At 73.1% G+C, this 57,017-nt stretch carries 52 protein-coding genes (2 of these 52 running past the window's edge); 39 read left to right on the forward strand and 13 right to left on the reverse strand.

Going from position 1 to position 57,017, the window contains the following annotated elements; translation table 11 throughout:
- The 14 genes from AB0M93_RS05745 to AB0M93_RS05810 all read left to right on the forward strand — a co-directional run.
- Positions 1-151: the 3' end of a phage tail protein gene (locus AB0M93_RS05745; protein ID WP_364268758.1), read on the forward strand. Its footprint begins 293 nt before the window's first position; only the last 151 of its 444 coding nucleotides appear in the window; its start codon lies off the left edge, out of view; its stop codon occupies positions 149-151.
- A gap of 4 nt (positions 152-155) precedes the next feature.
- Entirely contained in the window at positions 156-602 is a 447-nt protein-coding gene (locus AB0M93_RS05750) for a hypothetical protein (protein ID WP_364268760.1), read from the forward strand.
- A complete protein-coding gene (locus AB0M93_RS05755) occupies positions 599-757 on the forward strand; it encodes a DUF6760 family protein (RefSeq protein WP_003098516.1) in 159 nt (52 codons plus the stop codon). Before AB0M93_RS05750 ends, AB0M93_RS05755 begins: the two co-directional genes overlap by 4 nt.
- A 7-nt stretch (positions 758-764) precedes the next feature.
- Positions 765-3,275, forward strand: coding sequence for a hypothetical protein (locus AB0M93_RS05760; protein WP_364268761.1), 2,511 nt, complete (start codon positions 765-767; stop codon positions 3,273-3,275).
- 11 nt (positions 3,276-3,286) lie between these two features.
- Entirely contained in the window at positions 3,287-3,733 is a 447-nt protein-coding gene (locus AB0M93_RS05765) for a phage tail protein (RefSeq protein ID WP_290057467.1), read from the forward strand.
- Positions 3,734-3,735: 2 nt separating this feature from the next.
- The gene (locus AB0M93_RS05770; RefSeq protein WP_364268762.1) at positions 3,736-4,506 is read left to right on the forward strand and encodes a LysM peptidoglycan-binding domain-containing protein; all 771 of its coding nucleotides are present in this window, start codon (positions 3,736-3,738) and stop codon (positions 4,504-4,506) included.
- On the forward strand, positions 4,499-6,319 hold the full coding sequence (locus AB0M93_RS05775) for a VgrG-related protein (protein ID WP_364268763.1): 1,821 nt from the start codon (positions 4,499-4,501) through the stop codon (positions 6,317-6,319). Before AB0M93_RS05770 ends, AB0M93_RS05775 begins: the two co-directional genes overlap by 8 nt.
- A 13-nt stretch (positions 6,320-6,332) precedes the next feature.
- Positions 6,333-6,614 carry a PAAR domain-containing protein gene (locus AB0M93_RS05780; RefSeq protein WP_364268765.1) on the forward strand — a complete coding sequence of 94 codons (282 nt, stop codon included), beginning with the start codon at positions 6,333-6,335 and terminating at the stop codon, positions 6,612-6,614.
- Between the two features lie 13 nt (positions 6,615-6,627).
- Positions 6,628-7,041 carry a GPW/gp25 family protein gene (locus AB0M93_RS05785; RefSeq protein ID WP_364268931.1) on the forward strand — a complete coding sequence of 138 codons (414 nt, stop codon included), beginning with the start codon at positions 6,628-6,630 and terminating at the stop codon, positions 7,039-7,041.
- On the forward strand, positions 7,041-9,002 hold the full coding sequence (locus AB0M93_RS05790) for a putative baseplate assembly protein (protein ID WP_364268767.1): 1,962 nt from the start codon (positions 7,041-7,043) through the stop codon (positions 9,000-9,002). Before AB0M93_RS05785 ends, AB0M93_RS05790 begins: the two co-directional genes overlap by 1 nt.
- Positions 9,003-9,231: 229 nt before the next feature.
- Positions 9,232-9,771 (forward strand): phage tail protein, encoded by a 540-nt coding sequence (locus tag AB0M93_RS05795; RefSeq protein ID WP_364268769.1) that lies wholly within the window; start codon positions 9,232-9,234, stop codon positions 9,769-9,771.
- A 3-nt stretch (positions 9,772-9,774) separates the two neighbouring features.
- Positions 9,775-10,752 carry a zinc ribbon domain-containing protein gene (locus AB0M93_RS05800; RefSeq protein WP_364268771.1) on the forward strand — a complete coding sequence of 326 codons (978 nt, stop codon included), beginning with the start codon at positions 9,775-9,777 and terminating at the stop codon, positions 10,750-10,752.
- Positions 10,753-10,781: 29 nt separating this feature from the next.
- Entirely contained in the window at positions 10,782-14,867 is a 4,086-nt protein-coding gene (locus tag AB0M93_RS05805; protein ID WP_364268773.1) for a translocation protein TolB, read from the forward strand.
- Positions 14,868-15,049: 182 nt separating this feature from the next.
- Positions 15,050-16,369 (forward strand): hypothetical protein, encoded by a 1,320-nt coding sequence (locus tag AB0M93_RS05810; protein WP_364268775.1) that lies wholly within the window; start codon positions 15,050-15,052, stop codon positions 16,367-16,369.
- 6 nt (positions 16,370-16,375) lie between these two features.
- Here the strand turns inward: AB0M93_RS05810 and AB0M93_RS05815 are convergent, their stop codons facing one another.
- From AB0M93_RS05815 to AB0M93_RS05825, 3 genes are all read right to left on the reverse strand, one after another.
- Positions 16,376-17,002, reverse strand: a complete 627-nt coding sequence (locus tag AB0M93_RS05815) for a response regulator transcription factor (protein WP_364268778.1) — start codon at positions 17,000-17,002, stop codon at positions 16,376-16,378.
- A gap of 105 nt (positions 17,003-17,107) precedes the next feature.
- A complete protein-coding gene (locus AB0M93_RS05820) occupies positions 17,108-17,758 on the reverse strand; it encodes a response regulator transcription factor (protein WP_364268780.1) in 651 nt (216 codons plus the stop codon).
- A gap of 2 nt (positions 17,759-17,760) precedes the next feature.
- On the reverse strand, positions 17,761-18,438 hold the full coding sequence (locus tag AB0M93_RS05825) for a sensor histidine kinase (RefSeq protein ID WP_364268782.1): 678 nt from the start codon (positions 18,436-18,438) through the stop codon (positions 17,761-17,763).
- Positions 18,439-19,272: 834 nt separating this feature from the next.
- Between AB0M93_RS05825 and AB0M93_RS05830 the strand changes: the two genes are divergently transcribed.
- Positions 19,273-20,250 carry a trypsin-like serine protease gene (locus AB0M93_RS05830; protein ID WP_364268784.1) on the forward strand — a complete coding sequence of 326 codons (978 nt, stop codon included), beginning with the start codon at positions 19,273-19,275 and terminating at the stop codon, positions 20,248-20,250.
- 225 nt (positions 20,251-20,475) lie between these two features.
- A complete protein-coding gene (locus tag AB0M93_RS05835; RefSeq protein WP_364268786.1) occupies positions 20,476-23,811 on the forward strand; it encodes a S8 family serine peptidase in 3,336 nt (1,111 codons plus the stop codon).
- Here the strand turns inward: AB0M93_RS05835 and AB0M93_RS05840 are convergent.
- From AB0M93_RS05840 to AB0M93_RS05860, 5 genes are read right to left on the reverse strand one after another with little or no spacing between them, the layout of a single operon-like run.
- On the reverse strand, positions 23,786-24,349 hold the full coding sequence (locus tag AB0M93_RS05840) for a hypothetical protein (protein WP_364268788.1): 564 nt from the start codon (positions 24,347-24,349) through the stop codon (positions 23,786-23,788). The genes AB0M93_RS05835 and AB0M93_RS05840 overlap by 26 nt on opposite strands.
- Positions 24,350-24,367: 18 nt before the next feature.
- Positions 24,368-24,541, reverse strand: a complete 174-nt coding sequence (locus tag AB0M93_RS05845) for a hypothetical protein (protein WP_364268790.1) — start codon at positions 24,539-24,541, stop codon at positions 24,368-24,370.
- Positions 24,538-25,104 carry a hypothetical protein gene (locus AB0M93_RS05850; RefSeq protein WP_364268792.1) on the reverse strand — a complete coding sequence of 189 codons (567 nt, stop codon included), beginning with the start codon at positions 25,102-25,104 and terminating at the stop codon, positions 24,538-24,540. Before AB0M93_RS05850 ends, AB0M93_RS05845 begins: the two co-directional genes overlap by 4 nt.
- Positions 25,070-25,585: a hypothetical protein gene (locus tag AB0M93_RS05855; RefSeq protein WP_364268794.1), complete on the reverse strand. Its 516-nt coding sequence runs from the start codon at positions 25,583-25,585 to the stop codon at positions 25,070-25,072. Before AB0M93_RS05855 ends, AB0M93_RS05850 begins: the two co-directional genes overlap by 35 nt.
- Entirely contained in the window at positions 25,582-26,274 is a 693-nt protein-coding gene (locus tag AB0M93_RS05860) for a hypothetical protein (RefSeq protein ID WP_364268796.1), read from the reverse strand. Before AB0M93_RS05860 ends, AB0M93_RS05855 begins: the two co-directional genes overlap by 4 nt.
- Positions 26,275-26,406: 132 nt before the next feature.
- On the opposite strand from AB0M93_RS05860, the gene AB0M93_RS05865 reads away from it, so the two are divergent.
- Positions 26,407-26,934 (forward strand): MauE/DoxX family redox-associated membrane protein, encoded by a 528-nt coding sequence (locus AB0M93_RS05865; RefSeq protein ID WP_364268798.1) that lies wholly within the window; start codon positions 26,407-26,409, stop codon positions 26,932-26,934.
- Between the two features lie 119 nt (positions 26,935-27,053).
- On the forward strand, positions 27,054-27,995 hold the full coding sequence (locus AB0M93_RS05870; protein WP_364268800.1) for a GH25 family lysozyme: 942 nt from the start codon (positions 27,054-27,056) through the stop codon (positions 27,993-27,995).
- A gap of 61 nt (positions 27,996-28,056) precedes the next feature.
- On the opposite strand, the gene AB0M93_RS05875 is transcribed toward AB0M93_RS05870, so the two are convergent.
- Positions 28,057-28,785 (reverse strand): bacterial transcriptional activator domain-containing protein, encoded by a 729-nt coding sequence (locus AB0M93_RS05875; RefSeq protein ID WP_364268802.1) that lies wholly within the window; start codon positions 28,783-28,785, stop codon positions 28,057-28,059.
- Between the two features lie 116 nt (positions 28,786-28,901).
- Positions 28,902-29,099 carry a hypothetical protein gene (locus AB0M93_RS05880; RefSeq protein ID WP_364268804.1) on the reverse strand — a complete coding sequence of 66 codons (198 nt, stop codon included), beginning with the start codon at positions 29,097-29,099 and terminating at the stop codon, positions 28,902-28,904.
- Between the two features lie 181 nt (positions 29,100-29,280).
- Here AB0M93_RS05880 and AB0M93_RS05885 point away from each other — a divergent pair, with 181 nt between their 5' ends.
- The 21 genes from AB0M93_RS05885 to AB0M93_RS05985 are packed head-to-tail and all read left to right on the forward strand — an operon-like array spanning position 29,281 to position 52,713.
- Positions 29,281-29,859: a DUF4255 domain-containing protein gene (locus tag AB0M93_RS05885; protein WP_364268806.1), complete on the forward strand. Its 579-nt coding sequence runs from the start codon at positions 29,281-29,283 to the stop codon at positions 29,857-29,859.
- On the forward strand, positions 29,856-30,539 hold the full coding sequence (locus AB0M93_RS05890) for a carboxypeptidase regulatory-like domain-containing protein (RefSeq protein ID WP_364268808.1): 684 nt from the start codon (positions 29,856-29,858) through the stop codon (positions 30,537-30,539). Before AB0M93_RS05885 ends, AB0M93_RS05890 begins: the two co-directional genes overlap by 4 nt.
- Before the next feature lie 22 nt (positions 30,540-30,561).
- Entirely contained in the window at positions 30,562-32,805 is a 2,244-nt protein-coding gene (locus AB0M93_RS05895; protein WP_364268810.1) for a phage tail sheath C-terminal domain-containing protein, read from the forward strand.
- A 20-nt stretch (positions 32,806-32,825) separates the two neighbouring features.
- Positions 32,826-33,281: a phage tail protein gene (locus AB0M93_RS05900; protein WP_364268812.1), complete on the forward strand. Its 456-nt coding sequence runs from the start codon at positions 32,826-32,828 to the stop codon at positions 33,279-33,281.
- Between the two features lie 2 nt (positions 33,282-33,283).
- Positions 33,284-34,750 (forward strand): phage tail sheath subtilisin-like domain-containing protein, encoded by a 1,467-nt coding sequence (locus AB0M93_RS05905; protein WP_364268814.1) that lies wholly within the window; start codon positions 33,284-33,286, stop codon positions 34,748-34,750.
- Entirely contained in the window at positions 34,747-35,229 is a 483-nt protein-coding gene (locus tag AB0M93_RS05910) for a phage tail protein (protein WP_364268816.1), read from the forward strand. The genes AB0M93_RS05905 and AB0M93_RS05910 overlap by 4 nt, the downstream gene beginning before the upstream one ends.
- 1 nt (position 35,230) lies before the next feature.
- Positions 35,231-35,413 carry a putative phage tail protein gene (locus tag AB0M93_RS05915; RefSeq protein ID WP_364268818.1) on the forward strand — a complete coding sequence of 61 codons (183 nt, stop codon included), beginning with the start codon at positions 35,231-35,233 and terminating at the stop codon, positions 35,411-35,413.
- Positions 35,410-36,081, forward strand: a complete 672-nt coding sequence (locus AB0M93_RS05920; RefSeq protein WP_364268820.1) for a LysM peptidoglycan-binding domain-containing protein — start codon at positions 35,410-35,412, stop codon at positions 36,079-36,081. Before AB0M93_RS05915 ends, AB0M93_RS05920 begins: the two co-directional genes overlap by 4 nt.
- Before the next feature lie 10 nt (positions 36,082-36,091).
- Complete coding sequence (locus tag AB0M93_RS05925; protein ID WP_364268822.1) at positions 36,092-37,270, forward strand: type IV secretion protein Rhs; 1,179 nt, start codon at positions 36,092-36,094, stop codon at positions 37,268-37,270.
- Entirely contained in the window at positions 37,267-37,962 is a 696-nt protein-coding gene (locus AB0M93_RS05930; RefSeq protein ID WP_364268824.1) for a phage baseplate assembly protein V, read from the forward strand. The genes AB0M93_RS05925 and AB0M93_RS05930 overlap by 4 nt, the downstream gene beginning before the upstream one ends.
- Entirely contained in the window at positions 37,959-38,354 is a 396-nt protein-coding gene (locus AB0M93_RS05935) for a GPW/gp25 family protein (RefSeq protein WP_364268826.1), read from the forward strand. The genes AB0M93_RS05930 and AB0M93_RS05935 overlap by 4 nt, the downstream gene beginning before the upstream one ends.
- Positions 38,351-40,201: a putative baseplate assembly protein gene (locus AB0M93_RS05940; protein ID WP_364268828.1), complete on the forward strand. Its 1,851-nt coding sequence runs from the start codon at positions 38,351-38,353 to the stop codon at positions 40,199-40,201. The genes AB0M93_RS05935 and AB0M93_RS05940 overlap by 4 nt, the downstream gene beginning before the upstream one ends.
- Positions 40,198-42,159, forward strand: a complete 1,962-nt coding sequence (locus tag AB0M93_RS05945; protein WP_364268830.1) for a putative baseplate assembly protein — start codon at positions 40,198-40,200, stop codon at positions 42,157-42,159. Before AB0M93_RS05940 ends, AB0M93_RS05945 begins: the two co-directional genes overlap by 4 nt.
- Positions 42,156-44,030, forward strand: coding sequence for a phage tail protein (locus AB0M93_RS05950; protein ID WP_364268832.1), 1,875 nt, complete (start codon positions 42,156-42,158; stop codon positions 44,028-44,030). The genes AB0M93_RS05945 and AB0M93_RS05950 overlap by 4 nt, the downstream gene beginning before the upstream one ends.
- 13 nt (positions 44,031-44,043) lie before the next feature.
- On the forward strand, positions 44,044-45,213 hold the full coding sequence (locus tag AB0M93_RS05955) for a hypothetical protein (protein ID WP_364268834.1): 1,170 nt from the start codon (positions 44,044-44,046) through the stop codon (positions 45,211-45,213).
- A gap of 2 nt (positions 45,214-45,215) precedes the next feature.
- On the forward strand, positions 45,216-47,150 hold the full coding sequence (locus tag AB0M93_RS05960) for a hypothetical protein (protein ID WP_364268836.1): 1,935 nt from the start codon (positions 45,216-45,218) through the stop codon (positions 47,148-47,150).
- Positions 47,147-48,274 carry a hypothetical protein gene (locus AB0M93_RS05965; protein ID WP_364268838.1) on the forward strand — a complete coding sequence of 376 codons (1,128 nt, stop codon included), beginning with the start codon at positions 47,147-47,149 and terminating at the stop codon, positions 48,272-48,274. Before AB0M93_RS05960 ends, AB0M93_RS05965 begins: the two co-directional genes overlap by 4 nt.
- A complete protein-coding gene (locus AB0M93_RS05970) occupies positions 48,274-48,819 on the forward strand; it encodes a hypothetical protein (protein WP_364268839.1) in 546 nt (181 codons plus the stop codon). Before AB0M93_RS05965 ends, AB0M93_RS05970 begins: the two co-directional genes overlap by 1 nt.
- Positions 48,816-50,366, forward strand: coding sequence for a hypothetical protein (locus AB0M93_RS05975; RefSeq protein ID WP_364268841.1), 1,551 nt, complete (start codon positions 48,816-48,818; stop codon positions 50,364-50,366). Before AB0M93_RS05970 ends, AB0M93_RS05975 begins: the two co-directional genes overlap by 4 nt.
- 2 nt (positions 50,367-50,368) lie before the next feature.
- Positions 50,369-52,435, forward strand: a complete 2,067-nt coding sequence (locus tag AB0M93_RS05980; RefSeq protein WP_364268843.1) for an ATP-binding protein — start codon at positions 50,369-50,371, stop codon at positions 52,433-52,435.
- Complete coding sequence (locus tag AB0M93_RS05985; RefSeq protein ID WP_364268845.1) at positions 52,432-52,713, forward strand: hypothetical protein; 282 nt, start codon at positions 52,432-52,434, stop codon at positions 52,711-52,713. Before AB0M93_RS05980 ends, AB0M93_RS05985 begins: the two co-directional genes overlap by 4 nt.
- A 1-nt stretch (position 52,714) precedes the next feature.
- Here the strand turns inward: AB0M93_RS05985 and AB0M93_RS05990 are convergent, their stop codons facing one another.
- The 3 genes in view from AB0M93_RS05990 to AB0M93_RS06000 are tightly spaced (at most 14 nt apart) and all read right to left on the reverse strand, a layout consistent with a single transcriptional unit that may run on beyond the window.
- The gene (locus tag AB0M93_RS05990; protein WP_364268847.1) at positions 52,715-53,479 is read right to left on the reverse strand and encodes a hypothetical protein; all 765 of its coding nucleotides are present in this window, start codon (positions 53,477-53,479) and stop codon (positions 52,715-52,717) included.
- Between the two features lie 6 nt (positions 53,480-53,485).
- Complete coding sequence (locus AB0M93_RS05995; RefSeq protein ID WP_364268849.1) at positions 53,486-56,362, reverse strand: hypothetical protein; 2,877 nt, start codon at positions 56,360-56,362, stop codon at positions 53,486-53,488.
- A 14-nt stretch (positions 56,363-56,376) separates the two neighbouring features.
- Positions 56,377-57,017, reverse strand: the 3' portion of a protein-coding gene (locus AB0M93_RS06000) for a hypothetical protein (RefSeq protein ID WP_364268851.1). 1 nt of this gene lie beyond the right edge of the window; only the last 641 of its 642 coding nucleotides appear in the window; its start codon straddles the right edge of the window (only 2 of its three bases are visible, at positions 57,016-57,017); the stop codon is at positions 56,377-56,379.

Consider the following 57,017-nt stretch of genomic DNA (forward strand, 5'->3'; position numbering starts at 1 on the left):
CGTCTACGACTACGAAGGCACCGCGCTCAAGCGCTACAAGCTGACCAACGCGTGGCCGAAGAGCCTGGAGATCGGCTCGCTCAAGGCCGGCGACACCAGCGTCCTCACCGAGAAGCTCGTGATCACCTACGAGCAGATGGAAGTCGAGTGAGCCGATGCGCAGGGTGATGGCGCCGGCCCCGGCCGAGGAGGCCCCCTCGCCGGTGGGCGAGCCCCAGCCGGACCGGCCGAAGCTGAGAACGGAGTTCGCCTTCGAGCTCCCGCGCGGGTACGTCGACGACGAGGGCAAGGTGCACCACTCCGGGGTGATGCGCCTGGCCACCGCCCGCGACGAGCTGATCCCGCTGCGGGACGACCGCGTGCGCGAGAACTCGGCGTTCCTGACGGTGGTGCTGCTGGCCCGGGTCGTCACCCGGATCGGTGACATCACCGACGTCCACGCCGGGGTCATCGAGAACCTGTTCGCTTCGGACCTGGCGTTCCTGCAGGACATGTACCGCCGGATCAACAGCGAAGGGCACACCCGGGCGGGCGTGGCGTGCCCCGAGTGCGGCCACAGCTTCGTCGTCGACGTCGCCGGCGGCCGCCTGGGGGAATCGTGACGTACGCGGCCGACCGGCTGCACGAGGAAGTCGCGTACGTCGCCTACCACCTGCACTGGTCCCTCGACGACATCCTCGACCTCGAACACCCCGACCGGTTGACCTACGTCGCCGAGATCGCCCGGATCAACACCCGGATGAGCCAGGGACGGTGACGCTGCCATGTGGTTTCGCAGGAAGGAAGCGGGCCCGGCACCCGCGCCTGCGCCCGCCGCGCTGCCGGTGGCGCGGGCGGAGTGGCGGACCGTGCCGCCGATCCGGCCCGTCCTCGCCGAGCACCCGCTGGTGAACCCGGTGCAGCGGTTCAGTTCGTCGCTGACGTCCTGGCAGAGCCCGGCTTACCTGGAGCCGCTCGGGCACCGGGTCGGTCCGGAGGAGCCGGCCGGTGTCATCGGCGGTGTGGCCCGGCCGCGGGCCGTCGAGACGCCTCCGCCGGCGATGCCGGTGCTGCAGCGCACGACCCGGAAGCGGATCGGGGCGGGGCGGTTGTGGGGCGCTTCGGTGCAGCGTGCGGCTTCGGCGGAAGGTGCGGATTCGTCGGAGACCGCTGGGTTGTCGGAGGACGCTGAACCGGCGGAAGTCGCAGGGCCCTTGGAGGTCGCCGTGCCGCCGTCGTCGACGGCTGGGCGGCCGGAGGGGGCTGCGCTGGTTGGGGCCGCTGCGCCGCCGACGGTTGCGGTTCCGCCGGAGGATGCCGCGTTGGGTGGAGCGGCTGTGACCTCGGCGGCTGCGGTTCCGCCGGAGAGCGCTGCGTTGGTTGGGACCGCCGCGCCGTCTGAGGCTGCGGTTCCGTCGGTGGGTTCTGTGCCGGCGGAGGGCGTTGTGTCGCGGGCGGCCGCGGTCCCGTCGGAGGCGGCTGCGCCGCTGGGGCCCCTTTTCGCGCCTGAACGCGCGGCGCCATCGGAAGCTGCGGTTTCGCCGGAGGCTGCGGCTGCTGCTTCTGTGCAGAGGGCGGTGGTGCCGGGGGGTGCGGTGCCGACGGTCCGGGTGGCGTCCGCCGAGCCTGCGCCTTCGCTGGTGCTGCCGGTTGTCAGGTCCAGCGAGGCCGTGCGGCCGCTGACCTCGGCCAGTGCCACGGTCGTCCCGCCGATGCGGACGGTCCAGGCGATCGCCGAGGAGGCCCCGGCCGAGCTGGCTGCGCCCGAACCCGTGTTGCCGCTCCAGGCCCCGGAGCCGGCGGCTGCCGAAGCCGCGCGTCCGGTGCTGCCGGTCGTCCAGCGGACCGAGCCGGCGGCGCCACGGCGGCTGGGACTCGGCGCGCCGATCCTGCCCGAACCGGCGCCCCGCCCGGTGCCGGCTTCCGTACCGGCACTGCCGGTGGCGCAACGGGTTGAGGATGCCTTGCCGCCGCCGGGACGGTCGTCGCCGGTGAACACGTTCCATCCGCTCGAGACGGTGGGAACCACGGAGCCGCCCGGGACACCGGGCGGCTCGACGAGCGTTTCCCCGCCGCCGGCCTTGCCGGTGGCCCGAGCCGTCGACGAGCCACCGGAGCTTCCGGTGACCCAGGTGGGGGACGAGCCCACTCCGCCGGTGACCAGCACCGAGGCGCCGACTCTTGCCGTGGCCCCGAGGGCGCAGGAGCCGGCCCTTCCGGTGAGCCGGGCCGTCGAAACCCCGGCGCTGCCAGTGGCGCAAACCGCGCACGAGCCCGCTCTTCCGCTGACTCAGGCGGCACAGAAGTCGCCCCTTCCGGTGAACCGGGCGATCGAGAGTCCGGCGCCGACGCTTCCTCTTCCGACGAGCAGCGCGACCGAGGCTCCCACCCTTGCGGTGGTTCGCGGGGTGCAGGAACCCGTCGAGACCCCGGTGGGGCGGAATGCGCCGGAGGCCGCACTTCCGGTCAGCCGAGCTGTCGAGACGCCGGTGCTTCCGATGGCCCCATCAGCGAAGGAATTTGCGCTGGTCGAAGCTTCCGCGCCTTCGGCCGCACGAGCGCCTGAGCTGCCGGTGAGCCGGGCCATCGAGACCTCGGCACTTCCGCTGACGCAAACGGTCCGAGAGCCGCCCCGCCCGGTCACCCGGACGCTGGACGCACCAGCTCTTCCGGTGAGCCGGGCGATCGAAGCACCGTCGGTCGAGCGATCCGCCCTCCCGGTGAGCCGAGCGATCGAAACCGCGGCACTCCCGTCGGCAGCGGCCGTCGCCCCGGTGATTCGATCGGCGCAGCGGCCCACGCTCACTGTCGCCCGAGCGGAACAGGCGCCAACCTCACCCACGATCGGGACATCCGCGCTTTCGCTGGCAAGAACGGTGGAGGAAACGTCCCTTCCCGTTGCCCGCGCGGCGGAAACCCCGGCCCCGCCGCCACCGCTCCCGGTGGCGCGAACCCTCGATGCCGCACCGCTCCCACGAACCGTTCCGGATCCGATGCCCCTCCCCGAAAGAGCCGCACCTCTGCCGGTCGCGCGCATCCCCGACCCCCCAGCCGCCGCCGGCCCACCGCCAGCGCCGCCGCCGGTCCAGCGGACCACCGAGGCCCCCGTCACCCCGGTTGTCGTGGCACCACCGGCGGACGCCCCCACCGTCCAACGAGACCCCGCCCCCGCCGCCGCGCCGCCGGAGCCCGACGAACTCGTCAGGCAGCTCTTCGACCCGCTGCTGCGGCGGCTCAAGACCGAACTCCGTCTCGACCGTGAGCGCCGCGGTGCGCTCACCGATCGCCCGCACTGAAGGAGATGCCGATGCCGGACACCGAAGAGGCCGTCGCCGTCTGTTATGTCGTCAAGCTGGACGACAAGAACCTCGGGAACCTCGGCGCCTTCTCCAGCTGTGACGGGCTCGGCTGCGAATTCGTCATGGAACAGCGGGAAGAGGGCGGCAACAACGGGATGGTCTGGCAGCTGCCGACCCGGATCAAGTACTCGAACATCAAGCTCTCGCGGCCCGTCACCGCGGCCAGCTCGCAGATCACCAAGTGGTTCGCCAGCCTGGCGAGCGGGATCGAACGCAAGACCGCCACCATCGAGGCCCGCACCCTCGAAGGCACCGTCATCGCCAGCTGGGCCCTCGAAGGCGTCGTCCCGGTGCGCTGGAGCGGCCCGCAGCTCTCGCCCGACTCGCCCAAGGTCGCCACCGAGACCCTCGAACTGGCCCACCACGGCTTCCTCAGCCCGGCGAAGAAGGGCTAGCCATGGCCTCCTCACCCGTCACCTTCACCTCGGCCGGCTCCGCGCCCCCGGCCGCCTACGGCTCCGGCGAACCGGCGCCGAACAACCTGCAGCGCGCCCTGCTGGAGGTCCGGAAACCCCCGCAGTCCGGTGGCACCGGGCAGCCGCCCGGCGACAAGCTCTTCGACATCAAGTTCCAGTTCAACCCCAAGGAACTGTCGCTGAGCAAGAACGCCAAGTGGGGCCGCGACGCGCAGCCGAACGCCAAGAAGAGCGCGCCGCCGCAGTTCAAGGGCTCCGATCCGGCCAAGCTCGCGCTGGAGATGTTCCTCGACGCCACCGACAAGATGGACGACGCCGTCGTCAAGAAGGTCGAGCAGCTGTTCACCTGCTGCGTGGCCACCGAGGACAGCCGCAACAGCCGGAAACCGTCGCCGCCGTGGGTGATCTTCAAGTGGGGCGGCATGACCGGCTTCCCCGCCTACGTCTCGTCCGTCACCGCCAAGTACACGCTGTTCACCCCGTCGGGGACGCCGGTGCGCGCGGTCTGCACGGTGAACCTCGAGGAGATCTCGGGCGAGCTCGGTGGCCAGAACCCGACGTCCGGCGCGCTCGCCGCCCGCGACACCCACGTGATCGTCGCCGGGGACTCGCTCGCGTCGGTGGCGTTCCGCGCCTACGGCGACGCCGGGAAGTGGCGCGAGATCGCCGACGCCAACGACATCGACGACCCGATGCGGCTGCGGCCCGGCACCCGGCTCCTGGTGCCCGCGCTGGAGGAGCTCGATGGCTAACGAGACCTTCACGAACACCCTCATGGTCGAGGTCGAGGGCACCCCGCTGCCCGACGACGTCAAGGTGATGCTCAGCTACGCCTACGTCGACGACAGCCGGAACCTGCCGGACACCTTCGTGCTCCGCTTCCGCGACCCCGGGTACGTCGTGCTGGAGAAGGGCAAGTTCAAGGTCGGGGCGAAGATCAAGCTGAAGGTGCAGACCTCCGACCCCGAAGCCCCGCAGGACCTGCTCTCCGGCGAGGTCACCGCGGTCGCGATCGACCTGGACCGGCACGGCACGTTCACCGAGGTCCGCGGGTACGACCACGCGCACCGGCTGTTCCGCGGCCGCCGGGTCGCCGCGTACCCGAACATGACGGTCGCGGACGTCGTGCACAAGGTGGCGCAGCGCGCGAAGATCCCGGCGGGGAAGATCGACGACGTCAAGGGCTTCGGCGGGCGCCCGAACACCCAGCTCAGCCAGGACAACGTCAGCGACTGGGAGTTCCTGACGCGGCTGGCCGACGCGGTGGGCGCGCAGATCGCCGTCCGCGACGGGAAGCTGAACTTCGAACTCCCGGAGAAGCCGTCCGGCGCGCCCTCCACCACCACGAAGGCGACCGCCGACCCGCTCGTCCTCGAGGCGCACGGGACGCTGGTCAGCCTGCGCGCCAGCGTCACCGCGGCCGAGCAGGTCCCCGAGGTGCGGGCCACCGGCTGGGACTACGAGAACAAGCAGGCGATCACCGCCACCGCGACCCCCAAGAACGCGGGCACGGACGTGCCGGGGGTGGACCCGATCGAGCTCGCCGGGAAGTTCGCGAGCCCGCCGTTCCTCGACGCCGCCTCGCCCCGGCGGGCCCAGGGCGAGGCCGACGCGACCGCGAAGGCACTCGCCGCCAAGCTCGGCAGCGCCTGCACCGAACTCGACGGCGTCGCGAAGGGCAACCCGAAGCTGCGCGCCGGCACCGCCGTCACGCTCACCGGCGTCGGCCAGCCCTTCGCGGGGAAGTACACGCTGACCAGCACGCGGCACCTGTTCAACGCCGAGGTCGGCTACACCACCGAGTTCACCGTCTCCGGCCGCCAGGAACGCTCGCTCTACGGCCTGGTCGCCGGCGGCGCGCACGGCTCGTCGTGGCCCGGGCTCGTCCCGGCACAGGTCAGCGACCTCAAGGACCCGGCGAAGCTCGGCCGCGTCAAGCTCACGTTCCCGTGGCTGGACAAGGAGTTCACCAGCACCTGGGCCCGCACGGTCCAGCCCGGCGCCGGCAAGGACCGGGGCGCGGTCGTGCTGCCCGAGGTCGGCGACGAGGTCCTTGTCGGCTTCGAGCACGGCGACTTCGAGGCGCCCTACGTGCTCGGCGGGCTCTACAACGGCAAGGACACCGCGCCGAAGTTCACCAAGCCCGCCGTCGACGCCAACAGCGGGGAGGTCACCCTCCGGGGCTTCGTTTCGCGGAAGGGCCACAAGCTGGAGTTCGCCGAGGACGACGGGATCATCCTGTCCTCGGGCGACGCGAAGTTCGTGGTCAAGATCGACCAGAAGAACCAGGTCATCGAGGTGACCAGCGGGAAGAGCGTCACGGTCAAGGCGCAGAACGGCGTCAGCATCGACGCCGGCGCCGGGCCGCTGGAGCTCAAGGGCCGGAAGGTCACCGTGAAGGCCCAGGCCGAAGCCAGCGTCGAGGCGGGCGCGCAGCTGAAGCTGAACGGGACGGCCGGGGTGAAGGTCGAAGGCGCCACCGTTTCGGTCGCCGGGCAGGGCCAGACGGAGCTGACCGCGAGCGGTGTCGTCACCGTGCGCGGCAGCGTGGTCAAGATCAACTGACGGGGGAGTGCGCATGCCACCAGCCGCGAGGGTCGGCGATCCGACCGGGCACCCGGGCGTCATCGCCGGGCCCGGCGTGCCGACCGTGCTGATCGGCGGCATGCCCGCCGCCAACGTCGGCACGCTGCACACCTGCTCGTTCCCGCCGCCCGCGGTGCACCCGCCGACGCCGATCGCGCCGCCGGGCTGCCCGACGGTGCTGATCGGCGGCATGCCGGCGGCCCGGATGGGCGACCTGGCCGCCTGCGGCGCGCCGATCGTCATGGGCTGCCCGACCGTCCTGATCGGAGGCTGACGTGTCTGTGCCGATGAAAGACTTCCTCGGCAGGGGACTGGCGTTCCCGGTGCACACCGACGCGACCGGCTCGATCGCACTGGTCGGCGGCGAGCGCGAGATCGTCGAGAGCATCCGGCTGATCCTGGCGACCGCGCCGGGCGAACGCCCGATGCGGCCCGAGTTCGGCTGCGCGGTGCACGACCTCGTGTTCGCGCCCGCCGACGCCGCGACCGCCGGGCAGATCGCCTACGAGGTCCGGACGTCGCTCGAGCGCTGGGAGCCGCGGATCACCCTCGACGACGTCGTGGTCAGCTTCGCCGAGGCCGACCGGGGGACCCTGCTGATCGACATCCGGTACACCCTGCGCGGCACCAACGACCCGCGCAACCTCGTCTTCCCGTTCTACGTCATCCCGCCCCACGAGCCCGCCGCGGACGGTGCGTGATGTCGCTGCCCAAGCCGAACCTCGACGACCGCACCTTCCAGGACCTGGTCGACGAAGCCAAGTTCCTCGTCCAGCGCAACTGTCCGGAGTGGACGGACCACAACGTCTCCGACCCCGGCGTCACGCTGATCGAGACGTTCGCGCAGATGGTCGACCAGCTGCTCTACCGGCTCAACCGGGTGCCCGACCTGCACTACCTGCGCTTCCTCGACCTGATCGGGGTGCGGCTGTTCCCGCCGGCCGCGGCGCACGCCGACGTGACGTTCTGGCTCTCGGCCGCCAGGGACGTGCCGGTGGTCGTCTCGGCGGGCAAGCAGGTCGCCAGCGTCCGCAACGAGGTCGAGGACCCGGTGGTGTTCACCGTCGAGCGCACGCTGACGATCGTGCCGTGCTCGCTGGCGCACCTGGTCACCAGCACGGCCGACACCGGCCTGCCGCCGGTCGACCGCACCGACGAGCTGCTGGTCGGTGGCGGTCCGGCAGCTTTCGGCGAGACACCCGCGCCGGGCGACGCGGTCTGCTTCGGGCTGTCGGACGCCGTGCCCGGCTGCGCGGTGCTGCTGCGGATGAACTGCGACGTCGAAGGCCAGGGCGTCGACCCGCGCGACCCGCCGTGGTTGTGGGAGGCGTGGGACGGCACCGGCTGGGCGGCGTGCGAGGTCGACCGGGACAGCACCGGCGCGTTCAACCGGGCCGGGGACATCGTGGTGCACGTCCCGCCCGGGCACACCGCGTCGGTGCTGGCCCGCCGCCGGGCCGGCTGGCTGCGGTGCCGCCTGGTCGAGGCCAAGCCGAACCAGCCGTTCTACCAGCGTCCGCCGCGGCTGCACACCGTCGAGGCCTCGACGATCGGCGGCACGGCGGGCGCGGTGCACGCCGAGGTGATCCGCAACGAGATCGTCGGCACCTCGGACGGCACGCCCGGCCAGCGGTTCCCGCTCGGGCGTCCGCCGGTGGTCGCCGGCGACGGCGAGCTCGTCGTCGAGGTCTCCGGGCCGGACGGCTGGCAGCAGTGGACCGAAGTCCGGTCGTTCGCCGACTCCGGGCCGGACGACCGGCACGTCATGCTCGACCGGGTCGGCGGGGAGATCGCGTTCGGCCCGGCGGTGCGCCAGCCCGAGGGCGACCTCCGGTACTACGGCGCGTTCCCGGCCAAGTCCGCCGCGATCCGCGTGCCCGAATACCGCTCCGGCGGCGGGCGGCGCGGCAACGTCGCCCGCGAGGTCCTCGAGGTGCAGCGGGACCCGATCCCGTTCGTCAGCAGCGTGGTCAACCGGCGGCCGGCGATCGGCGGGGTGGACGGCGAGTCGGTGCAGGACGCCCAGGTGCGCGGTCCGTTGCTGCTGCGCACCCGCGACCGCGCGGTGACGGCCGAGGACTACGAACAGCTCGCGCGCGAAGCGGCACCGGAAGCCGCCCGCGTCCGCTGCATCCCGGCGCACGGCCCGGACGGCCGGGAGACCGGCGCGATCCGCGTCCTGGTCGTGCCCGCGGTGCCGGACACCGGCGAGCTGGCCTTCGCGACCCTGATGCTCGACCCGGGCATGCGCGGCCGGATCGAGCGGTCCCTCGACGAACGGCGCTGCGTCGGCGCGCTGGTGTCCGTGGAACCGCCGTTCTACCAGGGCGTCACGGTGGTCGCGCGGCTGCGCGCCCGCCGCCGGACGACGGCGGGCACCCTCGGGGCACGGGCGACCCAGGCGCTGTACGACTACTTCAACCCGCTCAGCGGCGGCCCCGACGGCGAAGGCTGGCCGTTCGGGCGCCCGGTGCAGTCGGGCGAGGTGTTCGCGGTGCTGCAACGGCTCCCTGGCGTCGAGCTGGTGGAGGACGTGCGCCTGTTCGCGGCGAACCCGATCACCCGCGAACGCGGCGACCAGGTGGATCGGCTCGACCTGCCGTCGAACGCGCTCGCGTTCTCCTTCGGGCACCAGGTCCGGGTGCGGGAGGCCGGCGCATGAGGGCGGCTATTCGCGGGCTGCCGAGCGGCGCTGGACCCCGTCCAGCTGCCCGTGTTGACCTTCCAATCACGCGTGATTCCTCTCCGATCACGCGAGATGCCTCTGCCGCGCAGGTGGTTCGCGAGCGGAACTCCGTATCTCGTGTGATTGAGCGCGTATCTCGCGTGATTGGAAGGTCATCACGCGTGATTGGAAGGTCAACACGCGGGTTCGGGCAGGGGGCGGGCGCATGAGGGCGGGCATCCCGGGGCTGCCGAGCCCGCACCCGATCGGCGAGCAGCTGCCCGCGGTCTACGCCGAGGACCGGTTCGTGCAGAGCTTCACCGGCGCGCTCGACGAGGTTCTCGCTCCCGTTCTGTCCACACTGGACAACTTTGCCGGTTACCTGGACCCGCGGCTGGCGCCCGAGGACTTCGTCGGCCGGCTGGCGCACTGGGTCGCGCTGGGCGTCGACGAGAGCTGGAGCCCGGCGCAGCTGCGGCAGCTGGTGACGAGCTCGGTCGAGCTGCACCGGTGGCGCGGGACGCAGCGCGGGCTCGCCGAGTACGTGCGGCTGCTGACCGGGGGTGCGGTGGAGGTGACCGACAGCGGCGGGGTGGTCGAGTCGCCGCAGCCCGGCGCGCCGCTGCCGGACCCGGGGCCGCCCTGGGTGCAGGTGCGCGTGCGGGTGCCCGACCCGGCGCGGGTCGACGTGCGGCGGCTGACGGCGACGGTCGTGGACGCGGTACCCGCCCACGTGCGGGTCGCGGTGGAAGTCCTGGAGGGCTAGCGGATGGTCATCTACACCGAGTGCGGGCACCAGGGGCCCGCCGACGTCGAATTCTGCGGCGAATGCGGCCGCTACCTGAAGTGGGACGACGACGGCCCCGTCGCGGTCCGGTCGCAGCCGGTGGTGCAGCAGCAGGTCGTGCAGCCCGCCGAGCCGGTCGCGCCGGTCCGGCAGCCGGTGCAGCAGACGGTCGAGGACCAGGTGCTCAACCCCGGCGACCTGATCTGCGGCCGGTGCGGCAAGGGCAACGCGCCCACCCGGAACTTCTGCAGCCGCTGCGGCGCCTCGCTGGCCGAGTCCGAGACCGTCAAGACGTCGTGGTGGCGCCGGCTGTTCGGCCGGAAGCCGAAGCAGCACCGGGCGGGGGAGCGGCCGGGCAAGGACGGCGTCCGCCGCCGGACCGGCCGGGCCCGGGGCGCGCGCCGGGCCGTCGGCAAGGTCATCCGCCGGGCCATCGCGGTGTTCCTGGTGCTCTCCGCGCTGGTCTACGCGTTGTACCAGCCGTTCCGCGGGGCGATCAACTCCGCGGCGACCGGGCTGTGGAGCCAGGTCACCGGCATCTTCGAGGCCAAGCTGAACCCGGTCCACCCGGTGAAGGTGACCGCGACCGCGCAGACCACCGGGCACGCGGCCCCCCTGGTCACCGACAACGCCAAGAACACCTTCTGGGCCGCCCCGGCCGACCGGGAACAGGCACTGGTGTTCACCTTCGACCACCCGGCGGACCTGCGGAAGGCGATCGTCTACTCCGGCGACGCCGCGAACTTCCAGGCCGAGCACCGGCCGCAGAAGCTGCACCTGGTGTTCTCCACCGGCAAGACCTACGACATGGCGCTGGCCGACACGCCGGACGCCCAGGAAGTCCCGATCGAGAACAGCGACGGCGCGACCAGCGTCGAGCTGCACGTCGTCGGGCTGCACCGCTCGCTCAACGGCACGGACGTCGCGATCTCCGAGATCGAGCTGTTCGAGGCCGGCTGAGCCGCGGAAACCTTTGGGGAGGAACGGCCATGCGCGCGAACCGAGCGGTGGCGGGTGTCGCGGTCGTCGCGCTGCTCGGCGGCTGGGCGCTCACCGGAGCGCAGGCACCGACCGAGGCGCAGGCGCCCGCACCGGGGCCAGCGCCCTACCGCGTCGGGTACGTCAGCGAAGCGACCACCGACCTGTACCAGGCGTCCGGGAAGGGCGCCCAGCCGGCGTTGCCGGAGGGGGTGGCGAGCGTCGACTCCGACGCGTCCGCCGGCACCGATGGCATCGTCTGGGTGAGCCACCGCGCCGCGGCCCCCGGCGGCGCCGAACGTGACGGCGAACTCTGGTACCTGCGCGACGGCGCCCGCAGCCCGGTGCGGCTGACCGACGACGACACCGCCGACGTCCACCCGGCGCTGGCACCGGACGGCCGGACGGTCGCTTTCGCCTCGGACCGCACCGGCAGCCGGCACCTGTTCGTCATCGGCGTGGACGGCCGCGGCCTGCGCCAGGTGACGGCCGGCCCCGCCGCCGACGACTCGCCGAGCTGGTCGCCCGACGGCACCCGGCTCGCGTTCAGCAGCACCCGCGACGACCCGGCCGGGGACGTCTACACCGTCCCGGCCGCCGGCGGCACGCCGGTGCGGCTGACCGCCGACCCCGCCGCCGACACCCAGCCGGCGTGGGGACCGGGCCGGATCGCCTTCACCACCACGCGGTTCCACCCGGCCGGCGACGTGGTCCTGATGGCCGACACCGGCGGCGCGGTCACCCGCGCGGTACTCGATCCCGGCGACTCGGCCGAGCCCGCCTGGTCCGCGGACGGCACGCGGCTGGCGTTCACCACCCACGCGCAGGACCCGCTCGGCGACGTCGAGGAGATCGCCGGCGGCAAGGTCTCGGTCGTGTCGGCGCTGTCCGGCACCGGCGAATCCGAGCCGACCTACCGCACGGGCGGGCAGCCGGTGTTCACCGAGCTGCGCTCGGGCGGCACCACCGACATCTGGAGCGCCGACGCGACCGGCGGCGACCGCCACGACCTCACGAACCGCCCGGACGCCGACGAGTCCGATCCCGCCTTCTCCGCCGACGGCTCCCAGCTGGCCTACACCCAGACCGGCACCGGCGAATTCCCGGACAACGAGATCATCGTGGCGAACGCCGACGGCAGCGGGCCCCGGCCGCTGACCGGCCCGGTGGAGGGGACCAAGGGCGAGCAGCACCCCGCGTGGTCGCCGGACGCGACGATGATCGCGTTCACCCGGTCGGCCATCCGCAGCGAAAGCCGCGTCGACACCGTGCGGATCGCGCGCGTCGCCGACGGCCGGATCCTCGGCGAGATCCCGATCCCGCCGTACCTGCGGGCTCGTGACTCGCAGCCGGTGTGGTCCGCCGACGGCACGAAGATCACGCTGACCCGGGCGGCCGCCCGCACCGCGCCGCCGGGACCGTCCAGAGTGGACCCGTCGGTGGTGGACATGCCGGTCGGGCAGGGCTCGTCGGGCTCGGTCCCCAAGACGGTGGAGACCGACCGGGTCCCGCCGGACCCGGACATCGTGCTGCTCATGGACCAGACGGGCTCGATGGACAAGGTCATCGGCGAAGTCAAGACGAACCTCGGCCACGTCATCGACGAGGTGCTGAAGGTGCAGCCGTCGGCGCACTTCGCCGTCGCCGCGTACGGCGACCTCGTGGACGACCACCCGAAGAACGGCCCGCCGCCGAACCCGCCGCGGTCGTTCTACGTGCAGCAGCCGCTCACCCCGGTCGAGAACACCGGCCAGCGGCAGCTGCTCACCGACGCCTTCGGCCGGATCACCGCCACCGGCGGCGACGACACCGCCGAAGACTGGTACGTCGCCCTGCAGAAGCTCGCGACCGGCGCGGTCACCTTCCGCGACACCGGCAACCGGATCGTCGTCCTCGTCGGCGACGCCGCCAGCCACGAGTCGCCGGCGGACGACAAGCGCGGCGTGTTCCCGACCACCGATGCGGTCGTCCACGCGCTGACGGACGCGAAGATCCGGGTGGTCGCGGTGCCCGCGGTGACCAGCACCGGCGGCGGTGACGGATCGGGGGAAAGCTTCGAGGCGGACACGGACGCGGCCCTCGACGGGCGTGGCCAGGCCACCGCGGTCACGAAGGGCACCGACGGCGTCCTGACCGAAAGCACCGACGCCGGCCAGATCAGCGACGCGATCATCCGCGGGATCACCGAACTCAAGGTGAAGGTGCAGCCGGTACCGTACTGCGACACGGGCCTGACGATGACCTTCAGCCCCGAAGGGACGCAGCAGGTCCCCGGCGGGAAGAAGGCGGACTTCGTCGAAACCGCCACGGTTTCCCCGTCCGCGCCGATCGGTTCGCTCCTGCACTGCCAGGTCGAATTCCGCCTGGACGGCGAACCCACCGCGCGGCCCGGCTACACCGAGAACATCACCGTGCGGGTCAAGGACCCGCGGCTGCCGCTGATCACGGTGCACGACAAGACCGTGACCGGCACCGCGCCGACGGTGATCGACTACCCCGCGACCGCGATCGACGCCGACCGGGAAACCCCGATCACGCCGTTCTGCACGCCGTCGTCCGGCAGCCTGTTCCCGGTCGGCGCCACCACCGTGACGTGCACGGCGACCGGGCGCAACGGCACCGCCACCGAGACCGCGGTGATGGCGGTCGACCCCGGCGGGGAGTTCCGCCAGGAGCTGTGGCAGGTCTCGCTGACCCCGGGGCCGGACAGCGTCGTCGCGGGGACCCAGCGGAACCTGTCGCCGTCGTTCGGGCCGCCGTGCGGGACCGGACGGCAGGGCTCGGCCGACGTCTCACCGGACGGCACCACGCTCGTGTTCCAGAACGACCACCGGCAGATCTGCGTGGCGCCCGCCGACGGCGGGCCGGCGCGGGTCCTGGTGCCGGACGGCGGCTCCGTCGACGACCCGGCCTGGGCGCCGGACGGCACCCTGATCGCGTTCGACGGCGCCCCCGGCGAGTCCCAGCCGGCCATCCTGGTCGTGCCGGCCGCCGGCGGCGCACCCGCGCCGCTGATCCGCGGGCCCGGCGGCGCGGCGGAACCGGCGTTCCAGCGGATCGCGGACGTCGCCGTGGCCGCCACCGCCGTCCCGGCCACGATCCCGTTCGGCGGCCTGACGACGTTCGAGTTCGTCGTCACCAACCACGGGATCGCCGCCTCACCGGGAGTCGGGCTGTTCGTCCGGCTGACGGCGGGCCTGCAGGCGCAGGCCCCGGTCACGACCAAGGGCACCTGCACCGCGGACCTCGTCTGCGTCCTGGGCACACTGGCGCCGGGCGAAACCGCGCGGGTGCGGTTCAGCGCCGCCGGCCTGGTCGCCGGAACGCAGGCCGCGACGGGCACGCTCACCACGGCCGGCCAGGACGCCGACGCACGCGACAACACCGCCACGGCGGTCGTCAAGGTCGCCGAGAAGCCGGTGCCGCCGGTCACGCCGGGGTCGCTGTCGGTGGGGATGGCGGTGTCCGCGGTACCGCTGTTCACCGGCGGCGACGACGTCGGGCTGACGTTCCTGGTCCACAACGGTTCCGGGGCCCCGATGCCGGACGTCCGGCTGGTCACCCAGCTGCCGCCGCAGCTGCCGGCGACCTCGGTGGCTCCGGGGTGCACACCCGGCGGCGGCAGCTGCGCGCTCGGCACGTTGACGCCCGGCCAGACGGTCGAGGTCCGGATCGCGCTGGCGGCCAAGGCGGCCGTCGACGCACCGGTGTCCGGCACGGTCAGCACGAGCGGCCCGGACACCGATCCACGCGACAACACGGCGAGCGCCCGGGTCGTGGTCCGCCAGCCGGTGGTAACGGTGGACCCGGCGGTCGGCCCACTCGGCTTCGTGCCGCGCGTGACGGGCACCGGCTTCCCGCCGGGCTCGACGGTCCGGCTGGCCTGGTCCGAGGGCATTTCGGCGACGCCGGGGCTGGTCACGGTGGGCGTGGACGGGAACTTCCAGGCGCAGTTCCTGCTGTTCCACCACGACCTGATCGGGCCGCGCACGCTGTCGGTGACGTCGGTGGGCGGGCCGAAGTTCGCGACGGTGCAGTCGAACCCGATCCTGGTGGTCCTGCGGACGGAGCAACCCCCGTTCATCAGCCGAGGCTGACGGCAGGGGTTCCGGGGTCGTGAGTGTTCAGGCGGGTCAGAACGCGCCTGAACACTCACGACCAGCTGCGGCAGACCGCTTGCCGGCGCATCGACCGCTGCCCGTACGGGCAATCACGGGCGCACGACCGCACACCCGTCCGCTGGTGCCGCAACCGGAGCCGGGCGCGGAGACTTCCGGGCATGGGAGCTACGGCGACGCTGTCCGACGCCGGCCTGGTCGCGGAACCGGGTCAGGAAACGAGCTGCTCGGTGACCGTCCGGAACGCCGGGCAGGTCGTCGACCAGTTCGCGATCGACGTCGTGGGCGACGCGAGTGGCTGGGCCACCGCGGAACCGGCGACGATCAACCTGTTGCCCGGGGAAACCGGGACGGTCACCGTCCGGTTCGCGCCGCCGCGGTCCTCCGACGTGCCCGCCGGGACCATCCCGTTCGGCGTCCGGGTGTTCTCCAGCGAGGACCCCGCCGGGTCGGTGGTCGAAGAGGGCACCGTCGAGCTCGGGGCCTTCACCGAGGTGACCGCCGAGCTCGTCCCGGGCAAGGTGGAAGCCGCGTCCAAGGCGGACTTCGAGGTCGCTGTCGACAACCGGGGCAACCGGCCGGTGGCGGTGGAGCTGAGCCCGCTGGACCCCGAGGACGAGCTGGACTTCCGGCTCGAACGCGACCGGGCCGAGCTCGCGCCGGGGACCGCCGCGTTCATCCGGATGCGCACCCGGCCGCGGAAGCGCTTCCTGCGCGGGCAGTCCGTCCGGCACCGCTTCCAGGTGTTCGTCACCGCCGAAGGGGCCGAGCCCCTCAAGACCGAAGGCACCATGGTGCAGCGGCAGCTGCTGCCCAAGTGGCTGCTGCCCGCCCTCGCCGCGCTGCTCGTCCTCCTGCTCGCCCTGGTGACGCTGTGGTTCACCGTCCTGCGGCCCGCCGTGAAGTCGGCCGCCCGGGAGGCGGCCGCGGAACAGAACCAGCAGATCGTGAAGGCCGCGCAGGACGCCGGCGCCGGAGCGGACCAGGCGAAGAAGAACGCCGACCAGGCCAAGCAGAACTCCGAGCAGGCGATGAAGGCCGTCGGCCTGACCCCGCCGGGCGACAACCCCGCCCCCGGCGCCGGTCCGGGGGCCACCCCGAGCCGCGCCGCGAACGCCGCCGACGGGACACCGACGGACTTCCGGGTGGCCGCCGACGCGAACATCGACTCGAACGTCAACCGGTTCGCCGAATTCCCCTACACCTTGCCCGACCCGAACAAGACACTCGTGATCACCGACCTCGTGCTGCAGAACCCGCGTGGTGACGCCGGAACCCTGCGCCTGCTGCGGGATTCCAACGGCACCAAGAGCGTGCTGCTGGAGGTCGGCCTGGCGAACTTCCGCGACCTCGACCACCACTGGCTGCAGGCGTGGCGGTTCCAGCCGGGGGAGAAGATCGTGCTCGCGGTCAGCTGCCAGAACCCGGGGGACAAGGGCCACTGCACGCCGTCGGTCTCCTTCTCCGGCCGCGTCGAGTGAACCGGGCTAGATCAGCCCTTCGCGCATGGCGAACGCCACCGCGTGGGCGCGGTTGCGGAGCTGGAAGCGGTTGGTGATGTCGTGCAGGATCGACTTCACCGTCCGCTCGGAGTAGCTCAGCTGGTCGGCGATCTCCTTGGTCTCGAAGCCGTCGGCGACCAGCTTCAGCACCCGGGTCTCCCGCTGGGACATCCCGGCGAGGTCCCAGCCGTTCGGGTGCAGCACGTCCCGCTGCAGCCGGGAAACCCGGGACAGCAGGCGGCCGAGCAGGTCGGGCGGCAGCGCCCCTTCGCCGACGGCCGCGGCCTTGACGAGCCGCACCAGGGTGTCGGGGGTGGCGTCGGCCCGGCGGATGATCGCCGACACGCCGGTCCCCACGACGTCGAGCAGCTCCGAGTCCTCCACCTCCCCGGCGACCAGGACGATGCCCGCGTGGTTGGCGCACTGCAGGCTGCGCAGCAGCTGCCGCGCCTCCTCGTTGAGCCGCTCCACGATGACCAGCACGACGGCCGGCTCACCGGGGTCGCCATCGGCCAGCCGGATTTCGGGGCGTGACCGCAACGCGGCGGTGACACCCGCATGGGTGATGGTGTCGGTGGCGTGCAGCAGCACCGGTACCTGGTCGGTGATCATCGGCGAAGCCCTCCCTCGAACGACGTCGGTTCCCCCGCTTCCAAGGATCGTGCCTGCGGGTGGCCGCCGAACAGGGACAAGGAGTCCCGACCTGTCCCGCTTTCCTTACTCCGATCGGGCAATGCCGGCCTCCCGGGCCTTCGCGATGGCCTGGGTGCGGTCGGTGACCCGGAGCTTGCGGAAGATGTGGGACACGTGGTTGCGCACGGTCTTCTGGCTCAGCACCAGTTCCTCGGCGATCGACGCGTTGCCCATGCCCCGCGCGACCAGCCGCAGGATCTCCTTCTCCCGCAGCGTGAGCCGTGGGAACGACTCGTCGCGCGGGATCGCCGTGCCGAGCAGGGACAGCACCCGGGTGGCGATCGCCGGGCTGAAGATGGCCTCGCCGTCGCCGATCACCCGGACCGCGCGGATGATCTGCTCGTTGCGCGCGCCCTTGAGCAGGTAGCCGCGGGCGCCGGCGCGCATGGCGGCGAACACCGCGGCCTCGTTCTCGAACATGGTCAGCATGAGCACGCCGGTGTGCGGGTTCGCGGTGACGATCCGCCGCGTCGCCTCGACGCCGTCGAGGTCCGGGAGGTTCAGGTCCATCAGCACGACGTCGGGTTCCAGCCGGCCCGCGTCGGCGACCGCGGTCAAGCCGTCGGCCGCTTCGCCGGCGACCTCCATGCCGTCGGTGGCGTCGAGCATCGCGCAGAGCGCGGCCCGGAAGACGGGGTGGTCGTCCACCACGAGGACGCGCAGGGTGCCGAACACGCTCACCCTCCCGCGCCGATCGGGAGCCAGGCGGCGATCCGCGTGCCGCCGGAGGAAACCGGCTCCACCCGGCAGCCGCCGCCGAGGTCGCCGGCGCGTTCCCGCATCGACCGCAGCCCGCTCCCGCCCACCGCGGGCAGCACTTCGCCGTCCGTGCCCACGCCGTCGTCGACGATCTCGACGTGCAGGTCGCCGTCGAGGGGCCACAGGTGCACCGTGCACCGCCGGGCCCCGGAGTGGCGGGCCACGTTCACCAGCGCCTCGCGGATGATCCGGTACGCGGTGATCTCCACCTCCGCCGACAGCGCCGGCAGCTCGCCGCGCACCTCGACCTCGACCCGCAGCGGGCCGTGTTCGGCGGGCACCCGGTCGGTGAGCGTGGTGGCGTACCGGCGCACGGCCAGGACGAGCCCGGCGTCGTCGAGCGCCGGCGGCCGCGCGTCGGCCACGATCCGCCGCAGGTCGGTGATCGCGCTGTAGAGCTCATCCTCGAGCCGGGCCAGGAGGCGCTCGGTGGCCGCCCGGTCGCGGGCGATCAGGTCGCGGGCCGCCCGCAGCCCGAGCACCGCGGCGGTGAGCGTCGGCCCCACGCCGTCGTGCAGGTCGGTGAGCACCCGTTTGAGCCGGTCTTCGTACCCGGCAGGACGAACGATGTCGGCGACGACGAATGTCCGGCGCATCTTCTCCCCGTCCCCACAAATGGTCTGGACCCCCGGGCCGCATCCCGGGAACCAGCTCTCGTGCGGGTAGCCCAGCCGGCTGCTCCGTTTCGCGTAGCGGGATGGTCACCCGCTGTACTAGTCGGTTCGCCCGGCCCCGGCGTTTCATCCCGGACCCCCGGTTTCGGTAACGGTCCGGTTTCGATGCGAATACCCGCGTAACAGAGTGCGTCCGGATGGAGACCTCGTCCGCCTGGTGGCGGCGGGCCGTCAAAAACGATTCATGAACTGCGCGGCAAACCGGTCGGATTCCGACAAAGCCCGGGTGCTGCACGTTCGCGGCGTCGCAGGGCGGACGGAGCAGCGCGGCGCCGACGGGCGGCCGAACGTGAGCGCCGCCGGGTGGGTGCCGGGTCTTGTGAACACGGAGTTCCCGCTGCTCCAAGGCATGCCGCGCGCCGGCCGCCGCGGGGCAGGGGTGCGTCGGGGCTGGAAAGCCTGCCCGCCCGGGCGTTGACGCCGTCGCGGCCGCCTTGGTAATCGGGTGCACCGCGCCATAGCCCGGTCGTGCTCCCTCGTTGCTCTCAGTGGACCAATTGACGCCGGTAAGTTTCACGTTTCTTTCCCGGCGTGCAGACGGAAAAGAATCATGAATGTTCCGGGTGTCCGGTTGTCTTGACGCCACTTCGGGAGCACGGAACACTGTGTGACGGCCCCGAAGTGCCGCTGCTTTCCCGGGGTTGTCGGATCGCCGATCATGGGGGATCGGAAGTCGTTCGCAGTTCAGTGCCGTTTCACCGGCGTACCCGTTTTCGCGATACCGGCTTTGTCGTGCATTCAATCGGAGGAGGAAAGATGGGAATCCGCGCATTTCGGTTGAAAACATTCCTGGCTTCGGCCGGGCTGGTGGCCGGCGCCGTGCTCGTCGCCGCACCGGCCGCGTCCGCCGCGCCGGCCGACGGCGTCGTGCAGTCGCCGCAGGCCGACCGGTCCGCCCAGGGGCAGGCGGAGAAGTTCTGGACGCCGGAGCGGCTGCGCGGCGCCAGACCCGTCGCCCAGGACGTGCCGAAGGTCGCGGCCCAGACCCGGTCGGCCTCGCCGGTGCTGACCCCGGGCGGTGACCAGTTCGGCAACGCGCAGCTGGCGCGGCCGTACACCTCGGACTTCAACACCCGGGTGACCGGGAAGATCTTCTTCGTCAACCCCCGGGACGGCCTGACCTACGTCTGCTCCGGCTCGGTGATCAACTCCAGCGGCAAGAGCGTGGTCGCCACCGCGGCGCACTGCGTGTTCCAGGGCGCGGCCGGGCAGTCGGTCTGGAGCCAGAACCTCATCTTCATCCCCTCCTACGACAACAACAGCCGCCCGCTGGGCACGTGGAGCGCGGCGACGTTCTGGATCCCGACGACCTACTTCAACCACGGCAACGACGGCGTCACGCACGAAGACGACGTGGCGTCCGTGGCGATCGCCGCGCAGGGGACGTCCAAGATCACCAACGTGGTCGGCGGCCTCGGCTGGGTGCCGAACAACTCCGGCACGATCAACGGCTGGGACACCCACGGCTACCCGCAGGAGATGTACGGCGGCCAGAACCAGCTGCACTGCATCGGCAACGGCCGGGACGCCGGTGGCTTCAACGGCGACACCTACCTGTTCACCAACAACTGCGTCGCGTTCGGCGGCTGGAGCGGCGGCCCGGTGATCAACGGCAGCAACCAGCTGCTTGCGGTCACCTCCGGCAGCGACCGGTCCACCAACACGTTCTACGCGCGCGCCGCGTCGAACACGTGGGTGGCGGTGCTCAACGCGGCACAGGCGGCCGGTTTCTGACCACCTTCCGTCCCCTTGCGCCCGCCGGAGACGACCTCCGGCGGGCGCGCCGATTTCCTTCCCTTTTCGAGATCAATTTTCCGTTGCGACACCCGGGTGATTCGCGAATCCCGGCGACCGAACCGCCTGCCCGCGGCGTAACGTACCGCGCTGTCGAATGCGCCGGCGACAAACTGGGGAATTGCGGGTCGGCAACGGGAAGCGAGCTCGGCGGAGGGTTCCTGCATGCGTGGCAAACAGAAGGCGATGAGCGGCGTCGTGGTGGCCGCGCTGGTCGTGATTTCGCCGCCCGCCGCGGCAAAACCGGACGCGACACCCGTGGTGTCCGATTCCGCCGGGAAAACGGTCACCTTGATCACCGGCGACCGCGTGCGGGTGCTGCCGGATTCCCCCGGGGGCACCGCTGTCGTCGTGGAACCGGGGCCCGGCCGTGAGCGGGTCGGTTTCGCCCGCGAAACCCGCACCGGCGCGAAAGGCGGGGACGTCACCGTGGTGCCGTCGGACGCGCTGCCGCTGGTGGCGTCCGGCAAGCTGGACCCCCGGCTGTTCGACGTTTCCGAGCTGCTGCGGCAGCACCTCGCCGGCTCCGCGGCGGCCCTTCCGCTGATCGTGACCCACCCGGCCGCCGCGGCCGCCCCGCAGCCGCCCGCTGCCACGGCCGTCCGCGACCTGCCCAGCGTGCACGGCACCGCCCTGCACCAGGACCGGCGCCGCGGCACGGAGTTCTGGACCTGGCTCACCGCCGGGACCGGCTCGTCGCTGCGCGCCGGGATCGGCCAGGTGTGGCTGGACGGCCTGGCCGAGCCCGCCCTCGACGTCAGCGTCCCGCAGATCGGCGGCCCGGTCGCCTGGCAGGCGGGCTACACGGGCCGCGGCGTGACGGTCGGGCTGCTCGACACCGGTGTCAAGGCCGATCACCCGGACCTGGCCGGCAAGGTCCTGGAGGCGAAGGACTTCACCGGCACCCGGCCGGACGCGAGCGACGACCTCGGGCACGGCACGCACGTCGCCGGCATCATCGCGGGCACGGGCGCGGCCTCCGGCGGGCGCTACCGCGGCGTGGCGCCGGACGCCCGGCTGATCAGCGGCAAGGTCTGCGTCGCCTACGGCTGCCCCGAGTCCGCGGTGATCGCCGGTATGGAGTGGATCGCGCCGAAGGTGCGCGTGGTGAACCTCAGCCTGGGCGGCGACGCGACCGACGGCACGGATCCGGTGTCCCAGGCGGTGAACGCGCTCACCGGCCAGTACGGCACGCTGTTCGTCGCCCCGGCGGGCAACGACCGTTCGAACGGCCTGCCCGAACCCGGCCCGGTGGTCGCGCCCGCGGCGGCGGACGCGGCCCTCGCGGTCGGCAGCGTGTCCGCCGAGGACACCACCAGCGCGTTCTCCAACCGCGGTTTCCGGCTGGGCGACCACGCGGTCAAGCCCGACATCGCCGCGCCGGGGGAGGACATCGTGTCGGCCAGGGCGGCGGGCACCCGCGACGGCGACACCGCTCCGGTCGACGACAGCTACGCGAGGCTGTCCGGCACGTCGATGGCGGCCCCGCACGTCGCCGGCTCGGCGGCGCTGCTGGTGCAGCAGCACCCGGACTGGGCCGCCGGCCGGCTCAAGTCCGCGCTGACGAGCACCGCCAAGCCCACCGCCGGCGTCGCCGAGCAGGGCGCCGGCCGGGTCGACGTCGGCCGCGCGGTGACGCAGCAGGTCACCGCCACCACCGGCAGCCTCGGCTACGGCTTCTTCGCCTGGCCCCGCACCCAGGCCGTCACGAAGACCGTGACCTACCGCAACGACGGCGACGCGGCCGTCACCCTGGCCCTGGCCACTACCGCCACCGGACCGGACGGCGCGCCGGCTCCGGCGCAGCTGTTCACGCCGGCGGTGTCGTCGGTGGTCGTGGCCGCCCACAGCAGCGCCGACGTCGGGGTGACCCTCCGGACGGGCGCGGGCGGCGCCGGGCAGTACGGCGGCCGGCTGACCGCCACCGCGCCCGGGATCACCGTGCAGACCGCGCTGGGCGCCGTCCTCGAGGGCGAGAGCTACCGCGTGTCGGTCCGGATGATCGGCCGGGACGGGGGATTCACCGCCGGGGTCGCCACGCTGGTCGACACCGAAACCGGCGCGGCCTTCGGCGTCCGCCCGTTCGGCGCGGACGGCACGGCCGTGGTGCGCGTGCCCAAGGGCCGGTACGACCTCAACGCGTTCGACGTGTCCGGCGACCCGACGGGCCAGACCCGGCCGGCCGCGGTGACGGCGTTCTCGCGACCGGGCCAGCCGGTGACCGGCGACGTCTCGATCACCCTGGACGCCCGCGCAGGCAAACCGGTGCGCGTGGTGGTCGACCGCCCGGACGCGCGGCTGCAGGCCGGCGAGCTCGGCCTGATTTCCGGGAACCCCGCCGGCACGCGCACCAGCACGCTGGCCTGGACCGTCCAGCCGGGCAACGAGCTCTACGCGGCCGGCTCCGGCCAGCAGGTCACCGACCACACCTACGCGCTGTACTTCCGGGCCACGCTGGCCGCCCGGCCGCCCGGGGTGGACCCCGACGGCTACGTCTACCAGCTGGCGCTGCTCGAACGCGGCCGCGTGCCGGCCGACCCGGTGTTCCGGGTGCGCGACCGCGACCTCGCGGTGGTCGACGCGCGCTACCACACGCAGGGCAAACCGGCGCAGAGCCTGCGCCTGGACGACGTCACCTTCGGCTTCCCGGGTGCCGACAGCGGGACCTACCAGATCGTGGCGCAGGCGCTGCCGAGCCGGCGCACCGAGTACTACACACCCGGGCTGCAGTGGCAGCACGTCGTGGCGGTGTACCCGGACCCGCTGACCGACGCGGAGAACAACTACTCCTACCGGACCTACCGGGCCGGGCCGCAGCACGCGGGCTGGAACCGGGCCCCGGTCGGCCCCGCCTTCGGTGCCCCGCAGGACGGCTGGGGCGTGCTCCGCGCCGGGAACCAGCTGGTGTACGCGATCCCGCTGGTGTCGGGCAGCGACCCGCAGCAGTACACCTCGCCGCCGGGCGGCCTCACCGGCACGGCCACCCTCTCGCGCGACGGGGTTCCGCTCGGCACCACGGGCAACCCGGCCATCGGGGCGTTCACCATCCCGGACGGCGCAGGCACCTACACGCTGCACTCGACCGGGACGCGCAGCGTGCCGTGGTCGGTGGTGGGCACGCAGGTGGACGTCGCGTGGACGTTCCGCGAACCGGGCCTGGCGGCGCCGGCGGTCCCGTTGCCGCTGCTGGTCGTGCGGGCCGAGGGCGCGGTCGACGACCAGAGCCGGGCCCCGGCGGGCCGGCCGTTCGTGCTCGCGCTGACCGCGCAGCGCCAGCCGGGGGCGGGCGTGTTGCGGCTGGCGGACCTGCGGGTCGAGACGTCCGCCGACGACGGCATGACGTGGACGCCGGCGCCGACCGCCCGCATCGGCAACGGCGGCCTCGCCGTCGTGCACAACCCCGCGGGCGAAGGATTCGTGTCGCTGCGGATCACCGCCCGCGACACGGACGGCAACGCGCTCACCCAGACGGTGATCAGGGCGTACCAGACCACGCCGTGACGGCGATCGCGGCGAGCGGGACGAGGAAGGCGGCCCCGGTCAGGAACTTCAGTTCCCGGCCGTGGGCCCGCCATTCGCCGTCCCAGCCGTTTTCGCCGTCGTAGCGCAGGTTCGCCGTGGTCATCAGCGCGCGGCCGATCCCGAATCCGGCGCCCGCGCACAGCGCGGCGGGCACGGACGCGGTGAGGGCCACGGCGACCGCGGCCACGTACGGCAGCCCGCTGGGCAGGTAGGTGCGTGCCCCGGTGCCCATCTCGAGCCCGAACTGCAGCGGACCGAGGTGCCGGCCGAGCCGGAACACGGTTTCCGGGACCAGCCGCCGGTTCTCCGGCAGCCGGAACGACCACACCCCCGTTTCCCGCAGCAGCACCGCACCCAGCACCGCGGCGACCAGCGTCCAGCGGACGAAGACCGGAAGCGGGGCGCGCAGCAGGGAACCGGCCACGATCAGGACGATCGCGGTCAGGGCGCCGCCGCCGAGGAGTCCCGCGCAGAACGCCAGTACCGGAGTGCCTCGCCAGACCGGCGAGCTCAGCACGAAGGCCGAGTTCCGGCTTCAACTGGAGCCGCTGGTGGCGAACCCGGCCGCCGCGCACATCACCAGCCACGCGCTGGGCAGCAGCCAGGCCGGCTGCGTGAAGACGAGCGTGCTCGCCACCGCGGCGGCGAGCACGAGGGCGGCGGCGATGGTGAGCGGGTGCCACCGGCGCCGCGCAGGTGCGTGCGTCAAAGGGCGGCCCGGCAGATGGTCAGGTACGTCTGGCCGGTGTACCCGCCGCCCCAGAAGGTGGAGAAGCCGTCCGAGCAGCGGTAGACCTTCTGGTCCGGGGTCGTCCACCGCCACGCGTTCTTGCCGACGAACTGGCCGCACGTGTTGGACACCGGCTGGTGGTCGACCTGGATGCCGTTCTCGTTCCAGGTGCCGTACTTGTGCCAGCCCGCGTCGCAGTAGGTGCTGCCCCGCCAGAAGCCGCCGAAGCAGGCGGCGTAGCTGCTGACGTAGGTGCCGCTGGTGTCGGACAGCTCGGCGTAGCCGGTGGGGTAGGCGTCACGGCAGTCGTTGCGGTCGTAGCCGGGCATGCCGTACGGGCTGTACTCGGCGTTCGCCCGCCGGGTGCGGGACAGCCCGGTCCAGTCCAGTGCCGTCGCCCCGATCGTCAACGCTCCGAGCGCCACCGCGCGCAGGAACGCCCGCCGGGTGCCGCCGCCCTTCAGCTTCCGGCCCGCGCGGGTGTCCGCGGCGCCGGCCGCGGGCCGGTCATGGTCGGGAATGCACGCCAACACCAGGGTCACCGGAATCGCCTCCTGCCTTCGGGCCGGCCCAGCCGGCCAGGGTGGTGTCCACTTCGGTGGCCCGCACGGGCAGCACCACCCGGCGGACCTGGCCGGTTCCGTCGAGCTGCATCAGCACCGGCGGCGAGAGGTGCGAGACCGAACGCCACGCTTCGCCGTCGCTGACCACCGGCAGCCCGTGGGCGAGGTCCGTCCACGTGGCGGCCGGCTCGTGGGTCAGCAGCGTCGCGTCCGCCCCGAGCCGGGCCAGCCGCTCGACGACGGTCAGGCACAGCGGGCAGCCGGAGTCGACCGCGGCGACGATCCCGCCGGCGAAGCGGGGGCCGAGAGTCAGCTCCGGGGGCGCGGCGGCGAACCCGTCCGTGGTGCGGGACACCATCCCGCGCAGCAGCCGGACTTCGCGCAGCACGGCCGCCAGGCCGAAGAACAGCAGGATGATCGCCGCCCAGGTGAGGACGGAGAACGCGAGCGACGGGGTCATCCCCGGTCCCAGGCGACGGCGATTTCGTCGAGCCAGTCGAGCCGGTCCTGGTCGGTCTTCACCGGGGTGTCCGCGAGGTGCACCTCGGCCACGCCCGCCGGGCAGCCGAGGATGAACGAGCGCCCGGAACCCGCCGCGTACCCGGCTTTCCAGACTTCGCCGTGTTTCGTCGGCGCGCCCGCGTGGCGGGGGAGCAGGGCCGCGGCGTGCCGCGGGGCGGGGATGGACAGCGAGCCGTGGTGGCGCACCACGACGACGAGGTGTTCGTTCGCCGAGTCCAGCAGCGTCGCCGCGCGGGGAACGACGGTCATGCCGCCGACGTGGTCTTCGATCCGCAGCGAGCCGAACAGCGCCAGCACGCGGTCGCGGCGCGGGGCCGGCCCGGCGTACACGGTCATCAGCTCGTGGTAGGTCCCGATCAGGGTGGCCAGCGACGTCTGCCCGTCGTCGGCCTCGGCGACGACGACCTCCCGGCCGTGCACGACCAGCCGGTCCCGGGTCCGCGCCGGGGCGACGTGGGTGCAGGCGAAGTCGTGGTAGCCGCGCGGCCCGATCTGGAAGCCGGTGCCGAACGAGCCGCCGACGAAGCGGACGCCCGCCACGACGTGCGAAACGGGTTCGGCGGCGGGCAGGTCCACGGTGACCCGGTCACCGCCCGGCGCCACCAACCGCAACCGTTGTGTCGCCATGAGACCTCCGTTTCCGGGAATCCGCCCGGTGAGACTAGCCGACGGATTCGGCGGTCGCCACGATCGTTTCGGAACGGTTTCCGGATTGGTCCGATCGGGGACGGTACTTTTGTCGGCGAATACATTGGGTCCATGAACGTTTTCTGGCCGGCCGGAATGACCGCCCTGACGGCGACGGGGGCGATTCTTCTGATCACGGCCGGGGTGGCCCACGCGCTGCGGCCCGCGCAGCACCGGGCGGTCCTGCGCACCCATCGCCTCTTCCCGACGAAGTGGTCGCCGGTCGTGGCGGCGACGACCACCGGCGCGGAGCTCCTGGTCGGCTCCGGTGTGCTGTTCGTGCTGTCCACGGCATCGGCAAACCATGAGTGGCCGGCCGCCGCGCAGGCCGCGCTCTACAGCGCTTTCGCCGCCTATGCGGCGGTGCTGCGGACCCGCCGGGCGGGGGTGCCGTGTGGGTGTTTCGGCGCGGAAAAGGTGTCGTGGGCGGTGGTGGCCAGGGCGGTGGTCCTCGCCGCGGGAAGTGCCGGATACGGGACGAACGGCGCGGTTCCGGATCGCTGGTCGTGCGTGGCGGCCGGGGTGGTTCTCGCAATGGCGAACCACCTGCTCCCGGCCTGGCGCGGAATCGCCGGAGGAAAACCCGGGCGCCGGGGTTGATTATTTTCTTCCCGCCATTCCGTGTCCGGCCCGTACGCTCCGGTGACGGCTCGGCCGCGCCTGCGCACACTGCCCCTCCGGTATCGAAGAAGCCGTGCTACCAGCGAGGGAGGCCGGCAATGGCCAGAGGAACCGACCTGCATCCCTACTACCAACGGGGACTGCGCTGGGATCAGGTCAACGACATCGCGTTCGCGTGGGTGAAGGTGTCCGACGGCGGCGCGCCGTACACGATCACCCGCGGCGGCGTGACCTACCGGCCGGACACGCATGTGGCCGGCGCGAGATCGCGGGACATCCCGGTCGGCGGCTACCACTACGCGCAGCTCAAACCGGGTCCGGAGGCCCAGGCCGACGTCCTGCTGGGGCAGGTCGCGCGGCTCGGGGCGACCGGCGTGGCCCCGATGCTGGACCTGGAAAGCCCGTTCACCCCGAACGGTTTCGCCCGTGACTTCGCGATCGCGTTCTGCCGGCACGTCGCGGCCGCCGGCCTGCGGCCTGCGGTCTACATGAGCGCGTCGTTCGCCGCAGCGCTGCGGCCGGACCAGTGGGACGTGCCGGACCTGGTGATCGTGATCGCCCGCTACGGCGCCCGGCCGCAGGCGGCAGGACCGGCCCGCTACCCCGGCCGCTACGACGTGCACCAGTACACCAGCAGCGGCACCCTGCCCGGCTCGGCGGCCGCGGTCGACTTCGACGAGTCCTACACCAGCAACCACCTCACCACGGAGGCCGACATGCCGTTCACACCCGAAGACTTCCGCGCCATGATGTGGGGGAACGTCTTCGACGCGGGCGGGAACCGCAACTACGCCCAGTTCATCAAGGACATGGACGCCAAGCTCGGCGCGCTCGGCGCCGCGCTGGACTCGGTGACCAAGCTGATCACCGACTCGGCCACCCACCCGGTCGACGCCGACCAGCTCGCCGTCGCGCTCGAGGGCAAGCTCGTCGCCGAACTCGTGCCGGCGGTGACCCAGGCCGTCACCCAGGCGGCCGGCGCCGAGACCGCCGACGAGGTGCGCCAGATGCTGGTCGAACGCCTGGTGGCCAAGGTTTAGCCGCGGTCCGGCAAGCCTGTCTTGCCGGACCGTTCCGGGCTCGTGAGCGCGTGGGCCGGTCTCACCCGGCCGCGGCGCTCGCGAGCCCCTTCGGCAGGAGCTCCGTCAGAGTGTCCGACGGCGCCAGGCCGAGTTCGTCGGCCAGTGCGCGGCGGCAGACGTCGTACTGGCCCAGTGCCGCGCCGCGGTTGCCCGCCGCCAGGTGGGCCTTGATCAGCACGCTGTGCGCGCTTTCCCGCAGCGGCTCGGCGCGGACGGCGGCCAGTCCCGCCGCGACCGCCTCGCCGTGCCGCCCGGCCGTGGTCAGGCGGGCGGTCATCGCCTCCAGCGCGTGCAGCCGCAGCTGGTGGTACTGCTCCTGCTCGATCAGCACCCACTCGCTTTCCGACCACTCCGGCAGCAGGTCCGCCGACAGGTCGGCGCGGGTCCGCGTGGTGAGGATGTCGTCGCACGGGCACGCCGGGTCCAGCAGCCGGTGTGCGCGCTCGACCGCGTCGTGCACGTCGACCACGACGTCGGCGGCGATCGCGATCTCCTGCACGGACGCGTCGATCACCGGGTGGCCGGTCCGCGTCGCCCGCCACAGCGACGACCGGAGGTTCGCGTTCGCGCGCGGCACGGTCGTGTCCGGCCACAGCGAGCCGGCCACGTACGCGCGGCTGCGCGGAATGTTCTGCAGCGCCAGGAACGCGAGCAGCCGCTGCGCACTCAGGCAAATCGACACCCTGGACTCGCCTACGGTCAGGGCGAAACTGTGCAGCAGACGTAACGTGATGATGGACGAGGTCATCGATCCCCCCGGACGATGTGATCCATTGCGACGCGATGCCGCCATTCTACGAGCAATTCCAAGATCGTGTTACGGAATTGCGGTGGCGCCGGCGTCACCGCGGCGTCGCCGGTCCGTCACGCGCCCGGCCCGAGCAATTCGTCCAGCCACGCCTGTACCACCGAGCGCACATCGTCGACCTCGCTCAACACCAGTGGCGGGGCCTGATCCGGCCCGATCGTGCGGAACACGCGCGCGCGGAAATTGTCCCGCCGCCCGCTTTCCAGCCAGACGCGGAGGATCAGGATGCCGTTGCGCTCCGAGGGGACCTCCACGCTGTGAAGAATGCCGGAACACTGTCACACCGGCGTTGCCGCCGCGTGTGTCCCGCCGTCAACCGGAGTCGGAAAACGCGGCGGTGACGCCCTCGTGACGGCGGAATCGCGAACGCGCCACGGCGGCACGGGCATCCTTTCGACCACACCGGGGAAGTGTGCGCAGCGGGGGAGGAATGGCATGGGCGACTTCGGCGTCATCGCCGACGTCTCGACCACGATCGTGACCGCGTTGACGACGGCACTGCGCGGTCTCGGCGGAGAGCAGCCACCCATCGCCGTGCTGCACGACCTGTCCGAGCCGGTCACCCCGCCGCCGCCGATGCTCACGGTCTTCCTGTACGAAATCGCCGAGGACCCGGCGTCGCGCAACCGGCCGCCGGTGCGGTCGCTGCCCCCGGAGCCGCCGGTGACGCGCAAGCCGCCGATGGCGTTGCTGCTGCGGTACCTCATCACGCCGTGGGGCGGCGACCAGCCGACCCAGCACCGCATGCTCGGCCGCGCGCTGCAGGTCTTCTACGACGACGCCATCCTCGACGGGCCACAGCTTTCGGGCAGCCTCGCCGGCACGACCGACGCGCTGCACCTCAGCCTGACCGCGCTCACGCTCGACCAGAAGTCCTGGGTCTGGTACGCGATCCAGAAGCCCTACCGGCTTTCGCTGAACTACGAGGTCCGCGTGGTCAACCTCGACGTCGCGACCGAACTGGCGGTCCGGCCCGTGCGCAGCCGGGTGATCGAGGGGGCGACGGCCTCGTGAGCCTGCTGCCCTTCGAGCGCAACACGCTCGCCAGCCCGGCCTGGTTCGTGCCGTACGACGACTTCGCGCGCAAAGTCCGCGGCACCGGCGTTTCCGTTCTGCTGGACCGGTTCGCCGACGGTGTCTGGGTGCCGCAGGACACCGCCGCCGTCCGCACGCCGAGCGCCGCGATCGCCTACCCCGGCCTCGGCGCCCGCGCGGCGACCGGCCTGCGCCACCGCGCCCGGTTCGAGGCCGCCGGGTACCGGCCGCTGTACCCGGCCGACGGCGAGCCCTTCGACGCCACCACCGTCGGCGTCGAGTTCTCGGCGGCACCGGAAAACACGCCGGAACCACGGCTCGTCCGGCTCCTGCCGTCGGCCGAGTTCCCGTACCCGCCCGGCGTGCGCACGGTGCACGGCGTGGTCGTCGACGCGGCGACCCGCAGCCCCGTGGCGAACGCGCTGGTCGAGGCGCGCGGCCGGACGAGCGTCGACCTGGTCCCGTGGCAGGAGCGGACGCTGACCGGCGAGCTGGGCGCGTTCCGGCTGGCGTTGCGCTGGGACGGCGAACCGGGCGAGGGGAACACCGAGGTCTTCCGGCTGGAAGCCACCGAACGGCCGGGCCGGACCGGGTCGCTGGAGGTCCGGCTGCCCGCCGGCGCCGCGACCCGCCACGTCATCGAGATCCGCGAGCAGTGAGGGAAGAAGTGAGGAGCCAGCCATGCCCGACTACCTGAGCCCGGGGGTCTTCGTCGAGGAGATCGACGCGGGGCCGCGGCCGATCGCGGGGGTGAGCACCAGCACGGCGGGCATGGCCGGGGTCACCGTGCGCGGTCCGGCCACCGGAAAGCCCCGGCTGGTGACGAACTTCCTGGAGTACCAGCGCACCTTCGGCGGCTTCCTGCCGGAACCCGAGGCCGCCGTGCGCGACGCGTGGGCGGACAACCCCGCCGAGGGCGGCCGCTGGTGGCTGTTCCCGTTGGCGGTCAAGGGGTTCTTCGACAACGGCGGCGAGCGCCTGTACGTCAAGCGCGTCGTGAGCCGGACCGCCGCGGCCGCGTCGGGCCGGCTGGGCCACGGCCTGGTCAGCCCGATCGTCGCCGACGCCGCGAGCGGCGCGACCAGCCTCCAGCTCGGTCACCTGCTCGGGTTCACCGGGCAGGGCCAGCAGGTGGCGTTCTTCCGCGGGGACGACGACCAGCCGCTCGGCACCGCCACCGTCACCGCCTACGACTTCGCCGCCCGGCGGGTCGAGCTCGACCCGCCGCTGTCGGCCGCCGTCCGGTCCGCCCGCGGCGACTACGTCCAGGTCGGTGAGCGCAGTGCCGAGGAGTCGCTGGAGTTCACCGCGGTCAGCCCCGGTGCCTGGGGCAGCGGCGTGCAGGTCCGGATCCAGCCGGTGGTGGGCGCGGCTCTGCCGGTGCTCCCGGACCCGGCCGAGGGTGCCCTGTTCGTCACCCGGCTGACCGCCGACGCGGCCGCCGACAGCCCGACGGCCGACGTCGCCGAGGCGGCCGGGCTGGAACCGGGGGAGATCTGGGTGCAGATCGGCGCCGGCCGCTTCCGCGCCCAGGCGGGCCAGCCGTCGAACGGCAAGGTCACGCTCACCTTCGCGGACGCCACGGCCCACCCCGCCTGGCGGACCGGGCTGGGCGTCCGACGCGTGCGGCGGGCCAACCCGGCGGCCGGCCCCACCGTGCGGATCGGCGGCGCGAGCCGGCTGTACCCCGGCGCGGTCGTGCAGTTCGACGACGGGCGGCAGCTGAGCGTCCGGCACGTCGAAGCCGTCCGCGACGACGTCGTCACCTTCGACGGAACCGTCCCGGACCTGTTCGAGACCGACCGGATCGCGCTGGTCGAAGCCCAGGTGGACACGCGGTTCACCGATCCGGGCGGCACGACGGCGACCGAGACGTTCGGCAACCTCCGGCTCGGCGGCGACGAGCCGGGCGTCGCTTCGGCGCTCGCCCGTTCGCAGCTGGTGACCGCGGCCGCGTTGCCCGGGCTGTCCACCGACCCGGCGAAGTTCCCGCTGCCCGCCAAGGGTTCCTGGCTCGACCTGGCCGGCGGCGACGACGCGCTGGGCTCGCTGAGCGTGGCCGACTTCGTCGGCGTGGACGGCGGCAGCGGCGCGCGAACCGGGATCGTCGCGCTGGAGGACATCGACGAGGTGTCGGTGTGCGCGGTGCCCGGCGTGTGGGCCGGGACGGTCGGGTCCGCGCTGATCACGCACTGCGAGACGCTCAAGGACCGGTTCGCCGTGCTCGATCCGCAGGACGGGCTGGACATCGAAGGCATCCAGGCCTTCCGCGAGCCGTTCGACACCAGGGACGCGGCGCTGTACTACCCGTGGCTGGTCACCACCGACCCCGCGACCGGCCGGGACGTCCAGGTACCGCCGTCCGGTCACATCGCCGGGATCTATGCCCGCGTCGACGCCGAACGCGGGGTGCACAAGGCGCCGGCGAACGTCGTCGTCCGCGGCATCAAGCTCACCGACGGCCTCGCCGCCGACATCACCAAGCGGCACCAGGACCTGCTGAACCCCCGCGGGATCAACGCGCTGCGGTTCTTCCCCGGCCTCGGCCAGCGGGTCTGGGGTGCCCGCACGCTGTCTTCGGACAGCTCGTGGAAGTACGTCAACGTCCGGCGGCTGTTCCTGTTCCTCGAGGAGTCGATCGACAAGGGCACGCGGTGGGTCGTGTTCGAGCCGAACGACGAAGCGCTGTGGGCGCTCGTGCGGCAGACCGTGTCGAACTTCCTGACCACGGTTTGGCGCAGCGGCGCGCTGGCGGGCACGACGGCCGCCGAAGCGTTCTTCGTCGCCTGTGACCGCACCACGATGACCGACGACGACCTGGCCAACGGCCGGCTCGTCTGCGTCATCGGCGTCGCGCCGGTCTTCCCGGCCGAGTTCGTGATCTTCCGGATCCAGCAGAAGGCCCGCGAGACCCAGCTCGCCTGACATCGGAGAGGAGGGCGGTCATGCCGCCCGTGACCAGGGACGATCCCTATGCGTCCTACAACTTCCAGGTGATCGTCACCAACGTCAGCGACGACGGGGTGGCGGTGAGCGGGTCGTTCACCGAGGCGAGCGGGCTGGAACTGGAGATCCCGCCGATCGAGTACCGCACCGGCGCCGAGGACGGCACCGTGCGCAAGATCCCCGGGCTGAAGAAGTTCACCAACATCACGCTCAAGCGCGGCATCACCGGGCACGTCGGGTTCTGGAACTGGGTGGTGGAGGCGCTCAACGGCAAGGTCCGCCGCACCTCCGGCACGATCATCCTGCTGGACGAGAACCGGCAGGAGGCCATGCGGTGGAACTTCGACCGCGGCTGGCCGACCAAGTACACCGGCCCGACGCTGAGCGCGACCAAGAACGAGATCGCGATGGAAACCCTCGTGCTGGCCGTGGAAAAGCTCGAGATCGACGCCTGATCATGACTGCCGAAGCCCTGCCGGGCGTGTCACTGACCTTCGCCGGCCGCGAGCCGGCCGAGGAACCGCTGCGCACCGACGTGGCGGTCTTCGCCGGCCGGACCCGCCGCGGGCCGGTGCTCACCCCGGTCCGCGTGGAGAGCCGGAACGACGTCGTGGCCTCCTTCGGCGCACCCGACGCCGGCAGCGCGACGCCGGACGCCCTGCGTGGCTTCTTCGAGAACGGCGGCCGGACGGCGTGGGTGGTGCGCGTGGCCGGCCCCGGCGACCCGGCGAGTGCACTGTGGACGGTGGGGGACATCGCGGGCTTCGCGCACCGGCAGTACCGGGTGACCGCCACGAGCCCGGGTGCCTGGGCCAACGGCGGCCGGGTGCGGATCCGCTTCCGGGCCAGCACGGTCGCCGGCCCGCCGACGGTGACCGTGCGGATCGACGTCCCGGGCGAGCCGCCCGAGACGTTCACCGGGCAGCCCCCGGAGGTGACCGGCCTCGTCGGGGCGTCCCGCCTGATCGGGCTGGTCCCGGACGGCCCGGAGCCGTCGGGTGCGCCTGGGCCGCTGTCGATGACGTGGGACCTCGGCCTGACCGGCGGCACCGACGTCGCGCCCGGGCGGGCCGAGTACGCCGCGGCCGTCGCCGTGCAGGCCGACCTGCCGGAGCCGGCCCTGGTGGCGTTGCCCGACCTCGGCGCGGACCTCGGCGGCGGTGCGCACACCGACACCGTCCGGGACCTGCTGGCCGCCGCGGCGGCGTCGCTGGACCGCCTGGTCGTGCTGGACGTCCCGCCCGGGGTGTCCGCTGTGGACGAAGTGCTGTCCTGGGTGGACGGCCTGGCCGGCGACCCGGCCCTGCTGGGCAACGCGGCCGTCTACCACCCGGCCCTGCGCCTGCCCGAGGGGCGGACGGTCCCGGCGTCGGGGCACGTGCTGGGCGTCGTCGCGCGGCTCGACGCCGAGCGCGGGGCACACCACACGCCGGCCAACGCGGTGCTCCTCGACGCGGTCGACCTGGCCACGGAATACCCCGAGCCGCAACAGGTCCGGCTCTTCGACGCCGGCGTCGACCTCCTGCGCTGCACCCGCGGCCGCGGGCTGGTGGTCTGGGGCGGGCGGACCCTCACCCCGGACCACCGGTACGTGGCCCACCGGCGGCTGCTGCACCTGCTCGTCCGCGCGACCCGGCGGGTCGCGACCCCGCTGGTGTTCGACGTCGCCTCGGCCGAGCTGCGGCTCACCCTGGTGCGGTCGCTGACGTCGGTGCTGCTGGCGGCGTTCCGCGCCGGCGCGCTCGCCGGCGCCCGGCCCGAGCAGGCGTTCCAGGTGGTCTGCGACGACACGCTCAACCCGCCCGGGCAGGACCCCGCCCTGGTGGTGTGCGAAATCGGCGTCGCACCCGCCGTCCCGATGGAGTTCGTCCGGCTGCGCCTCGTGCTCGGCCAGGACCGCAGCCTGGAGGTGATCGAGGCGTGACGTCCGCCGAGCCCCTGCCGAAGTACCGGTTCGTGGTCACCCTCGACCCCGGGGACGCCTACCTGCCGCCCGCCCAGGCGGTCCTGCTGCCGCTGGTGGCGGCCGGGGCGTTCCAGGAGATCACCGGGCTGGGCGCGCAGCTGGAAGTGACCAGCTACGCCGAGGGCGGCCGCAACGACACCACCCACCAGCTGCCGGTGCGGCACAAGTGGAACCCGATCACGCTCAAGCGCGGCGTCGTCCGCGATCCGGGGCTGTGGTCGTGGTACCAGGCCGGGCTGGCGGACTCGCTGGGCGCGCGGCGCGACGGCGCGGTGATCCTGCTCGGCCCGGACGGCTCGCCCGGCGCGGCGTGGGCGTTCCACGGCGGTCTCGCTTCGAAGTGGAGCGGGCCGGACCTGCACGCCGAACAGAACGCGGTGGCGATCGAGTCGCTGGAAATCGCGCACGAAGGTCTGACGAAGGTGCTGGGGAGCTGACGTGGCGAACGTGATCATCCACAACCTCGAGGTCCGGCTGCACGTCGAAGGCGACGACGGCGCCGTGTTCACCAAGCTGTTCAACCGCCACATCCAGGCGTGGTCCCGGCTGTACGAGGACGAGTGCGCCCGCGTCCGGCACGCCGAAAGCGAACGCCGGATCGGCGACGGGGAGGACCGGTGAGCACCACCCCCGTGTCGTTCGCGCGCACCGGCGCGGCGCAGGCCCGGCTGGAGATCGTCCGGCCGGTGATCGCCGACGAGCGCGCGCGGCGGATCCCGCTGCGGTTCAACCCCACCGACTACAAGCTCAGCAAGGCCAACACCTTCGCCGAGATCACCATCCCCGGCCTCGACACACCGCCGCTGCAGTACGTCCGCGGCGGCTCGGAGACCCTGGCCGTGCAGGCGCTGGTCGACACGTCGGACACGCTGGAGAACGTCCGCACGGTCTACGTCGACGCCGTGCGCAACCTGCTGCGGCCGGATTCGCGCGAGCACGCGCCACCGGTGGTCCGGTTCGTGTGGGACGAGTCGGTGTTCACCGGCGTGCTGGAGAAGCTCGACGTCACCTACCAGCTGTTCCGCCCGGACGGCGTGCCGCTGCGCGCCCAGCTGGACCTCTCGCTCAAGGAGTTCCGGCCGGCCGCGGTGCAGGTCGCCGAGTCGCCCCGGTCGTCGCCGACGGTGGAGAAGAGCTACGTCGTGCGGCGCGGGGACACCCTGCCCAGCATCGCCAACGCCGTCTACCGCCGGCCGGACGCGTGGCGGGAACTCGCGCGCGCCAATGGCATCACCGACCCCCGGGACCTGCGCCCGGGCCGGGTGCTGACCGTGCCCCGGCTGGCGTGAGGAGGCCGCGGTGACCACCCCCGAAATCGCGTCGCCGGACCGGTACGCGCCGGAGTTCGACGTCGACATCGAAGGCCTGCAGCTCGATCCGACGACGAAGAACGACATCATCGACGTCAAGGTGCACCGCGACCTCGACGAGATGTCCGGCTTCGACCTGACGCTCAACAACTGGGACGACGCGAACCTGAAGTTCAAGCACAGCGATTCCGCGCAGTTCCGGCTCGGCGGCCGGGTCGCGGTCCGGCTCGGCTACGCCGACCGGCTGCTGACCGTCGCGACCGGCACGATCAGCACGCTGGCCCCGAAGTTCTCCGACAGCGCCTCGCCGACGGTCGCCGTCAGCGGCGTCGACGGGATGATGCGGCTCAAGGACCGCAAACCGGCCGAGAACGAGGTCAAGATCTACCGGAACCTGCCCGACTGGCAGATCGCCGAGCAGATCGCCGCCCGCAACCACTTGCGCATCGTGGTGACGCAGGAGGGCCCGGCCCACGACATCGTGGTGCAGAAGAACCAGGACGACGCGAGCTTCCTGGTGGAACGCGCCAAGCGGCTCGACTTCGACTGCTACCTCCTCCCGGACCCGGCCACCGGTGAAGACACGCTGTACTTCGTCAAACCGACCGACGGCCGCGACGGCGGCGCGATCACCGTGTTCCGCCTGGCCTATGCACCCGGCCTGACCACCGCGCCGGCCGGCCTGCCCGACGGCCTGATCCCGAACCTGCTCGACTTCACACCGACCCTGACGGTGTCCAAACAGGTCGGCAAACTCACCGTCCGCGGCTGGGACCCCCGCACCAAACAGCCGATCGCGTTCACCGCCACCGCGGAGAACCTGCCGGCCGGGCAGAACGACGCCGACGGCCAGAGCGGCCCGGAAGTCGCCGACAGCACCCTCGGCGGCCGGCAGGACGTCCTGGTCGACGCGCCCGTCACCAGCGACGAGGAAGCCCGCGAACTGGCGATCAGCCTGCTGCGCGAACGAGCCTACGAGTTCATCACCGCGACCGGACGCGTCGCCGGGCTCCCCGAGCTGCAACCCGGCGACAACCTCGAGATCTACGGCCTCGGCCGGCGGTTCTCCGGCCCGTACTTCGTCAAACGCGTCGAACACACCCTGGACTCCAACGGCTTCTTCACCCAGTTCACCGCCCGGCGCATCCACCAAGGAGACACGCGATGACGACGCGGACGGCCCCCCGGGCCCGCACCACCGACCGCCGCTTCTACGGCGTCGTGGAGGCCATCGTCGAGGAGAACGAAGGCGACGACGAAGGCCGCGTGAAAGTGCGCTTCCCGTGGTTCGACGACACCACGATCACCGACTGGTGCCGCATCACCCAGCTCTACGCAGGCAACGGCTACGGCTCGGTGTTCACCCCCGAGAAAGGCGACGAAGTACTCGTCGCCTTCATCCACGGCGACATGCGATTCCCGATCGTCCTGGGTGGACTGTATAACGGCGTAGACAGGCCGTCGACATCGCGAACCAGTGGCCGCGATCAGAAGCTCATCCGCACTCGCCACGGGCACGAAATACTCCTCGACGACAAGACCGAAAAGGCCGCGGTACGGGTGAAGTCGGCCGCGGGACACGTAGTGGAGCTGGACGACGCGGGCAACGCCGTCCGGATCACCGCGGCCGACGGCGGGAGCGTGACGGTGTCCGCTTCCGGCTCGGTGACGCTGACGGCGCAGCAGGTGACCATCGACGCGCCGCGGATCGAGCTCGGCGGGGGCGCCGAGCCGCTGGTGCTGGGGAACGCGCTGCTGGCGGCGTTCAACGCGCACACGCACCCGACGGCCGCCGGGCCGACTGGTCCGCCGGCGCCGCTGACGCCGGCGGTCCTGTCGAAGAAGGCGAGCACGTCGTGAGCGAGGACTTCCTGGGCACGGGGTGGCCGTTCCCGCTGCTGCCGGACGAGGCGGGGCGCCTCGGGTACGCCGAGGGTGAGCGGAGCATCGACGCGTGCCTGCGTGCGCTGCTGCTGACCAATGTGGGTGAGCGTGTGATGCGGCCGGGGTTCGGTACGCGCGTGCAGGAGTCGGTGTTCGCGCCGGGCAGTGTGCAGAGCCTGCGGGATCTGGAGGATTCGGTGGCCGGTGCGATCCGGGATTTCGAGCCGCGGGTGGAGCTCGACGAGGTGCGTGCGGAGGCGGCGGAGTCGCGGGTGACGGTGTCGGTGACCTACCGTGTCCGGCACAGCAACACGAAGGCGAACCTGGTTTTTCCGTTCTACTTGGGTTTGGCCGGGGGGACGTCGTGACGTTGCCCGCGCCGAAGCTGGACGATTTGACCTGGGCGGATCTGATGGCGGCGATCCGGCGGCGGATCCCGGCCGAGTCGGATGGCCGGTGGACCCTGCATGCGCCGGCTGATCCCGGTGTCACGTTGCTGGAGTTGTTCGCGTACCTGCTGGAGCAGCGGTTGTTCTGGCTGGACCAGGTGCCCGATGCGCTGGTGGTGGCCGTTCTGCGGTTGCTGGGTCTGGAGCCGCCGCGTCCGGCGCGGCCGGCGGTGACGGTGTTGCGGGTGGGGCCGGCGGCTCGGCCGGGGCTGGTGGTGCCGAAGGGTACGGCGTTTTGGCGTGATCCGGCCGGGGCGGTGCGGTTCACGCTCGATGACGACGTCGCGGTGTTCCCGGCGGACGGGGTCGTGGGTGTGTGGACCGATCGTGACCGGACGGCGGATCTGGTCGCCGGTCGTGGTGTTCCGTTGTTCGCCGCGGATGGCAGGCCGGCGTCGGTGCGGTTCACGTTGCCGCTGACCGGCTCGCATCCGGCGTCCGGGTGGTTGTCGTTGTTGTTCGAAGTGGACAGTCCGGTGCCGCCGTCGTGGTCGTCGCGGGCGGTGGACGTCGGTGCGCCGGCGGTGCTGAGGTGGTCGGCGTTGGGGGAGGGCAGCGAGCCGCGGCCGTTCGCGGAGGTGGTGGACGGAACGGGTGGGTTCCGCCGGTCCGGTGTGGTGCGGCTGCGTCCGCCGGCGGGCTGGACGTCCGGTGAGCGGGGGGTGCTGGTGTCGACGGAGGCGGCGACGTTTGCCGCGCCGCCGCGTTTGGTGCAGGTCGCGGTGAACGTCTCGGCCGCGCGTCACTTGGAGCACCGGACGGGGGATGTCGCCGGTCAGACGGAGGCGTGGCTGAAGCTTCCCGGTCAGCGGCTGGTGTTGCCCGATGCTGCGGACCGCCTGCTCGACGCGGTCGTGCACCTGGCCGGTGAGGAGTGGACGGCGGTGCCGGACTTCACGTTCGGTGCGTCGGCCGACCGGACGTTCGTGTTGTCGCGGAGCGAGGGTGCGTGCGTGTTCGGCGACGGTCTCACCGGGCGTATCCCGCGGCCGTCGGACGCGGTCCGGGTGGAGTACGCGGTCGGGGGTGGCCGGGCCGGGAACGGCGGTGTCACCGCCAACTGGGTGAGCGAGTCCGGTCTGACGGCGGCCAATCCGGTGCAGGCGGCGGAGGGCGCGGACCCGGAGACCGTCGCCGAGGCGCGTGGGCGCGCGGCCAGTGCGCTCGGTGAGGTGACGCGTGCGGTGACCGCCGCGGATTTCGTGACGCTGGCTCGGACGACGGCGGGGGTCGCGGTCGCGCGGGCGTACGCGGCGCTGGGTGCTCATCCCGGGTATCCGTGTTCGCGGGTGCCGGGTGCGGTGACCGTCCACATCGTCCCGTCGGCCACGACTGATGTCGTTGCACCGCAACCGGATCCGGCGATGATCTGTGCGGTTGCCGCCCGGCTGGAGCGGGCGCGGCTGCTGGCCACGGAGGTGTTCGTCCGCGGTCCGGTCTACCGGGATGTCGGCCTGCGGGTGGATCTGTCCGGTGCGCCTGCCGACCGTGCGCGGGTGTCCACTGTGGTCACGGCGGCGCTGCGCGGGTACCTCGGCGACGACTGGCCGTTCGGCGGGGCGTTGCGGCCGTCGGCGCTGGTCCGGGCCGCTCAGGCGGCGCTCGGGGACCTCGCCGATGTTACCGGGGTGGCAATCGGCCTGGGCGGGGCGGATCCGGTGGAGGACTGCCGTGAGGTGCCGTTGCGGCCGGGGGAGTTGCCGGTGTTGCGGTCGTTGCGGACGCGGGTGGTGGCCGTGACCGAGCCGGGGGAGGGGTTGGTGTGAGCGCCGTCTGGTGGGAGCGTGACTCGACGGGTGAGGCGCGGCTGCGCGATGGCCGGCCGGAGCTCGTCGATGCGACGCGTGAAGCGGTGCGGTCCGGTGTCCGCGGCCGGATCGCCGGCTACACGCCGGACTGGACCAACCCGGATCGTCAGGACGCCGGGGTGGCGCTGGTCCGGTTGTTCGGCACGCAGGCCGAGCCGGTGCTGGACCGCGTCAACCGGTTACCGGAGAAGATCCTGGCCGAGGAGCTGGCGACGGCCGGGGTCCGGCGGCGGCCCGCGGGCGCGGCGGCCGCGTTGCTGGAGTTCACGGTCAATCCGCCCGGTGGAGCGTCGGTGCTGGTCCCGGCCGGGACGCAGGCCGGCGCGCCCGGCCGGATCGTTTACGAGACCGACGAGGACCTGTATGCGACTCCGGCGACGCTCGGGGCGATCGCGGTCGAGGAGGCCGGGACGCTGGCGCAGCTGCCGCTGGGGCCGTCCGGGCCGGGTCGGGCGTTCGCGCCGTTCGGCCGCGTGTCGGAGCCCGGTAACGGCTTGTGGCTCGGGCTGGCCGGTGCCGCGAGCCCGTACCCGGCGCTGTCGCTGGGGTTCGTGGTCGATCCCGGGCCGCCGTCGCCGGCGGTGTCCGGCTCGGTGCCGCGGCCGCCGGTGCTGCGCTGGGAGGTCTTGGACGGCGGCGGGTTGGTCCCGGCCGAGTTGGTCCGCGACGGGACGGGCGGCTTGCGCGTGAGCGGGACGGTCGAGCTGCGCGTGCCGCGCGCCTGGGTGCCGGGCAGCCCGCCCGGCTTCCGGCCCGGCCCGCAGTTGCGCTGGTTGCGGGTGCAGGCGGACGTGCCCGGTCCGGTGCTGGTGTCGGGGCTGCGGCTGAACACCGTCGCCGCGACGGCCGCGCGGACCATCCGGGACGAACCGCTGCAGCCGGTCCGTGACCCGGCGGGCGGGCGGCGGATGAAGCTCAGCCAGGTGCCGATCCTGGCGGGCTCGGTCGTCATCGAGGTGGACGACGATCCCGGCGGTGACGTCTTCGGTACGACCCGCGGGGTGAGCAAGCGCTGGCAGGAGGTCGAGAGCCTGGCCGGGTTCGGTGCGGACGACCGCGTGTTCGTCGTGGACCACGAGACCGGTGAGGTCGCCTTCGGCGACGGCAGCACCGGCGCGGCCGTGCCGCCGGGTTTCCGCAACGTCCGCGCGGTGAGCTACCGCGTCGGCGGCGGTCAGGCCGGTGCGGTGCGGGCCGGTGCGGTCACCAGCTTGCTGACCGCGCTGCCGTTCGTCACCGGCGTCACCAACCCGTTCCCGGCCACCGGCGGGACGGACGCCGAGCCGGACACCGACGTCGTCCGCCGGGGTGCGGGTGAGCTCCGGGCGCGCGGCCGGGCGGTCGCGCCCGCCGACTACGGCCTGCTGGCCCTGCGTGCACCGGGTGCGTCCGTGGCGCGGGCCCAGGGCGTCCCCGGCCTGCACCCGGGCTTCCCCGGCCGTCCGATTCCGGGAGTCGTGGGGGTGCTGGTCGTGCCACCCGACGGGAGCGCGCCGACCGAGGCGACGCTGCGGGCGGTGTCGGACTTCCTCGCGCGTGAGGTCACCCCGGCCGGGGTGACGGTGGTGGCCGCGCCGGCTTCGTTCGCGGAGGTGGTCGTCGAGGCGTGGGTGTCGCTGGATCCGGGTCAGGACCGGGCGGCGGTGCTGACGCGCGCGGGGGACGCCGTCACCGCGTACCTGGATCCGGTGGTCGGCGGTGAAACCGGCGCGGGCTGGCCGTTCGGCGGTGCGGTCCGGCAGACGCCGCTGGTCCGCCGGCTGCTCGCGGTCGAGGGCGTGCTGGCCGTCTCGCGGCTTTCGCTGACCGTCGACGGGCTGCGGCTGCCGCCGTGTGCCGACGCCCCGATCCCGGCGAACGCCCTGGTCCGGCCCGGGCGGCCGGTGTTGATCCCGGTCGAAGGAGGCCGGCCATGAGCTGCGGTCCCTCACCGGCGACCTTCCGCCTCCTCGACGCTTACACCGGCTGGGACGAGGTCGACGTCGACGGCGTTGCCGGGCTCACCGACCCGGCCGGGCTGCGCCTGGCCCACGCCGGTGCGTCGCCCGAGGGTCCGACGCGCGCGCAGCTGCTGCCGTGGTTCCCGGATCCCCGGCTGGCACCCGCGTGCCGGCCCGGTGGGTGGTACCTGGTCGACGAGGACCTGCTCCGCCGTGACGGCTGCGGTGGCACGTTCGAGCTCGAGGACCGGCTGCACGCCCCGGTCGCCGTGGCGGCGCGCGGGCACCGCGTCGCCGTGGTGGACTCCGGCCGGGTGCTGGTCTGGCGCCGCGAGGGCGAGCAGCTCGCCGGGGTGATCCGGCTGCCCGGCGCCCGCCTGGCCGCGCTGGTGCCCGGCGACGAAGTCCTCGTCACCCGCGAAGGCCGGCCAGACCTGTGGCGGTTCACCGCGGACGGCCACCCGCGCGGCGTCCTGCGCACCGGCGTCGAGGGCACGATCATCGGCCTGCGCTCCGGGCCCGGCGGCACGCTCTGGCTGCTGACCGACGACCTCACGATCCACCGCCGCGACCGGCACGGTCCATTCCGGACGTCCACCGTGGACGAACTGCGGCAGGTGCCGCCGAGCACCCTCGTCGAGGCCGGCGACGACGGGTTCTGCCTGCGGGAACAGGACTGCGACGACGTCGTCACCTCGTGCTACGACTGGCACGGCAAGCCGCAACCGGGTCGTCCGGTGACCGACGGCCCGTTCGCCACGGCCGGGACGCTGACCACGAGCCTGATCGACAGCGGGATCTCGCGGTGCCGCTGGCACCGGGTGCGCGTCGAGGCGGACCTGCCGGCCGGGACCGCGGTGGCCGTGCAGCTCGTCGTGTCCGAGGACGGCCACTACACCGCCACCGACTGGCAGACCGCGCCCGCCGGCACCACCGACTTCCTCGTCGACCAGCCACCCGGGCGCCACCTCACGCTCCGGCTCCGGCTCTCCGGCGACGGCACCGCGACCCCGGTCGTCCGCCGCGTCCGGCTCGACTTCCCGCGCGCCACCAGCGCGGACCTGCTGCCCCCGGCGTTCCGGCAGGACCCGGCGGCCGACGACTTCACCGAGCGGTTCCTCTCGCTGTTCGACGCCACCCTGGCCGAGCTGGACGAGGTCATCGAGCGGTACCCGGCGTTGCTGGACGCGGCCGGGGTGCCGGATCGCGTGCTGCCGTGGCTGGCCGGGCTGGTGGGGCTGTCGTTCGAGGCGGGCTGGAACGCGCCGACCCGGCGGGCGCTGCTCGCCGCCGCGCCCGAGCTGTACCGGCGGCGCGGCACGCCGTGGGCGCTCGGCAAGGCGGTCGAGATCGTGTCCGGGGTACCGCCGGTGATCGGCGAACTGCCCGCGGAACGGAACTGGGCACGGGTCGGCGCCAGCAGCCTCGGCTCGGTCCGGCTGGCCGGACGGTCGTCGGCGCGGTTCCGGCTCGGCACCTCGGCCCTCGGCGCGGCACCGCTGCGGGCGTTCGGCCACCCCGGCGACGATCCGCTGACCGCCCACGCCCACCGGTACCGCGTGCTGCTGCCCACGGGGACGGCCGACGACGACGCGATCCGGCGGCTCGTCGCCCGCCAGGCACCCGCGCACACGGCCGGTTCGGTGCGGAGCGGGCGGCGCGGGTTCGTAGTCGGCACGCGGTCCACGGTCGGGGTGGACAGCGCGTTCGTGCCGGCGCCGCGAGCCGTGCTGGGCCGGTTCCGGCTGAACCGGGGCGGGGTGCTCAGACCGGGCCCGCGCGGGCCTCGCGAAGGCGTGGGCGCCGGGGTGGTTTCCGCCGTCGGCGTGCACACACAGATGTCCTGAGAAGGCAGGGGAGATGACGGAGACACAGGAAACCACGGGGTTCGACGCCCCGCCGCTGCGCCGGTTGCGGTACTTCCACGGCCAGATGCTCAGCGCGCGGGACTTCCAGCGGGAGCAGGATTACTTCCGCGACAAGCTGAAGCTGCGGCTGCGCTGCCTGCTCGGCTACGGCGTCGTGTGCGGCCTGCACGTGGAACCCGCGCACGACGACGAGCACGCGGCCGGCGAGCCCGAGGCGGAGCACCACCACCGCGCGAAGGTCCGGATCACCCCGGGCCTGGCCGTGGACTGCGAGGGCAACGAGGTCGTCGTGCGCGGCGGCTGCGCGGTCGACCTCTGGAAGGCGCTGCCGCCGGAGGAACGCGACACGGCCACGGTCTGGGTCGGCGTCCGGTACGCGGAGCGGCCGGTCGAGCCGAGCCGCGCGGTGTTCGACGACGGCTGCGCCGACACCCCGGACTGCGAGTTCACCCGCACCGAGGAGTGTTTCGCCGTGCGCGTGACCGGGTGCGAGCCGCCGGCGGACGACCGCTGCGACACCTGCTGCGAGCCGTGCGCGCACCGGACGCTGTGGCTGGCGGAGATCACCGGCGTCGACTTCGGCGAGCCGGTGGCCCCGGAGCGGATCCGCCAGGACGTCCGGCGCCCGTTCGGGCGGCACGTGCCCACGGTCATCACCGGCGTCAACTGGATCCACGGGCACACCTACGGCGTCGACGAGGCCAAGAAGCTGCTCGGCACCCAGGACGAGGCGGCCGGGCTGGTCGTCCGGTTCTCCGACGACGTCCGCGTCGACTCGCTGCAGCCCGGGGTCGTGCAGGTCCAGGTGATCGAAGGCGGCGCCGGCCGCAACGCCGACACCTGGTACATGGGCGGGAAGTTCACCGCGCCGGACGGCTCGGCCGGCGAGTTCACCCGGGAGTTCCGCTACCGGCAGACCACGCGGGAGACGCTGCAGGACGGCGACCAGGTGGTGATCACCGTCCGCGCCGCGTTCCTGCTCGACCGCTGCTGCCGCCCGGTCGACGGCACGAACGTCGGCGGCCGCGTGCCGCTGATCGGAGCCGAGGACACCCCCGGCGGCGGCTGCGCGCGGCCCCCGTCCGGGATCGGGCCGTGGACCTCCGGCACCGGCGCGGGCGGCGACGTCTTCGAGAGCTGGTTCTTCGTGAAGGAAGGCTGATCATGCGCACAGACTGCGGCTGCGGCTGCGGGGGGACCTCGGCCCGGCCGTCCGCCTTCGTGCGGCCCCGCTTCTTCGCGGGCCAGTTGCTCACCGAGGACGACCTCGGGCTGCTGGTGACGTACCTGACGGGCAAGAACCGGCTGCACAACCGGACGCTGTCCGGGCCCGGCGTGGTGTGCGGCCTCGAGGTGAGCTGCGACCCGTGCGGCGGCGGCACGGTCGTCGTGCGGCCCGGGCACGCGCTGGACTGTGCGGGCAACGACATCGTGCTGACCTGCCCGGAGCAGGTCGACGTCGACGCGCTCGTGCGCGAGCTGCGGGTCAGCGGGCTCGGCGTCGACTGCGGCACCGGCTGCGACGACGACCGCTCCTACGGGCTGTTCGTGCGGTACGAGGAGCTCCCGGTCGAACCGGTGGCGCCGTTGGCGGCCGAGGAGCCGTGCCCGTCGCCCGCCTGCGTGCCGTCGCGGGTCCGGGAGGGGTTCCGGTTCGTCGTCAAGGGCGGCGACGCCGACGACCACCGGCACAACCCGCGCACGCGGCTGCTGGCGACTCTCGGCGACCCGGACCGGTTCGAGGCAGTGCGTGTCCTGGCCGAGCGGCTCGGGCGATACCTCGACCCGCTGTCGATCGCGGTGACCGCGTCCGGGCGGACGTTCCGGTTCGACGCCACCGACGCCGGGCGCTTCGGCGACGGGGTGGCCTGGCTGACCGAGAACGGTTCCGGCGAAGGGGCACCGGAACCGCCGCTGGCCCGCACGATGACCGAACAGGTCCGCGCGGTGGCGAGCGCGATCGCCCGGTTCGACACCTACGACGCCGCCGAGCAGGCCCAGCTGGTCAAGGATTTCGCCGTCCTGGACGGCGTTCCCGCGGCCCGCGACGCGCTGGCGGCCGCGTGCGGGCGGCTGGCCGCGGCGGACGCTTCGGTGGTGTGGCCGGACGCGGTGCACCGCGCGATCGCCGTCGCGGTGGTCACCGAAACCCGGGCCCGGGTCGTGCAGCCGGACCCGGAAGCGCCCGCGCAGAACCGCCTGCTGGCGCAGGGCACCCCGGTCGACGACGCGCTGCAAGCCGCGTTCCGCGCCGACCTCGACCGGATCCGCGACTGGCTGCTCGGCCGGCTCGACCAGTCCACCGGCGGCGACTGCGGCCTGCGCGCCGACGTCGCCGGCACCGCCCTGCCGGTGCTGCTCCCGCCGCCGGCACCCGGCAGCACCGACCGGGTTCCGCTGGTCGACCTGCAGCAGATCCAGGAGGCCGCGGCCCGCCTGACCGTGGCGTTCCGGCGGTTCGTGACCGACGCGGGCTGCGCGACGCTGAACCCGCCGTGCCCGGACTGCGCCGGCACCGACGTCCTGCTCGCCCACGTCGAGCTGGCCGGCTGCGACGTCGTGCGGGTCTGCTCGGCGACGCGGGAGCAGGTCCTGCCCGGCGGCTCGGCGTACGGCGAGTGGCTGCCGAAGCTGTACCGGCTGCGGGAGCTGGCCGAACGCCTGTGCTGCCAAGCGGTTCCGGGGTACCGGACGCCGGAGCTGCCGCCGGACGGCCCGGTGCCCCGCCGGTACGTCGAAGAGCTGCTCGAGGCGTGGCCCCGCACCGGCGACCTGGACCAGCTGCTGGAACTGGTGTTCACGCCCGCACCCGGCGAGACGCCGCCGAAGGTGCTGCACGAACAGGTCCGCACCACGCCGAGCGAGGTGACCGACAGCCTGCAGGAGCTGGCCGTGCTGCGGACCCGGGTGACCGACCTGGCCGCCACGGTCGAAGGGCTGCGGGCCCAGCTGGGTTCGGCGCAGGAGCAGGTGTCCGCCGTCGCCGAGCGGGTGCCGGAGCCCCCAGCGGAACCGGCTGAACCGGACAGCGAACCGGAGAAGCCGAAGCGGCCGCGGACCACCCGGGCCCGGAAGCCGGCGGCCGGGGAGACGCCGTGACCGGCCCGCTGCGCCCCGCGTTCGGGGAGGGCCAGGTCCTGGCTGCGGCGGACCTGTCGGCGACCGTCGAGCACGCCCGCACCACCGCCGCCCGCCACGCGCGCTACCTGCACGAATGGGGAATCGCCGAGGGGCTGGCGCTGGTCACCGCCCCGCGCACGGACCCGGTGTCGGGCGCGCGGTTCATCGAGGTCACCGTGTCCGCCGGGCTGGCGGTCGACGGGACCGGGCGCGAAGTGGTCGTCCCGCAGCCGGTCGTGCTGCGCGAAGCCGACTTCGAGGCGGTCAACGGCGCCGCGCCCACCACCGACCCGTACCCGGTGTTCCTCGCCGCCGTCGACCGCGACCCCGGCGACCCCGCACGCCCGGATTCCTGCGGCGGCTCGGCCGTGCGCACGCGCGTCGAGGAGTCGTACCAGATCCTGTTCGGCCGGCTGGGCGACGAGCGGCTCGTCGCCGGGCAGCAGCCGCCCGCGGCCGGCGCGGCGTCGGCCGATCCGCCGGTGCGCTGGCTGGTCCTGCTCGGGTACGTCCGGTGGACCGACGGGCACTTCACCGGCGTCACCACGTCCGCGCGCCGGGTGGGACTGCGGTACGCGGGCGTGCGCGCCGGCGTCGTGGCCGCACGGTCGGGCACCCTGACCCTGCGGACGTCGGCGGACGAGGGCAAACCGGCGGTGGTGCTGTCCGGGGAGGACCCGCCCAGCCTGGTCTTCGGCCTGTACCAGGGCAACGGCGGGGTCGACCCGCTGCTGACCGTCGCCGCCAACGGGAACCTGTCGATCAAAGGCAGCTTCGCCGGGCGGATGCCGGTGGGCAGCGTGCTGGTGACGTCCGGGACCGCCACCGACGGGATGCTGCTGCCGCTGCCCGCCGGCGTCACCGCCCAGGAGGTCGCCGACGGCCGCGCGGTGCTGCACGTCCAGCTCACCCCGCGGATCCCGCCGGTGACCGGGATGCAGCTGCACAGCGCGGCCGAGGCCGGGGTGGACGCCGACCGGCGGGTGCGCTGCCGGATCCGGACCTACGACCTGCAGACCGCGCCGCCGGAGATCGCCGAACGCCCCGGGGCGGTCGACTTCCTGGTGCTGGCCGCGGTCGCGGCGACGAACGGAGGCGACTGATGAGCCTGTCCGTGGTGTACGCGGCGGACACCGGGCACGTCCTGGGCGCGCTGGCGCTGACCGGCGGCGGCGCACCCGCCGACGTCACCGCGCTGGCCGGCACCGGCCTGCCCCTGCGCGTCACCGCCAAGCTCGGCGGAACGGCGCTGAACCTGCCGGTGGCCGGGCGGCGGCTCGGCGCGGCGTCGGTCGACGACGAGCCGGGGGCGTTCACCGACCCGCTGTCCTTCGGCGTCGAGCTGACCACAGCCGGGCAGCCGAAACCGGCACTGGCGCAGCTCGCGCCCTGGCCCGTCACCGACCCGGTGACGCTGACGACGTCCAGCCTCTCGGTCACCCTGCCGGCGCCGGTCACCCGGGACACGCCGGTGCTCGTGCTGGTCTCGGGCGACGCCGAGCCGTCGGTGACCAGCGGCCAGCTGCAGGCCGGGCAGCAGCAAGTGGGCGTCCAGGTGCGGCTGCGCAACGGCGACGAACACGGCGTGCTCGTCCTCATCGCCGGGCTCACCGGGCTGCTGGCGGCGAAGGTGGTGGCGGACGCGTGAGCGCACCCACCGCGCCGGAGGTGACCGTGCGGCAGTGCCGCGTCACCCTCGTGCGGCAGGGCGGGTGGAGCTGGGGCCCCGATCCCGAGGGCCTGGTCCGCCACCTCCTCGCCCGGCTGCCGGACCTGCTCGCCGCGGAGTACTCCGCGCAGCTGGCCGCGGCCGGCCCGGACGTCGAGATCACCGCGCCGGTGACCCTCGTGGTGCGGGCCGGGACGATGTCGGCGGTGCGCGCTTCGCCGGTCACTGCGGGCTCGCCGGTTTCCGTCGCGGCCGACCGGGATCCGGTGCCGGCCGAGGAGCCGGTCGCGGGGGACAGCCGTGCGGAACCGCAGTCGATCGCCGGGTTCTTCGCCGAACTGGCCGAGCGCGGCGAACTGGAACCGCTGCTCGCGTTGCTGCCGGAAGCGTCCCGGCGGCACTACGTGCGGGCCGCGCTCGACGACGTCCGCACCGATCCCGGCGTGCTGCCGGCCGCGGTCGTCGACCGGCTGCGCGCCGAACTGCCGGACCCGGCCGAGCCCGCCGGGACCGCCGCCGAGTCCACTGTGGACGTCCCGGCGATCCGGCCGGACACCGAGGTGGAGGTCGCGTCGGCGCTGCCGTTCCTGCTGGCCGGCCCGCTGGCGCGGGTCGGCTACCTCGACGCACTCGAAGCGGTCCTGGCCGAGGACGCGCCGCTGTTCGCCGCGGCCCTGGCGTACAAGGTGCTCGGCCCGGTGGGGCGCGGCTGGCGGCGCTCCGAACCGGACCGGCGGACCGCCGCCGCGTTCGCCGGGCTGTCCGCCGTGCCCGACGACGGGCTGGCCGCGTTCGCCCGGCGCGCCCAGCCCGCACTGGGCGTGCTCGACGGCGTCCTCGCGCTTTCCCTGTGCCGCGGGCACGACCCCGGCGTGCCGCTGCTGCTCGCCGGCGCCGCCGGCGGGCTGGTGCTGGTGGACGCGCAGGGCCTGTTCCCGATCGCCTGGCCCGGCGCACCGGAGGAGCTGCTGCCGCACTGGGAGGCGTGCGGGCGGCCGCCGGTGCTGGTCTGCGACAGCCCGCTGCCCCGCCGCTGCCTCGCGGACCTGGCGTCGGCCGGAGTCCCGCTGATCACCGACGTCCGGCCGCTGCGCGGCGACCCGCTGTCCCGGCTGCCCTGGCGCACGCCCCTCTGGACGGCCGGCAGGATCGGCCTCCCGCTCGCGGCGGACTTCCCGGCCCACGCCGCGAGGCTGACGTCGTTCGTCCGCGCCCTGGTCCTGGAACGCCGGGCCGTCCCGCTCGCCGCCGCGCCCGATCTCGAACGCAGCGTCACGCTCGCGGCGTCGCTGGGCCTGGGCATGATCGCCTGGCAGCTGTGGCACGACCGGGAATCCCCGGAGCCGGGGCTGGCGCTGAGCCGCTTCGGTGACCTGGACGCTTCGGTACGGTTCGACGCGCATGCGGTGCGCGTGCGCGTCCCGCTGGGCCGCCGGCACGCGGACCTGCTGCGCGCCGGGCTGCTCGGCGACGTGCCCCGGGTGCCCTGGCTCGGCGGCCGAACCCTGACGTTCGCGGGCGGGTGAGGATGGACGCGGCGATCGAGCACCTGCGGATCCGCCTGGCCGGCGTGCACCGGGACCTGCGCGCGGCCGTCGACCGGCAGGCCGCGCTGGCCGCCCGGCTGACCCGGCCCGACCTCACCCCCTACTGCGTGACCGACGAACAGGTCGGCGTGCTGCTAGACCAGGTCGGATCCATCGCCGATTCGATGGCCGCGCCCGGGGACGGCGTGCCGCCGGAACCCGGCGCCGAGCGGGACCTGCGGCGCGCGGCGGCCGCGGCCGGGCGCACGCTGCCCCTCGACGCGCTGGCGACCCGGTTCGGGCTCTCCCGCACCGACCAGGACGCGCTCCTGCTGGTCGCGGCCCCCGAACTCGACCCCGGCTACGGCCGCATCTACGCCTACATCGTCGACAACCTGAACCGGCGCCTGCCCAGCGTGGAGCTGCTGGTCGCCGTCGGCGCCGGTCCGCGGCTCGCGCGCCGGCGCGCCCTCGGCCCGGCAGGTCCGTTGCGGCGCTTCGGCCTGCTGCGCGCGTCCGGGGAAGCGCCGCTGGAACTGGACCAGGAACTGGTGCTCGGGCCGGGCGTGTTCGAATTCCTGCTGGGCTGGGGCGGCGACGTCGGCCTGCTCGGCCACGACCCCGGCGAGGTCGCCGCGCCGCGGGTCGTCCTGCCCGTGCTGTCGTCGGACGCCCTGGCGCGGCTGGGGCGGGCCCTGGGCGCGGGCGACGTCGACCTGGCCGGGCTGTGGTTCCCGCCGCCCGCCGGCCCGCCCGACGGGCAGCTCGACGCGGTCCGGGCCCTGGCGCAGGCGGCCGGGAAACCGCTGCGGCGCCTGACTTCCCGCATCGAGGACGACCTGCGCGTCGCGGCCGCGGTGGACGCCGTGCTGTGGATCCCGGTCGACGACCTCCCCGACGAGGCGCTGGTGGCCGTGCTGGTGCGGTCCCGGGTCCCGGTGTGCCTGACCGGGCTGAAGCCATGGCGCCCGGCGAACCTGCTGGCGGCACGCTCCTACGGCGAGCTCACCATCCCGCCGCCGGACTTCCGGGACCGGCGGGCGATGTGGTCGGCGGCGCTGCCCGGGCTGACCGGACCCCTGCTGGAGGACCTCGCCGGGCGGTACCGGATGAGCGGCGGCGAACTGCGCGCGGTCGCCTCCGTCGCCGGCGCCGGAGCACGCCTCGCCGGCAACGGCCAACCGGTCGCCGACCACGTCGAACCCGCGATCGCCACCGTCACCCGCGGGCGTTCCGGCGGCGCCGTCCAGGCGATCCTGCCCCGGCGCGGACTCGACGACCTGGTCCTGCCCGGCCCGCACCTCAACCAGATCCTGGAGATCGCCTCGGCGTTCCGCGCCTGGCCGCGGATCGCCGAGACCTGGGGATTCGCCCGCCGCTCGGCCCACGGCGGCGTCAAGGCGCTGTTCACCGGCGAACCCGGAACCGGCAAGACGATGTCGGCCGAGATCGTCACCGCGATGCTCGGGCTCGAACTGCTGAAGGTCGACCTCGCCCAAGTCGTCTCGAAGTGGGTGGGGGAGACCGAGAAGAACATGGAGACCGCCTTCCGGCGCGCCGAGGAGAGCCACGCGGTGCTGCTGTTCGACGAAGCCGACGCCCTGTTCGGCAAACGCGGCGAAGTCCGCCACGGCACCGACCGGTACGCGAACCTCGAAGTCGGCTACCTGCTCCAGCGGCTCGAAGCCAGCGACGGCCTGATCATCCTGACCAGCAACCTGAAGGAGAACATCGACCCGGCGTTCACCCGCCGCTTCCACTTCGTGGTGCACTTCCCGCGCCCCGGCACCGCCGAACGCCGCCGGCTGTGGCGCCTGGCCTTCCCGCCCGAAGCGCCCCTGGCCCCCGACGTCGACTTCGACGTCCTCGCCCGCCTGGACATGACCGGCGCGAGCATCGCGGCGGCGGCCCGCACCGCCGCCTTGGCCGCCGCCGACGCCACAGCCGCGTCGATCGGCATGCGCCATGCCGTCCGCGGGGTGGCCCGCCAGTTCCACCGCGAAGCCCGCCTGCTGCGCCCGGCCGAACTCGGCCCGTTCGCGCACCTGCTGGATCCGGAGGCGCCATGACCGAACTGCTCCCACCGCAGCACCCGCCCGCGCCGCCGGTCACCGCCCAGGAACTGCGGGTGGCGGCCGCCGCCGAACGCGGTCACACGCCGCTGGTCCTGGTCCCCGCCGTGGTCGGCAACGCCCAGACGGCCAAGACCATGGCGTCGAAGACCGGGCACGTCGATTCCGCCATCGCGGCCGGCCAGGACCGCGCCGGCAACGCCGCCGTGGCCGGCGCCGCGATGCGCATGATCCCGATGGCGCTCCCGAAGGCCGAGACCCACCCCGGCCGGTGACCTACCCGATGGCCGCCACCCGGCGGACCGAGCCGTTCGCCACGACCGCGATCCGCCGGTCACCCGGCAGGTCCAGGAACGGACAGCCGTCGGCACCTTCGCGCAGCGACGCCGATTCGTCGCCCGGCTCGATCCACCGCAGCTTCCCCGACTCCAGCCAGCCGGCCAGGTCGAAGTCACAGTCGGTGACACCGGTCTCGGCGGTGGCCCAGCCGCGGCGCTTGCCGGGCACGTAGACCGGGTAGTCGTTGGTGCCCCACAGGTTGACCAGCGGAACCCCGGGCCTCGGCCCGAAGTAGCTGATCGTCCAGCCCGTGTGCCGGCCGACCGGAACCTCCCCGAGCACCGCGCGGACACCGGGCGCAGCCAGGATCCGCGGCACCACGAACGGCACCCCCGGCCCCGGCACGGCCCTGAAGGGCGTGTCCTCCACCGGATCGGCGAGGCGCATCGCGCCCGTCATCGCCAGCCAGGCCGGCGGCACCGAAGAAGGCAGCCGGCGGATCGTGGCGTCGTAGGCCCAGAAGTTCCCGTCCAGCCCGTAGGTGTCGATCGGCCACGACAGCGCTTCACCCGTTTCCGGGCACCGGGCGACGGTCACCGCCGGCAGCATCCCGCGGTACCAGTGGCTGATCTCGTCGATGCGGTCCCACAGCGGGAACGCTTCTTCCTCCCGGCCGGCTCGGCGGAGCTCGAACGCCCGCGCCCGCAGCCGGTTGGCTTCCGCGGTCAGCCGGGTCCGCTCGAGGGCGGGATCTTCGGTCATCGCGGATCAGCTTCCCTCGCCGCTCAACGGGGTTTCGGCGTAGACGAACCGTACCGGCTGGCCCGGAGCGAACCGGACCAGGCCCTCGCCGCCGCGCCGGTGCTGCTGGACGAGTTTCTTCTTCATTTCCTTGTCTTCCTCGGTTTCCGGCTCCCAACGCACCACGGCGCCGTGCATCACGCCGATCTTCCGGTCGATCAGCGCCTGGATGAATGCGTCGTACTCGTCCTCCGACATGTAACTGCCGTCGGCGTTGCGGAGGTCGTACAGGTCGTGGTCGCCGGCAATCGGGTGCCGGGTGCCGTGCTCGTCGTAGCCGAACACGACGTAGCCGGCCACGTCGAACCGGCCGGGCCCGCGCCGGCGGCCCTTCCGGAGCTCCCGCATCTTGGCTCCGTACTTCCGCCGTTCGTCCACCCGGTGGTCGCGCCGCTTTTCGGCCGCCTCGAGCCGCTCGCCGACCAGGTTCGGGCGGGGCAGCGGAGGCTCGTCCACGAAAAAACCGACCAGCCCCCGGTTCGCCGGTTTGATCGACTTCGGCGGCTGCCCGAGCAGGATGTCCTCCTCGTTGATCGTCTTGGCCTTGATGTCCACCGGCTTGTACAGGGCCCCCTTCGTCTCCAGGTGCCGCACGGAAGCCGGGTTGGTCGGCCGCACGTCGATGACCAGCTCTTTCAGGTCCGCGTAACGCTGGAACGAAGTTTGGTTCGCCGTCAGGATGCCGTAGTCGGCCCGGATTTCCTCCCGGGTCAGCGGCGTGTTCTCGCGCGGGCTTTCCTTCGACGGGTTGACGACCGCGACGAAGTGGACCACGTTCTCGGTGCCCTTGACCCCGTCGACGACGATGTCCAGCCGGGCCAGCCGATGCCGTCGGCGGATCCCGGGCAGCTTCCGCTTGATCTGCCGCACCGTCAGGCCGGCGCGCACCAGCTGCCGGGCGTCCCGCAGCCCCGCGGCCAGGAGCCGGTCGAAATCCTCGCTCCGCGGTTTCGCGGCCTTCTTCGGTTTCGCGCGCCGCCGCTTGCCCCACAGGCGTTTGACCAGACCGACGATCTTGTCGATCACCCAGTCGATCGCCTTCCCGACCGGTTTCGCCAGCGCCTGCACGATCTTCTTGACCTTGTCCGCGATGCCGCCGACGCCGAGGATCGAGGCCAGCAGCCCGAGCAGCACGGGGATCGACTTCGCCAGCGCCCGTTCGACCAGCCCGGCCACCCCGCCGACAGCGCCGCGCGCGATGGCGATGACGGCGTCGAGCACCGCGTTGACGAACTCGAAGATCTGCCGGGCGCGGGTGACGACGAACTTGACGATGTCGATGATCAGCTTGACCGCGCGGATGAATGCCGACGCCGGGTTGAACAGCGAGATGATCCAGGTGATGCCCGCGACGACGATGGTCGGCGTGACGTACTCGATCACCTTGTCGAGCAGCGTCTTGCGCAGGTCGCCGACCCGCTCCCGCAGGTCGTCCCACATGCCTGCCACCCCGCGGCGGCGCACCTCGGCCACCAGCGGCACGGCCGACTCCGCCGCCGCGACCGCCTGTTCGGGGACGCGCCGGACGATCCGGACGCGGATCGCCTGCCAGGTCAGGCCGAGCAGACCGGCCAGCAGCGTCAGGACGCCCCGCGTGTCGAACTTGTCCGGCAGCTGCAACCCGGCCTCGGTGGCCTTGCCCAGCAGCCAGCTCATGATGCCCTGCTGCAGGTGCGTGCCGATGTTGCGCAGGAACTGCCGCAGCCCGGCGCCGACGCCGGTGACGAGGTTGCGCAGGAACCCGATCGGGTCGCCGAGGATCAGCAACACCGCCTGCGCGGCCTTGGCCAGCACGGACAGCAGCAGGTCCTTGAGCTCCATGATGGTCTTGATGACGCCCTTGACCGCGTCGACGGCCTTGTCGACCAGCCCCTTGTTCTTCTCCTTCTCCTCGGCGATTTCGTCGTCGACGGCCTTGAGCGCGTCGGTGTACTTGGTGGCCAGGGTGTCGACGAGCTCGGTGCCCTTCTCGTCGACGGACTCGCTGAGCTCGTCGAACTTGCCGGCAAAGTCGGCGGCGGCCTGCCTGCCGATGTTCTGCAGGTCGGCGGGGAGCTTCCGGACCGCGGCCTGCAGTTCGGCGCGGCCCTGGGCGATGCGCTGCTTGGCGCGGCCCAGTTCGGTGCCGATGGTGTCGGCGACGTCGGAGATGACCTGCCGCATCCGCTGCAGGTAGTGGTCGCGGGCGGTGTCGAAGATCCGGTTCGCCTCGTCCGGGAGCCCGGCGAACTGGTCCTTGACCCAGCGCAGCTTGCCGATCGGGCCGGAGTACCGTCGGTCCTTGTACTCGTCCATCTTCTGCCGGTGTTCCGCGGTGAACGCATCGCGGGCGTCCTTCTCCTCGCGGGTGAACTGGTCGTCGACCTTCTTGTCGAGCCCGTCCAGGATGTGCTGGACGTCGTTCTGCATCGTGTCGAAGACGCCCTGCAGGAGCGCGGTGACCTCGGCGCGTTTGTCCTCGTCCCGGCCTTTCGTGCCCGCCTTGCCCGCGGTGACCTGCTGCCCGGCGCGGACGCGGCGGGCACCCATGGCCGCCATCGCGGCGGTGCCGAGCCGGTGGGCCTGCGCGGTCGACGCCTGCAGGGTCCGGCCCTCGCTCGCCCGCATCCGCCCGGGCGCGGCTTCCGAGTCGCGCCCGGCGGTCTTCTTGTCGTCGAGAGCGCTGGTGAACGCCGGTTCGTTGGACTTCTTCAGCTGCGGCTCGGTGACGTGCGCGTCGGCCATCTGCCGGTCGACCTTCGCGGGCCCGGCGGACAGATCGGTCGCCGACGGCGGCAGTTTGTCCGGAACGGCGTCGGCGGCGTTCGGCGCGGCGGGCGTCCCCGGCGGCCGGTCCGCCGCCATCGGAACGACCTTCTTCACCACCGCGGCGGACGTGTCGGGCGGCGCCGCCGTGGTCGCCGCGATTTCGGCGGACGAGTCGGCTTTCCCGCCGTCGACGCGGCCCTGGAGGTCCGCCTTGATCTCCGCCGGCTTGCCGGACTCGGCGAACTTGTCGGCTTCGTCGAGGTTCTTGGGTGCCTGTCGGCGATGGCCTTCTCGACGGCCCGGATGAAGGCGGCCTTGTCGAACTCCTTCGGCTTGGCGTCGTTCATCTTCTCGGCGTTGGCGGTCTTGCCCTGCGCCTCTTCGTCATCCTTGGGCGCCCGAGCGGCGTCCTGCGCCGCCCCGGCCTCGGTTTTCGGCGGCGGATGCGACGCGGCGAGCGTGCGTTTCTTGTGCTGGACGTCCTTCTTGAGCGCGGCGAACTTCGGATCCGAGCCGGGCCCCCTGGCCGGTTTGTCCTTGGCCGTCTTCTCCGCGGCCACGGCGCTGTTGCCCACGAGGTCCTGCCCGGCGGCCGGCGGGAGGGCGACCCGTTTGGCCAGCAAGGCGGACACGGCGGCGTTCGACACCGGCGCGGGCCCCCGGGCCGCCGGTGCTTTCCTGGCGGGAACCGGAGCCTCGGGCGCCGTCGTGACCGCGGGCTGCGGCGCGAGAACCTTGAGAGGCGGCGCCA

The organism is Amycolatopsis sp. NPDC051102 (assembly GCF_040682815.1).
In the GTDB taxonomy this organism is placed as follows: domain Bacteria; phylum Actinomycetota; class Actinomycetes; order Mycobacteriales; family Pseudonocardiaceae; genus Amycolatopsis.

What these genes read in the sequence shown, in the direction of transcription:
- AB0M93_RS05750 (WP_364268760.1), top strand. Translation starts at nt 156, where the DNA reads ATGCGCAGGGTGATGGCGCCGGCCCCGGCCGAGGAGGCCCCCTCGCCG.
- AB0M93_RS05760 (WP_364268761.1), top strand. Translation starts at nt 765, where the DNA reads ATGTGGTTTCGCAGGAAGGAAGCGGGCCCGGCACCCGCGCCTGCGCCC.
- AB0M93_RS05765 (WP_290057467.1), top strand. Translation starts at nt 3,287, where the DNA reads ATGCCGGACACCGAAGAGGCCGTCGCCGTCTGTTATGTCGTCAAGCTG.
- AB0M93_RS05770 (WP_364268762.1), top strand. Translation starts at nt 3,736, where the DNA reads ATGGCCTCCTCACCCGTCACCTTCACCTCGGCCGGCTCCGCGCCCCCG.
- AB0M93_RS05775 (WP_364268763.1), top strand. Translation starts at nt 4,499, where the DNA reads ATGGCTAACGAGACCTTCACGAACACCCTCATGGTCGAGGTCGAGGGC.
- AB0M93_RS05780 (WP_364268765.1), top strand. Translation starts at nt 6,333, where the DNA reads ATGCCACCAGCCGCGAGGGTCGGCGATCCGACCGGGCACCCGGGCGTC.
- AB0M93_RS05785 (WP_364268931.1), top strand. Translation starts at nt 6,628, where the DNA reads ATGAAAGACTTCCTCGGCAGGGGACTGGCGTTCCCGGTGCACACCGAC.
- AB0M93_RS05790 (WP_364268767.1), top strand. Translation starts at nt 7,041, where the DNA reads ATGTCGCTGCCCAAGCCGAACCTCGACGACCGCACCTTCCAGGACCTG.
- AB0M93_RS05795 (WP_364268769.1), top strand. Translation starts at nt 9,232, where the DNA reads ATGAGGGCGGGCATCCCGGGGCTGCCGAGCCCGCACCCGATCGGCGAG.
- AB0M93_RS05800 (WP_364268771.1), top strand. Translation starts at nt 9,775, where the DNA reads ATGGTCATCTACACCGAGTGCGGGCACCAGGGGCCCGCCGACGTCGAA.
- AB0M93_RS05805 (WP_364268773.1), top strand. Translation starts at nt 10,782, where the DNA reads ATGCGCGCGAACCGAGCGGTGGCGGGTGTCGCGGTCGTCGCGCTGCTC.
- AB0M93_RS05810 (WP_364268775.1), top strand. Translation starts at nt 15,050, where the DNA reads ATGGGAGCTACGGCGACGCTGTCCGACGCCGGCCTGGTCGCGGAACCG.
- AB0M93_RS05815 (WP_364268778.1), bottom strand. Translation starts at nt 17,002, where the DNA reads ATGATCACCGACCAGGTACCGGTGCTGCTGCACGCCACCGACACCATC.
- AB0M93_RS05825 (WP_364268782.1), bottom strand. Translation starts at nt 18,438, where the DNA reads ATGCGCCGGACATTCGTCGTCGCCGACATCGTTCGTCCTGCCGGGTAC.
- AB0M93_RS05830 (WP_364268784.1), top strand. Translation starts at nt 19,273, where the DNA reads ATGGGAATCCGCGCATTTCGGTTGAAAACATTCCTGGCTTCGGCCGGG.
- AB0M93_RS05835 (WP_364268786.1), top strand. Translation starts at nt 20,476, where the DNA reads ATGCGTGGCAAACAGAAGGCGATGAGCGGCGTCGTGGTGGCCGCGCTG.
- AB0M93_RS05855 (WP_364268794.1), bottom strand. Translation starts at nt 25,585, where the DNA reads ATGACCCCGTCGCTCGCGTTCTCCGTCCTCACCTGGGCGGCGATCATC.
- AB0M93_RS05860 (WP_364268796.1), bottom strand. Translation starts at nt 26,274, where the DNA reads ATGGCGACACAACGGTTGCGGTTGGTGGCGCCGGGCGGTGACCGGGTC.
- AB0M93_RS05865 (WP_364268798.1), top strand. Translation starts at nt 26,407, where the DNA reads ATGAACGTTTTCTGGCCGGCCGGAATGACCGCCCTGACGGCGACGGGG.
- AB0M93_RS05870 (WP_364268800.1), top strand. Translation starts at nt 27,054, where the DNA reads ATGGCCAGAGGAACCGACCTGCATCCCTACTACCAACGGGGACTGCGC.
- AB0M93_RS05875 (WP_364268802.1), bottom strand. Translation starts at nt 28,785, where the DNA reads ATGACCTCGTCCATCATCACGTTACGTCTGCTGCACAGTTTCGCCCTG.
- AB0M93_RS05885 (WP_364268806.1), top strand. Translation starts at nt 29,281, where the DNA reads ATGGGCGACTTCGGCGTCATCGCCGACGTCTCGACCACGATCGTGACC.
- AB0M93_RS05895 (WP_364268810.1), top strand. Translation starts at nt 30,562, where the DNA reads ATGCCCGACTACCTGAGCCCGGGGGTCTTCGTCGAGGAGATCGACGCG.
- AB0M93_RS05900 (WP_364268812.1), top strand. Translation starts at nt 32,826, where the DNA reads ATGCCGCCCGTGACCAGGGACGATCCCTATGCGTCCTACAACTTCCAG.
- AB0M93_RS05905 (WP_364268814.1), top strand. Translation starts at nt 33,284, where the DNA reads ATGACTGCCGAAGCCCTGCCGGGCGTGTCACTGACCTTCGCCGGCCGC.
- AB0M93_RS05930 (WP_364268824.1), top strand. Translation starts at nt 37,267, where the DNA reads ATGACGACGCGGACGGCCCCCCGGGCCCGCACCACCGACCGCCGCTTC.
- AB0M93_RS05950 (WP_364268832.1), top strand. Translation starts at nt 42,156, where the DNA reads ATGAGCTGCGGTCCCTCACCGGCGACCTTCCGCCTCCTCGACGCTTAC.
- AB0M93_RS05955 (WP_364268834.1), top strand. Translation starts at nt 44,044, where the DNA reads ATGACGGAGACACAGGAAACCACGGGGTTCGACGCCCCGCCGCTGCGC.
- AB0M93_RS05960 (WP_364268836.1), top strand. Translation starts at nt 45,216, where the DNA reads ATGCGCACAGACTGCGGCTGCGGCTGCGGGGGGACCTCGGCCCGGCCG.
- AB0M93_RS05970 (WP_364268839.1), top strand. Translation starts at nt 48,274, where the DNA reads ATGAGCCTGTCCGTGGTGTACGCGGCGGACACCGGGCACGTCCTGGGC.
- AB0M93_RS05980 (WP_364268843.1), top strand. Translation starts at nt 50,369, where the DNA reads ATGGACGCGGCGATCGAGCACCTGCGGATCCGCCTGGCCGGCGTGCAC.
- AB0M93_RS05985 (WP_364268845.1), top strand. Translation starts at nt 52,432, where the DNA reads ATGACCGAACTGCTCCCACCGCAGCACCCGCCCGCGCCGCCGGTCACC.
- AB0M93_RS05990 (WP_364268847.1), bottom strand. Translation starts at nt 53,479, where the DNA reads ATGACCGAAGATCCCGCCCTCGAGCGGACCCGGCTGACCGCGGAAGCC.
- AB0M93_RS05995 (WP_364268849.1), bottom strand. Translation starts at nt 56,362, where the DNA reads ATGGCGGCGGACCGGCCGCCGGGGACGCCCGCCGCGCCGAACGCCGCC.